Here is a 57,671-nt window from a genome sequence, read left to right on the forward strand (position 1 = left end):
CTCGACCTGCTGGCAACCCTGGGGGCCCTCTAGCGTAAGGCACCCGTTGTTGACGTCATATTCAAGGCGGATCGCTCGCTGGGTCTGGCCGCTGCCCATCATGGAGTAACGGGCGTTGGGTCTTTCCGATTTTTCGCTATCGAGCCAGAACCCATGGCGGTCGCCGGCATAAAGCTGCGAAAACAACGCCAATGGTGCTATTTCCCCGGAATACTCCCGATACGCCAGTTGCATACTCGCCATACCACCGACAGCTAGATAGGCGTCTTTCGCCGATTGGTGCCCGCTTCCGTTTCCAGATTGCGAACGATGGGTGCTGTTGTATTCCAGCGCCATTCTCACAAAATTGCTCAGCAGCGCATGCCCATATTCTGAATCGATGGATTCGGGATGAAACTGCACGCCCCAGATAGGGCGATTGATGTGTTCAAGTGCCATGACCACTCCGTCATCCGCCCATGCGGTGCAGTGCAGATCGGCTGGCAAATGGGTGCACATCAATGAGTGGTAACGGACCACATCGAACTGTTCCGGCAGATCGCGGAACAACCCTTTCCCGGTATGGGTGATACGGCTTCGGTAACCGTGTACCGGGCTAGGCGCATGAGCCACAGTTCCGCCGAGGAACTGCGCGATGCCCTGATGTCCCAGGCAAATGCCGAGCAACGGAGTTGGCGAGTGAAGAATGACCTCCCCGCACACGCCGAAGTCTAGGCTTTCACCCGGATGCCCTGGACCTGGTGACAGGACCACAGCATCGTAGTTTTCAATGTCCAATTCGCTGTAGGGCAGGGTATTGGTCACGATGTCAGCACATACCCCAGTCACCTCATACAGGTACTGGGCAATGTTCTGAGTAAAGGAGTCGAAGTTATCAATCAGCAGTATCTTCATGACGATCTTCCCTGGACCAGGCGTTGGTTGATCAGTCGGTCTTCCTGTACGCAGGTTTCTTCGATGATCAGCTTGAAGATTGATTCGACGTACTCAGTGCTCAAACCCACTTGCGCAGATTTCTCCTTGAGTTGACCGAGTACCTGGGAAATGCGCTGCGGCTGCATCATCGGGATGCCGTGAGCCGCCTTGAGCTCGGCGATGTCCATGCAAACCTGCATGCGCTCGTGCAGCAGGTCGACCATTTGGCTATTGATCGAGTCCAGTCGATCACGTTGCGGTTGCAGAATAGCTGACGTACCTGTTGGTAATAACTGTCCCTGTTGCGTCATTTTCAGATCCTCTATTCATATTCCTTTCCAAGGGAAACGCCGATTGTCAGGCGGGCACAACGTGCTTATCGGCGGATTTCCACAACCCCGCCCGGGCTATCTCGCGCAGAGCCTCGCCCACTTGCCGGATGTCGTTCTCGCTGTGATTGGCCGAAATCGCAAAGCGCAGCATCGCCTTGCCTTTTGCGATGATTGGATAAAACACCGGGAATAGCAGAATGCCGTTGGCGCGCAGGATTCTGGCGGCTTGCAGGCCAGCTTCTTCAGTTTCAAAAAAAGCGCCCCTGACGGGCGACTGGATACCGGCATTGAGCAAGTGGTTACCGGTGACGGCATCAAACAGATGCACATTTGCCCACAGGCGCTGTTGCAATACGTCAACTTCGTCGCTGAGATGAATCTTTGCCGCAGCAACGTTCGCCGCCAGCATTGGCAGCATGATCGAGTGGCCGAAAATCAGCGGATTGGCGAGAGTTTGAATCGATTCGAGGTCCTGTTGGCCTGCCACCACAACAAAGCCGCCTGCGCCGCCGAACGCCTTGGACAGCGAACCGGCCAGAATCATATTTGGCGGCAGTGCGTGATCCACGGCGCTGAAGGCGTAGCCCGCACCGTGACGCCCGGCAATGGAAATGCCATGAGCGTCATCCACATACAGATAGCCGTCTGCCCGCTCCAATTGACGGGATAGCTCTGCAATCGGCACCAAACCACTCATCGAGCCGATACCGTCGATCAACAGGACTGGGGTTTCCTGGTTGTAGGTACAGCGTTTCAAGGCAGCGCTCATCGACTCCGGATCGGTAGATTGCACTCGGGAAACCTCGCCGAACTGCTGGAGTACGCCCCGCAGTACCTGCATCGACGAGTGGGCAGTCTTGTCCATCAGCCAGTGCACGCGCTTCTGGATTGGATAGCCCTTTAGCGAACCACTGCCCAGTAGGGGCAAAACACCAAGGTGCACGCTGCTGGTCGAGGTAAAGACGCTAATCCCGCAGCCTGGGTAGATATCACCGAGCAAAGACTCGAGTTGCGGCAGGTAGATCGGACGCATGGCGCTGCGGGACGAAGAAAGGTGCAGCCCCCCGGTTGTCATGGCTTGATGTGCCGCTTCGATCAGTGCCGGATGGGTTTCCAGGCCAAGGTAGGAGCAGGATACGAACTCAGTGAAGGTGCCGCCTTCCTGTAAGGCGATGTGTTTACCCACGCGACTGGACACGGTAAAACCGGTCAGGCCTTCCTCATACGCGGTTGCCAGTGCGCTAGTGGTGTTGTCACGACGGATCGTCATCCAATCCTGTTTGATCTGTGCATCCATTGTTCTAACCCCCCGTTATTCAACAATCGGCAGATAGGCGGCCAACGGTCATCACCGAGCTGCCGGTGGTATCGGACGCCGCGTGGTCGATGATGGTCTGGATCTCAGTTAGACCGTGTTGCTCGAACAACTGGCGTACGAGCGGTGCCTGATCCTCACCATGCTCAATGACCAGCCAGCCCCGGGGGGCTAGCAAGTCAATCGCCAGAGCAATGATCTGTCGTGTCAGATCAAGGCCATCGGCTCCTGAATAGACCGATGCTTGTGGATGATGGCTGCTCCATTCGGGCTGTAGCTCAAGGCCCTGCGGGACATAAGGAGGGTTGGCCACGATGAGAGCGATCTGTCGGGCAAACCGGGAAAAGGCCGACAGGTCACGAATGTCTGCCTGCAGGGCGTTAACCTGTATGCCTTTCATTGTCATGCGGGCGATGTTGCGCTTGAGGTACTGAACGGCTACCTCATCGAACTCTACACAGGTGACACTCAGGTCAGGTCTACGCCGGGCGATTGCCAAGCCGATTGCACCGCTGCCAGCGCAAAGGTCCAGAACCTCGGCACCCACCACCAGCCCTGCGTCGTCCAGCCACTTATGGATGACCGTGCTATGGGGGCGGGGAATGAATACACCGCTACCAACTACCAGCGGCAACTCGTCGAACGCCACTGCGCCGACAATATGCTCCAGGGGAATACGGTTGCAGCGTTCGGTGACCGCCAGCATAAACTCATCAAGTGCCTGCTCTTTATTGGCGCGAATGAGAAAGCGGTCAACTAGGCAGCTTAAGTCATTGTCCGGATCCCATACGCCAGCCTCCATCAACAGATTGCGGGCGCGAGCAATCGCTTGTTGTTCACGCTCATCCAGAATCATGACCACTCCTTGTAATACTGTGAAAGTCTTAAGCGCATGGACTCATAGAGATAAGAAAATGCCACTAACTCAGGAGGGGGTGTAAATGATGGGTGCAGGTCATCTATAAGTTGTTGGTAATTGCTCGATAATCCTTTATCGAGCAATGGCAGCCAATAAGGTTTTATATCCCATCGATATTCGTAGCCGGTGGCGAACATTTGCTTGACGGTTTCCTGGACCGTGCTTTCACGGGCAAGTCCGGTAAGTGGGGCGCGAACCGGGTTAAATACGCTCAGGTCCAGATCTGTGCTCTTCACGTCGGTAAGGCAATCGGCGATATAGCCGGCTAACAAAGGAGATTGGTGTAATCCATCGCGGTAAGTGCCGGTCGCCAACCACAGACCGTCTATACCGCATTCACCAATCAGCGGGAAACCGTCGGCAGGGATCGGCCGGTTGCCAACCTGGATCGAGATGATTTCGGCATTATGAAGATCAAGGTTCAACTGGTCGACAGCACAATCGAGCAGGAATTGGACGTCTGAAACCAATGCTTGTTGTTTGGGACGCTCGGAGAGGATATTGGTGGCGCCCAGATACAGTATGCCGTCACCGCGAGGGACACAGTGCAAGCCACAGGCAAAGGCGCGATTGGGTGTACGTATGACCGAATCGGGCAGTGGCAGATCGTCTGGCAGCTTCACCAGAATGGAAACGCCGTAACCGCTGAACAGCGGTGGGATCTTCTTCACGAGGTTGTCGAACTCGTTAAGCAAATCCAGCGAATGTACACCAGCAGCCACTACGACTTTTTTCCCCCAGATCAGCTCGCCGCTGTTCAATTCGACGCCGGTGACAACTTCGCCTTCGGCCAGTACTCGCCTGGCGTTCTCGTTCTTCAAGGTGCCCCCCCCGGCCATCAGTGCGGCATCCAGCTTTTCCAGCAGCAGATGGGAGTTCACCGAGTGTTCGTTCGGGATGAACAAGCCGCGCAACGGGCGCACTAGATGGTCGGGGTTGAGCCAGCCCATGGTTCTTAGGTCGATGGTCTCGAAGGGTTCACCGTACTCTTTAAGGGTTTGCTCGATGGCTTCGTAATTGACGGTATCGACCTCGTCCATCCCTGCACTATTGAGTAATACCTGAGTGCCGATGGCGCTGAACAAGGGGCGGGTGTTTCCTGATGAACGTTCCAAGCGCTCTGCCCAAGTGGGCCAGAGGTCTTGCGCCTGTCGATCCATGCGCAGTTTGAGGCGACCATAATCGCTGGCAAGCAGGCCGCTGGTCACCTCGCCAAAACAACCGTTCATTGCACCGGCAGCTTTGGATGCTGCATTGACCCGATCAGTCTCACCGACCCGGCAGACATTCAAATTTCGTGTGGAAAGCTCATAGGCGATAGAGCCACCGATGGCTCCCGAACCCACAACTATGACGTCATACTCCATGTTTGACCTCTATTTCGCTCAACGCGATGTAAGTAAGTGGCTATGCATTACGTAAGGAGTTCGCTAAACTTTTTATAGTGTCGAAAGGTGGGTCGCCATCGAGTATTTGTTTCGCTATGTATCTTTGTTACAAATGTACATATTCATGAAGGCGCTAAATCCCAAGCCTTTGATTGTCTTGGTGCAGGCTTGGCGGCAAACGCCAAGCTTATTGAACAGCGATAGCTTCTGGTCGATGTCGACCAATAGACAGAACAAATTCGAAGGTGGAGAACTAGAGTGTTTTCGTAGCCGTTTTAGAGAATGAGGGCTTTTGGAGTTGCAACTTGTCCGAGTGCAGATCTATGGCCTTGGGGGCGACGGCCGAGAACCTGTTGGAGTGTTCAGAATTAGGTGAGCAGTATTACAGCAGTACTGGGCATTTTAATCGGATAGGTCAGGACTAGGGAGCCCTGCTCCTACAGTCTTCTGTCGTTCACCGAATTTGTGTACGACGCGACACTGTAGTAGGAGTAGGGCTTGTCGGGACGCCGCATCGCCGCGAATGCGTCCTCAATGACACCGCAGGCTCTGGATCAGCCCGCAGTCCCCATTGCCGACGTCTCATCGATCACCGAGTCGACCCACGACTGCGCCAACTCGATCAAATGCACGGTCCCCATCGCCAACTTGCGCTTGGCCCCGTCGAGTTGATCGGCGGACTCATAAGCCGTGGCCGCCGCCGATTGCAGGATCGACAGCGCGTTGACCAACTTGTCTTCCACGCTGAGTGACGAGGGGATACGAGTGGGCGAGGGTGAGAAGGTTGGGTGAGGTCTGAGTGGGTCTTCGCTCAGCGGCAGCCCGTAGTGCGCAAAAGCGCGTTCGGCAGCGGCTGTGATGGTTTAATTTCCCCGGACACCCCGATAGGTGGAAAATGCATCTATCGAGGAGTTTTTCATGACCGACAAGCGCAGGACATTCGACGACAGCTTCAAGCTGCAAGTCGTGAAAATGATCACAGACCAGGGGTTGGCCGTTTCACAAGTCTGCCGGGATCTCAATCTGGTCGATTCGGCGGTTCGACGCTGGGTCCAACAGTATGAATCGGAGCAGTTGGGGCAAGCCGGGATCGGTAAGCCGCTGACACCTGAGCAGCAACGTATTCGGCAGTTGGAGCAAGAGAACCGGCAGCTCAAGATGGACAACGATGTCCTAAAAAAAGCTACAGCCTTCTTTGCCCGCGAGCTGAAGTGACCTACCGCCTGGTTCGGCAGCTGCAACAGAAGGCTTATTCGGTGGCTCATGTTTGTCGGCTGCTGGGCATCAGCCGCTCTGGCTTTTACGAGGCCAACAAACGCGCCCAAGCGCCGGCACCGATTTGCCCGGTCACAGTACAGCTCAAGGCCTCGTATAGCGAAAGTGGCGGTTGCTACGGCAGTCGCCCGTTACGTAAAGCCCTGCACGCCAAGGGGATCGAGATAGGCCTTTATAAAGTCCGCCGCTTGATGCGGGCCAACGGCCTTCGCTCGGCCTGGAAGCGCAAATTTGTGCACACGACGGATAGTAATCATGATCTGCCGATCGCCGAGAATGTGCTGAATCGTCAGTTCGGGCCCGAGGCGGCGAACAAGGCGTGGGTGGCGGATGTGACCTACATCCGGACCCGCAGTGGCTGGCTGTACTTGGCCGTGGTGCTGGACTTGTTCTCACGCAAGATCGTGGGCTGGTCCATGGCCCCAAACATGCCTGCCGAGCTGGTATGCAACGCTATGCAACTGGCTATTGCCCAGCGCCAGCCGGCACCGGGACTGATCGCCCATTCGGATAGGGGGAGTCAGTATGCAAGCGCGAGCTACAGAGCGTTGCTGGAACGAAATGGCATGCAGCAAAGCATGAGTCGCAAAGGAAATTGCTGGGACAACTCCGTGATGGAGCGTTTCTTCCTGAGCCTGAAAATGGAACGTGTATGGCGCCGTGACTACGCCAACCATGGCGAGGCAATACGTGACATCACCGAGTACATCGTTGGGTTTTACAACAATGAGCGACTGCACTCGAAACTGGGGTATCTGCCACCGACCGTTTACGAGCGGGCGATGGTGTAGAAATTACCTATCGAGGTGCCCGGAATTAGTTGACCACTACAGGCATCGAAATGAGGTTTTCCGATCTTTGCGCGACGTGATGCCGGGAAAGTGATCGGCGGGTCGGGTGTAAGTCTTTTATCCATGGTCCAGCTCCTACATGTACGTAATGAGGGGCCATCGATTGCCGTTCTCACGCGGCAAAGGGTGGCAGCTGTACACAGGGTGAGAATACCGGACAGTAGGCAACCGGCCAGACCGAAGTCTGCCTGCGCACAGCCGCCATGAAGCGTTTTCTGATGAAAAGGCGTTCGTAACGAAAGTGGCGCTGATGCGCTTACTGAGCACGGGTTCTCACGCCCGATCGCTGATTTTGCAGCGATAGGACGAAGACTAGTGACCGGCTCCAGCAGGCGCAAGGCGAAAGGATTTTCTAGGAAATTTCAGGCAAGGGAAAGGGAATTGTCCGGTCGCTAAGGGTTCTGGAGAAACACCACATACCCCCGAAACCACTCATTCCCCTTCAAATACCCCGGCGCCTGCCACTCGCCGCCCTGGATCAAACCGATCTTGAACGGCACGCCCAGCCGGTTCATCCGTGGCAGATACGCGGCGTAATCGGGAATGCTGTGCCGCCCCTGATACGTCTGCACCACCACCTCATCCACCACGCCCTTGAGTTGGGCGATGGCCGCCGGGTCGGCATTGCTGCTCCAGTCCATCAGTCCGGTGATGCTCAGGCGCAACTCCGCCGGCAGTCGCTGGCGCAGATCGCGCAAAAAAGCGGCATATTCGTCGAGATAGCGGGTGCGGGCATCGAAGTCGATCTGGATGCCGACCACCGGGTTGCCCGCCTGTTGCCAGCGTTTCACCTGGCCGAGTAACTGCTGATAGACCGACTCCGGCCAACGCAGGGTGTGGGCGCGATAGACCACCCAGACCTCGCCCCGGGTCAGGCGTGGAATGGCAATGCCCTGGGCGATAAAGTTGACCGTCCGCTGCGGCGAGCGCCGTGACTCGCTGACCTGGCCTTGCAGGATATACAGGCTCTTGGCCTGGCTCAGCACCGGCTGCGGGGCGACGCCGCTCCACAGCCAGAAACTGTCGTAGTCCCGCGCATCGACCGCCGCCCGGGCATCGGCCAACGCCAGCAGCCCGGCCAGCAACAGCCAGCGCCAGCGACCCACGGCCACTTACCAGTAGTACTGCAGCGACTTGCCCCACTGGGTGCTGGCATAGCTGGTTTTAAGCTGTTTGAACCAGGCCTTGCGCTGCGCCGGTGTCACTTCTTTCCCGCCGCAACTGTTGTAGCCCGAGGGCGCATAGCAGTTGATGGCACGGAACAGTGCGTAGGCCTTGTCCGGGGCTGACGCCTTGGTATCGCCGATCACGCTCTGGTAGCCGTCGAGACGCGAGAAGGTCGTGCCCTTGAACAAGGACGCGGTCCCGCCCAGTTCATCCGCGCTGCGCTGGCTATCCAGCGGCATGCCGTCCAGGCTGTTGCGCAGGATGAATTCCCCCAGGCAGTTCAGCGCCTGGGGCTGCTTCGCGTCGGCTTGCAAGGTCGTCGCCGTCTCGCCAATGGTCGGGCAGGCATAGCCGGATTCGGCCTTGGCGCCGCTCCAACGGAACAGCTTGAGCGGCTGGCCGCCGCTGTAGGTGTAACCCAGCGAGGCACCCAGTTTGGTGTCGGACGGCTCGGCGGGTAACTGCTTGAGGTCGGCGGTGAAATCGGCGTAATGGCCCAGGCGCAGGTCCTTGTAGAGCAACACGAACAGTGCCGTATCCCGCTCGGTGGAAGCTTCCCCCTGGGCGACTTGGCGCAGCAGGCCGGCGTCGGCGATATGCCGCAGCAGGATGGCGCGCACCTGCGCGGTCTTGATCGGCGAGTCGGCGGCAAAGACCTTGGCCACCTGCTGGTTGCGCTCGTAGTGATTGGCCAGGGCCAGTTCGACCTGCTCGCGTTGCAGCGGCTGATGGACTTGCGGCAGCAGTTGCAGCCAGAGGGCCTCGGCGCCGTTCCCGTCCTGCTTCGCGTCCAGGGCCAGGCCGCGCAGCATCTGCTGGCTGAAGGCGAGGTAGTCGAGTTTCGCCGGGATCTCGGTGGGCAGGCTCTTGAGCGCCTGTTCCGGGTTTTTCGCGACATACAACTGGAACGCCGCCTGCAGGTAGTCGTATAGCGCCGGTTGTGCGGCGAAGATCGGTTTCTGCGCCTGGAGGATTTCCAGGGTCAGCTTGGGCGTGGCGTTTTCGCCGTAACCGGGGCGCATGCCCATCAGGTCGTCGAGGGCCTGGAACAAGGGGTGCTCGACCTTGCCGCCGCCGAACAGCATCTTGTTGTCGATCTCTTGCACCAGCTCGTCAGGCGTCACGTTGCGCTGTTCGGCCTTGGCCTGGTCCAGTTGCCAGAGGTATTCGGTCGCCTGTTTTTCGGCATTCCCCGCCAACCAGTAGACCCTGCGCAACAGGCCACGGGCGGAGGTCGCATAGAGGCCCTCGGGCCAGGTGCCGAGGTAGTGCTGGAAGCCTTCTTCGGCCAGTTTCAGCTGGGTTTCGTCGGCCTCTTCCTTGGTCGGCATGCCGTCGCTGTCGAAGGTGTTCTGTTGCGCCAGGTTGAGGGCGGTGCGCGCCTGCATGTATTGCGCGGTTTCTTTCAGCCAGGGTTGCGGATTGTCGCTCAGGCCGGCAAACGCCTGGGTCGCTTCGGCGAAGCGTCCGGCGTAGAAGTCGATGGCGCCGCGCAGGTAGCTGGCAAACGCCTGGCCCTGGGCCGATTGCACGGCGGGCACCAGGCTATCACGCTGGGCCGGGTCCCAGGCGCAGGTGTCGAGCATGTGCACGCGACCGCGGGCCAGGGCCTGACGCTCGGGGTCGGTCAGCTCGGTGCTGCTCAGCAGTTGGTTGATGAAGGCCGTGGCGCTGTCGACGTCATTGCTGCGGCAGCGTCCGCCCTCGCCAGACAACAGGCTGAGGATGCTATCGCTTTCGCGGGTGATACCGAGCTTGCCCAGGGCCTCGTCGAGTGGCGAGGCGACGGGCGTGCCCGGCGTGCTGCTGACGGCCGGCGCGGGGGCCGCGTCGAGGCGGCGGTTGGCGAATGGCACCGGGCCAAAACCGCTATCGAGGTCTTCCTCGCTCAGCGGGTTGGGCGCCAGGGGCAAGGAGCCCTGGTCGGACAGCAGCAGGCGCAGGTTGACCCGGCTGTCGTTGCCCGGGCTGAGGAAAGTCAGGTTGCTGCAGCCGTCGAGGCTGTATTTGAGCATCGACCAGTGCGGGTAGCAGGTGTTGTCGGAGCTGGCCGACGCCTGTGAGCAGAAGCTGGCACTCATCGCCAGGGCCAGAGATGTCAGAAGACCGATACGCATGAATTGTCCCTAATTCGATAAACGAGCGGCAGCGGGGCCGGGAATGGCGCGAATAATACCGAAGCCGGGCCGCAACACCTATGCTTGAACCCAGTACGGCGTCGCAGCCTGTGATCTGCCGCACATCGACGGCCACCCGGTTGTTCGATAAACATAGTGGCAATTGGCTTGACGCTTGATATGGCTGCCGTAGACTCGCGATTGTCCGACAAGGAGTCCCTTTATATGTGGTGTTTGCGGGTGGGTGTGTTTGGGTTGTCCTGCATGGCGTGCCTGGCTCAGGCGCAGACGCCGGCCGAGGTTGATCCGCTGTTGGATAATAATGCCGCCGCGACGCATGTCGTTGCCGCCAGCGAGGCCCGTGGCGTGTTGCGCGCCCGTGACCAGGCGATGCTCGCCAGCGAGCTGTCGGGGCGCATCGTCGAGTTGCCGTTCAGTGAAGGCGAGACCTTCAAGCAGGGCGACACCCTGGCGCGGTTCGACTGCTCGGCCTATCAGGCCCAGCTCAATGCCGCCCAGGCCGCCAGCCGGGGGGCCAGTGAAGAGCTGGCACACAATAAACAGTTGGCTTCGTTGAACTCCGTCGGCCGCTTCGAAGTGGCCCGCGCCGAGGCCAAGCTCGCCGAAACCCAGGCCCAGTCCCAGGTCTACCAGGTGCAGGTCAAGCGTTGCAGCGTGATCGCGCCCTATGACGGTCAGGTCGTACAGCGCAAGGTCCAGCGCTATGAAAGCGTCTCGGCCGGGGCGCCGATGCTGGAGATCGTCGACAACCGCACCCTGGAAATCCACTTGCTGGTGCCGTCGCGCTGGATGGGCAAGCTCAAGGCCGGGCAGACCTTCAGCTTCGTCCCGGATGAAACCGGCCAGCCACTGACGGCCACTATCAAGCGCCTCGGGGCGCGGATCGATGAGGGCAGCCAGACCCTGTTGCTGGTGGCCAGCCTGCCCAAGGCCGACGGTCTGCTGGCCGGCATGAGCGGCACCGCGCGTTTCGAGGCGCTGAAGTGAACGCACCGGTGGCGGGTGCCGTGGAACGGGTGTTCGCCCAGTTCCTCGACCTTGAGCGGCTGACCCGCGCCGCGCGTACCACCGAGCAACTGGCTTATAGCCTGGTCAACGACGGCCAGGCGCTGTTCGGCTTTCGCCACGCCGCCCTGCTGGTCGCCGGCAAGGTGCGGGCGGTGACCGGGGTCAGTTCGGTGGAACCGAATGCGCCGTTTGTCGCCTTTGTCGAACACGCCGTGGCGCAGATTTTCAAGCTGGAGCGGGCCAAGCCGGCGACCGTGGTGCCGATGGACGCCTTCAGCGCCTCGGTGCGCGAGGACTGGCAGAGCCTGTCGGCGCCCCAGGTGTTCTGGTTGCCGCTGCTCGATCACAAGGGCGAAGTCTTCGGCGGCCTGTGGCTGGCGCGCGACAATCCCTGGAGTCCTTCCGAACAGGTACTGCTGGCGCAATTGGGCGACACCTACAGCCATGCCTGGCTCGCCTTGCAGCCGCGGCGGCCGTGGCGTTTGCGCTTTACCCGCAAGCGCCAGGCGTTGCTGGTGCTGTTGGCGCTGCTGAGCCTGCTGATTCCGGTGCGCCAGTCGGTGCTGGCGCCGGCGGAAGTCGTGCCGCTGGCCGGCCGGGTGGTGGCGGCGCCGCTGGACGGGGTGATTGCCGAATTCCTGGTCAAACCCAACCAGACGGTGAAAACCGGCGACCTGCTGGTGCGCTTTGAAAGCACCACCCTCAAGGCCCAGGCCGATGTGGCCCAGCGCGCCCTCGGCGTGGCCGAAGCCGAATTGAAGGCCAATGCCCAGCGGGCCTTTGCCGATGCCGAATCGAGCTCGAAGATCGATTTGCTGGCGGCGCGGGTCGAGCAGAAACGCGCCGAACGCGATTACGCCGGCGAATTGCTCAAACGCAGCGAAGTGCGCGCCGAACGTGACGGTATCGCGGTGTTCGCCGATGCCGAACGCTGGACCGGCAAGCCGGTGCAGACCGGTGAGCGGTTGATGGAGATCGCCGACCCGAGCCAGGCCGAACTGCGCATCGAACTGGCGGTCGGCGATGCCATCGCCCTGGCGTCCGACGCCGAAGTCGCCTTGTTCCTCGACAGCGACCCCTTGCAGCGTTACTCGGCCAAACTGGAGCGGGTGGCCTATGAGGCGCAATCGACCCCGGCCGGGCAGTTGGCCTATCGCCTGGATGCCAGCTTCATCGATACCCCGGTCCCGCGTATCGGCTTGCGCGGTACGGCGAAACTCTTCGGCCAGCGCGCGCCGCTGGCCTTGTACCTGCTGCGCCGGCCCTTGGCCGGGCTGCGCCAGAGTGTCGGGCTGTAATGAACCTGCCCAGCCTGCGCGCGGATCTGCAACTCACCGCGGCTTCGCCGGCGTTGGACGGTTCGCCGCGCTGGACCCTGGCCGATCCGGTGCGCGGGCGTTATTTCAAGCTCGGTGCCCAGGCCATCCGCCTGCTGCGGCATTGGTCGCTGGGGGATCCGGCGCAGGTGCTGCAAGCGGCGAACCGCGAACCAGGCCTACCGCTGGGCGACCCGGAGCTGGAGCAGTTGCTGGGCTTTTTGCGCGCCCATGACCTGATTGCCGCGCTGGATCCGCAACAACGCGCCAGTTACGCCTGGAAAGCCGCGGCGTCGCGCCAGAGCCTGTGGCAGATGGCGTTGCATCAATACCTGTTTTTCCGCATTCCCCTGTGGCGCCCGGATGCCTTCCTCAATCGCGCCTGGCCGTGGCTGCAACGCTTCGGCCCGCGCCTGCTGCGCTACGGCTTGCCGGCCACCCTGGGGCTGGGGGTGTTCCTGGTCTCGCGGGACTGGGAGCGCTTTCTCTCGACCTTTCCGCACCTGTTCAGCCTCGGCGGGGCCATGGCCTTCGGCATCGCGCTGTTCTTCGCCAAGCTCTGCCACGAGTTCGGCCATGCCTTCATGGCCAAGCGCGCCGGCTGTCGGGTGCAAAGCATGGGCGTGGCCTTCATGGTCATGCTGCCGTTGTTCTACACCGATGTCAGCGACGCCTGGCGGATCAACGACCGCAAGGCGCGCTTGTTGATCGGTGCCGGCGGGGTCATGGCCGAGATGCTGCTGGCCTGTATCGCCCTGCTGGCCTGGTCGCTGTTGCCGGACGGAGCGGCGCGCACGGCGGCGTTCATGCTCGCCAGCGCCACCTGGCTGACCACCCTGGCGGTCAACCTCAACCCGTTCATGCGTTTCGACGGTTATTTTCTGCTCAGCGACTTCTGGGAAATCGACAACCTCCAGGGCCGGGCCTTTGCCCTGTGCCGCTGGCGCTTGCGCGAGGCCTTGTTCGGCTACGACGAGCCGGCCCCGGAACCCTGGCCCCCGGCCATGCGCCGCCGCCTGCTGTGGTGGGGCTTCCTCTCCTGGTTGTGGCGCGCGACGCTGTTTTTCGGGATCGCCCTGGCGGTCTATCACCTGTTCTTCAAGCTGCTGGGTATTTTCCTGATGATGGTGGAGCTGGGTTGGTTCATCTTCCTGCCGATTTTCAAGGAAACCCGCGAATGGTGGTCACGGCGCGAGCAGGCGCATACCCCGCGGGTGCTGCTCAGCGGCCTGTGCCTGTTGGCGCTGCTGTTGCTGGTGGCGGTGCCCTGGCGCAGCAGCGTGGAAATACCGGTGATGCTCGAGGCTGGGCGGGTCACGGCGTTGCATGCGCCGGTTGCCGCGCGGGTCAAGCAGGTCAATGTGCACGATGGGCAGATGATCGAGGCGGGCACGGTGCTGGTGGAGCTGGAGTCGCCGGATGTCGACTCGCGCTTGATCATAGTGCGCCGTGAAATCGATATCCTCCAATTGCAGATGCGCCGCCAGGCCGGGCGCAGCGAAACCGCGGCGGATGTCGGCATTCTCGAACAGCGGCTGGCGGAGGCGGTGGCCGAATACCGCGGATTGCAAGCCCGTCGTGAGCGCTTGTTGTTAAAGGCGCCGCAGGCCGGCCAGGTGCGCGACCTGCTGCCGCAATTGAGCGCCGGACGCTGGGTTTCGACCAAGGAGCCGTTGGCGCGGGTCGTCGAGGGCGGTACCCGCATGCGCGGTTACCTGGCCGAAGAGGACTTGTGGCGGGTCGCGCCGGGGGCGAAAGGCCGTTTTGTTGCCGACGACCCGATGCGCCCGGCCTGGCCGGTAGAGCTGCTGGACGTCGACGCCAATGGCGTGGCGGCCATCGACCAGGAGGCCCTGACCTCCGATCACCACGGGCCGATAGCCGTGCGTCGCGACGAAAACCGCCGGCCGGAACCGGTGCAGGCGCAATACGGCGCGCGCTTGCGGTTGCTCGAGGAGGTGCCGGCGCCGAGCCATCCGCTGCGTGGCGTGGCGGTGTTGCAAGGACGCAGTGAGTCATTACTGGGCACGGCCTGGCGGCGCATGGCCGCCCTGGGCGTGCGGGAGAGTGGTTTCTAGTCGTTACAGCGGTTCAGGGAGTACAACCGATGTTGAACAATACGTCTGCCGCCGGTTTGTCCATGCGGCCCTCACGGCCTACCGATGCGCCTTTCCTGCAGGGCCTTTATCAGTCGGCCCGGCCCGAGTTGCAATGGATCGATGCCGATCCTGAAGTGGTCGAGCAGGTAGTTGCCCAGCAATTCCAGGTGCAGGAGCGGGGAATCGGCGAGCATTTCCCCGATGCGATGCACTACGTGGTGGAAAAGCTCGACACCCCGATCGGCGTGCTCAGCGCCGACTTCGGCGCCAATGAAATCCGCGTGCTGTACCTGGCGTTTATCCCGGCGGCGCGGGGCAAGGGGTTCGGGCGTAGTGTGCTGCAAGGGGTGCAGAAGGCCGCCGAACAGGTGCGCTGCCCGGTGGCGACAGTGGTCTGGGCGAGTAATCCCCAGGCGCGCCAGCATTACCTGGCGCTGGGGTTTCGGGTCGAGGAGCGTTCGCCGGCGGCTGAACGCCTGGTCTGGTATCCGGGTTTCAGTTGAAGACGATATTGAAATAACCCAGGGCCGGGTCACGACCCTGGGGCGGCTCGCGGGAGACGAACACGGCGTCTATGCGGCCCAACTGCGGTAACTCCAGGGAGCACAGGCCGTCGATGAAGTCCGTCGGTTCCAGGCTGCGTAACATCACGTTGAAGGGGATCCGGGGATTTTCCGGCAGGCGCGCTTGCGGGCGCAGTTCGATTGCTTCGATCCGGGTCGGCAGCCGGCTGCCGTCGGGCAGGTGCAGCGGGCAGTGTTGTTTCATCAGCGACTGGAAGTGTTCACTTGAAACCTGTTGCAGCATCGATATTCTCCGTCATACACGGTAAGAATCAGGGCGTTTGAGCCAATGCCGGCCGAACGCGGTCCCTTGTGGGAGCGGGGCTTGTTCGCGCGGAGGCCCGCGAGCCCCGCCAAACTTCGCGGCGGTGCGGCGACCCGACAAGCCCGGCTCCTACAGGTTTTAAGGCGCCTTCAAGCGCGCTCCTGATCAGTTGCGGGAAGGGAACAGCCCTTGCAGGGCGATGCTGAAGTTCACCGCCAGGAATGGGTTCATCGTCCCCAGCGGCAGGCCGCCGCCGGGCGTGCTCAAGGTGCCGGCGATGGTGCTGGTCACGCCTTTCAGGGCAACCGGCGACGCGCCCTGGGCATCCGAGTAGATCGAGGCCGAGGGCGGCCCAGCCGGGGCGGATGCACCGATATAGGCGTTGGTGGTGGTCGGCGCGTTGACCGGATTGCTGGGGACGCTCGCCAGGTTGACGGTGGTGTTGACAGTCAGGCCGGTGGTCGGGATCACCTGCGGCGGCAGGTTGCTGCTCAGGACCGAGACACTTTCAGTGCCGTTGAACTCACCCATGACCCGGGTCGTCAGGCCCAGGCCGGTGCCCTGGCAGATGGGAATGCGGCTTTGCAGGTTAGGTAGGCCAAAGGTGCTCTGGCCGTTGCCGCCATAGGTCGTGCCCATCACCGCGAACAACGCCTGATATTGCGAGAGGGGCAGTATTTGCCCATTACAGAGTGCCCAGCCGTTAGGGGCGAAGTTGAAGCCGAACATCTGGATATTACCGAGAAATACTTCCATAGATCCTTATCCTTCAGCTGTATTAAGTGAAGTGCCTTGCCCGTTGAGCGGGTTGTGGAGGCTGCCGGTCCGGGTCTGCTGTGCACCGCCTGAAAGCGTAGACGCTGTCTTTGCGGGTGACCGGTTTTTTGCGTGGTCAAGGTCGTGATTGGAACAGTCAGGCAAGGCGATGTCGTTCTAGCCTACAATCACCGCGTCATACCCCCCTGGGCGGGTGCAGTTGTCGATTTCTAGAGGATGGTGATGGGCGTTCCGAGTAATGATGAAGCAGCAAAGCGACTTTACTGTCAGCCTGTCGTGCATCCACAACCCTTTGTCCAGTTGCTTCGCGAACCCTGGCTGATAGCGCTCATCCTACTGGCCGTGGCGTTACGTCTTTATGAACTGACGGCCGCGGCGATCTGGGGCGATGAAGGTTCCAGCCTGCTGCTGGCGCAGTTCCCGCTGGCCGGCATCTGGACCCATGCGTCCCACGATGTCCATCCGCCACTGTATTTCATGCTGCTGCATGCCTGGATCGGCCTGTTCGGTGACTCGATCCTGTCGATCCGGATGATGAGCGCGGTGCCGGGGGTGCTGACGGTGCTGCTCGGCACCTGGCTGGCACACCTGATCGCCAGTCGACGGGCGACCGTGCTGGCCTGCCTGCTATTGACCCTGTTACCCACCGCCGTGCGCTACAGCCAGGAAATACGCATGTATTCGCTGATGGGCGTGTGGCTGCTGGGGGCGACCATCGCGTTGGTGTATTGGGTCCGCGAACCCGCGCGCAAGCGTTATCTGGTGATCTATGCGCTGCTGATGGCGGCGGCGTTCTATACCCACTATTTCTCGGCATTGTGCGTGCTCTCGCACTGGCTCTATCTGCTGGTGATCCGCCGGCAGCCGGGCAGTGCGCACCGCTATATCGCCCGCCGCGAGTGGTGGCTGGCCAACGTGGCGATCGTGCTGCTGTTCCTGCCCTGGTTGCCGGGGTTGATCGACCTGGTACGGCACATGGAGGAGCTGAAGGTCGGTGGCGATGTCGGTTGGGAGCCGCCGGTCACCTTGCGCTCGCTGCCGTCGATGATCTGGCAACTGATGGCGCAGGACGACGGCGAAGGCATGCCGCTGTGGCTGTTCGTGACCCTGCCGGGGGTGATGGCGGCGGTGATGACGTTCCTCGTCTGGACTGACCGCAGTCGCTATCATTTCGACACGATGGTGGTGATCTACAGTGCACTGCCGCTGGTGCTGGTGTTCGCCATTTCGTTTATCTCGCCGGTGTTCATCGAACGTTACCTGACCGTGCCGGCGCTCGGCCTGCCGATTGCCCTGGCGCTGACCATCGACCGCCTGGCGCGGCGCTTCAAGGTCCTGGCCGTGCTCCTGTTGGTGGCGGTCCTGGCGGTGGAGGGGGTGGGGTTGAAGAACAACTACACCGTCGACGTCGGCGATCAGTTCAACAATATGGTCGAGTACATGAACCAGAACAGGGTCGCCGGTGACCAGGTGGTGCTGGGCGACATGTTCTGGTACCTGACCTGGGGCTATTACGACAAGAGCGCCACCACGCCGCGACTGTATACACCGCCTACCGCCAAGGGGGCGTCGACCCGGCCCAACAGCTATGGTTTCGGCACCCTGATCGATGAAAACGCCGGTATCTACCTCGATCACCTGGAGGAGCTGCCCGCGGGCAATGGCCGGGTCTGGCTGGTGATGAGCCGGGTCGCACCGGATGAATTCCCGTCCATTCCGGACAATTGGCGAAAAATTGACCAGCATGCCGGTGGCGATACCCAGGCGGTTTTGTATGAGGTCTGCAGCTCCTCATGTAGCGAACACTAACCGGTAAAGGTTTGAAATAGAGCGATAAAATCGTATCAAGGATCCATGAGCTCCAGCGTTCATGGGTCTTTTCGAGGTAAAGACCCTACAATTGATGTCAAAATACTACTAGTCTGGAGCAATTCCGTACGCTACGCTTTGTCCTACAAATGGACTTCCGTCTAGGGTGAAGGGATTGCGCAGTTTTCACTTTATCTCCGGTTTGCCGCGCTCAGGGTCGACCCTGCTGTCCGCCATTCTTCTGCAGAATCCGCGCTTTCATGCCGGCATGAGTAGCCCGGTTGGCAGCCTGTTTACCAGCGTACTGGAACAATGCAGCGCCGGCAGCGAGTTCGGCGCGGTGATTGACACCGACATGCGTCGCCGTCTCTTGCGCGGGCTGTTCGAGTCCTATTACGCCGACAAGACCGAGCAGTCGGTGGTCTTCGATACCAATCGCCAGTGGTCGGCGCGCCTGCCCGCGCTGATGGACCTGTTTCCCCAGTCCAAGGTCATCGCCTGCGTGCGCAATGTCGCCTGGGTCATGGACAGCCTTGAGCGGCTGTATCGCGCCAATCCCTTCGAGAATACCAAGCTGTTCAACGATGAGGTCGAGCGCAACACCGTCTATAGCCGTTGCGAAACCCTGGCCCAGCGCAATCGCCTGGTGGGGTTCGCCTGGACCGCGCTCAAGGAAGCCTATTACGGCGAACACGCCGACTCTTTGCTGCTGATCGATTACGACCTGCTGTCCCAGGCGCCGGAGCGGGTATTGCGGCTGGTCTACGACTTTATCGGCGAACCCTGGTTCGAACACGACTTCGATCACTTGGTGTATGACGCCCCGGCATTCGACCAGGCCCTCGGGGTTGCCGGCTTGCACAAGGTCAAGCCCAAGGTGGCGTTGGAGTCGCGGCGCACGATCCTGCCGCCGGACCTGTTTGAAAAATATGCCGAGTTGTCGTTCTGGAACGATGGCTCGGCCAGTGCCGCGAATGTCATTCGCATGAAAACCAACACCGCGGTCAGTTGATCGCGGTTTTTTATTCCAACAAAAAATCCTTTGGGCGTATGAACGCTCGAGTGCAGGTGAAGCATGTGGTGGAGCAAACAGAAATCGCGGTCTGAAGGCGTGAGAACCCTGGTTTCACCCATGATCATCCCCCTCGAGCCGCGCATGCTGTTCGACGGCGCCGTGGCCGCCACCGTGGCCGAGGCCGCGCAGCCGGCCAACCATGCGACCGCCGATGCGGCGAAGGCGCCGGCCACCGATCATGCGACCGCGCCCGCCGATGCCCATCCGCAATCCGATGCCACGCCGACTCCGGCGCCGGCCGCCGTACCGGGCCAGTCGGTGGTCTTCGTCGACTCGCGGGTGCAGGATTTCGACAGCCTGCTCAAGGGCGTCGCCCCCGGCACCCAGGTGGTGGTGCTACAGGCCGGCAAGGACGGTCTGCAGCAGATCGCCGATTACCTGGACACCCACAAGGGCGTCAGCACCGTGGAAATCATCGCCCACGGTAATTCGGGCGACCTGTGGCTGGGCAGCACCTACCTCTCGTCCGATAACGTCGCGGCGCGGGCTGACGTGTTGGCGCGCATCGGCAATGACATGAATGTCGGCGGCGACATTCTGCTTTATGCCTGCAACACCGCCGCGGGTGACAAGGGCATCGGTTTTGTCGACGCGCTGGCGCAATACACCGGGCGCGATATCGCGGCGTCGACCAACCGCACCGGCCTGGGCGGCGACTGGACCCTGGAAATCGCCACCGGCACCATCGAAAGCCACAACGTGCTCTCGGCCGACGCCATGGCCGCCTACCAGTACGGCCTGTCGACCATTACCGTGACCAGCAACGCTGACAGTGGCGTCGGTTCACTGCGTTCGGCCCTGAGCAGCGCGGTGGCGGGCGATATCGTTACCTTCAACGCCAGCATGACGGTCAACCTGAATTCGCAACTGGTTATCAGCAAGAACCTCACCATCGAAGGCGACCTGGACCACAACGGCACACCCGATGTGACCCTCAGCGGGCAATACAAGACCCAGGTGCTCATGGTCAATTCCGGGATCACCGCGACCCTGGACGGGCTGGTCATTACCCAGGGGTTGGCGGCGGGCAATGGCGCCGCGGCCGGGGTCGACGGCACCGCAGCGATGGGTGGCGGTATTGTCAACGCCGGTAACCTGACCCTGAACAATGTCACGGTGACCAGCAACGCGGCCTCGGGCGGCGGCGGCGGCGGCGGGGTCACGGCGCCCTACGTCGGCGGCGCGGTTGGTGGTGGCGGCGGCGGCGGTGGTGCTCTTGGCGGACAAAATGGTGGTCATGGTGGTAGCTCGGGCTTCGGTACGGGGGTCTATGGCGGTACCTCCGGCACCGCTAACCATGGCGGTACCGGCGGCGGCTACAACCCCAGCTACATGGGTGGCAAGGGGGGGAGCAGCTCCGGCGGCGCGGGCGGTATAGGCGCCGCCAACTACAGTAACGGTGGGGCCGGCGGCACGGCCAACAATGGCACTATCTCCATTGGTGGCGGCGGCGGCGGTTCCGGCTGGGACAAGGCCGGTCGGGCCGGTGCCTCGGCCAGCGGCGGTATCTACAACGCCAGCACGGGCACCCTGACGATCGTCGGTACTTCCGTGATTTCCAACAACATCGCGGCTGGTGGCGGCGGCGGCGGCGGCGGTGGCCTGGGCGGCTCCGCCGACTCCGGTGGCGCGGCCGGCAAAGGCGTCGGCGCGATCTGGAACAAAGGCACGTTGTTGATGACCGCCGCCAACTTCACGGCGATGTCCGGCAACGTCGGCGGCAGCGGCTCCGGTGGTCCGGCACTGGGCGGCGGCAGCACCGGCGCCAGCGTGGCGGCAGTGAACAATATCTTCAACGACGGCGGCACGCTCAACACCGCCTATGCGCCGGCACCGACTGCAACCATCGTGGTGACCAACACCGCGCAGCATATCGGCAGCACTTCGCTGGTGACCATTACCTTCAACCAGGCAGTGACCGGCTTTACCAGCGCCGACCTGACGATTGCCAACGGTACCCTGGGCACCCTGAATACCAGCGATAACATCACCTACACCGCGACCTTTACACCGAACTCGAGTGTCACCAGCGCCACCAACAGCATCGTCCTCGACAATACTGGCGTCACCGCCACGTCGACGGGTACACCGGGAACCGGCACCACCTCGTCCAACAACTACGCCATCGATACCGTGCGCCCGACCGCGACCGTCTCGGTGGTCGCGCCTACGCTGAGCACCACGGTCAACTCGACGGTGAACATTACCTTCAGCGAAGCGGTGAGCGGTTTCAGCCTGGCCGACATGACGGCGTCCAATGGCACCCTGAGCAACCTGACCACCAGCGACAATATCCACTGGACCGCGACCCTGACGCCGAGCGCCAGCAACAACAGCAGCGGCAACGTCATCACCCTGGACAACACCCTCTATACCGATACCGCGACCAACGCCGGTACCGGCACGACCACGTCCAACACCTATGCGGTCGACACCGTGCGGCCGACCGCGACCATCGTGGTGTCCGATACAGCACTGAACATCAGCGGTAACACGTCGCTGGTGACCATCACCTTCAGCGAGGCGGTCACCGGGCTCACCGCCGGCGCCTTCACGGTCGCCGACGGCGCCCTGAGCAACTTGAGCAGCAGCGACGGCGGTACCACCTGGACCGCAACCCTGACGGCAACCCCTGGGGTCACCCATACCGGCGACGTCATCGCCCTGAACAACACCTCGGTCAGTGATGGCGCGGGCAACGCCGGCAGTGGTACCACCAACTCCAACACCTATGCCGTCGATACCCAGCGGCCGAACGCCACCGTCGTGTTCGCCAACACCAACCTGGGCATCGGCCAGACCTCGCTGGTGACCATCACCTTCAGCGAAGCCGTGACCGGTTTCACCAACGCCGACCTGACGGTGTCCAATGGCACCCTGAGCGCGGTGCAGACCAGTGACGGCGGCGTCACCTGGACCGCGACCTTCACCCCGACGGCGGCGATTGTCAGCGCGAGCAACCACATCACCCTGGACAACACCGGGGTCCAGGACATGGCGGGCAACGCCGGCAGCGGCAGCACCACGTCGAACAACGTGGCCATCGACGGCGTGCGTCCGACCGCGACCGTGGTGGTTGCGAACAACTCCCTGATCATTGGCCAGACCTCGCAGGTGACCATTACCTTCTCGGAAGCCGTGGTCGGTTTCACCAATGCCGACCTGACGGTGTCCAACGGCACCCTGAGCGCGGTGAGCAGCAGCGACGGTGGCGTGACCTGGATCGCGACCTTCACCCCGAATGCGAGCATCACCAACACCACCAATGTCATCACCCTGGACAATACCGCCTATAGCGACACCAGCGGCAACATCGGCACCGGGACCACCGACTCCAACAACTACGCCATCGACACCCAGCGCCCGACCGCGACCATCGTGGTCGCCGATCCGACGCTCACTGCTGGCGCAACCTCGCTGGTGACCATCACCTTCAGCGAAGCGGTGACCGGTTTCACCCTGGCCGACCTGAGCGCGAGCCACGGTACCCTGAGCGGACTGAGCACCAGTGACGGCGGTGTCACCTGGACCGCGACCTTCCACCCTGACGGCAATACCAGCAGCGCAACCAACGCCATCACCCTGGCCAATACTGGCATCGCCGACCTGGCGGGCAACGCTGGCGCGGGCACCACCAACTCGGCGAACTTCACCATCGACACCGTACTCCCCACGGCGACCATCGTGATGGCGAACCCGGCGATGAAGATCGGCGACACCTCGCTGGTGACCATCACCTTCAACGAGGCGGTGACCGGTTTCAGCAATGCCGACCTGTCGATTACCAATGGCACCCTGAGCGCGGTACACAGCAGCGACGGCGGCATCACCTGGACCGCCACGTTCACCCCGAACGCGAGCATCGCCGATGCCAGCAACCAGATCACCCTGGACAACAGCGGCGTCCAGGCGGCCGTTTCGGGCAATGTCGGCAGCGGTAGCAGTGTGTCCAATAACTACGCCATCGACACCCAGCGTCCGACCGCCACTGTCGTGGTCGCGACCGATCACCTGGGCATCGGCGGCACGTCCCTGGTGACCATCACCTTCAGCGAGGCGGTGACTGGCGTCAGCCTGGCCGACCTGACCACCGACAACGGCACCCTGAGCGGCCTGAGCACCAGCGACAACATCACCTATACCGCGACCCTGACACCGGTGGCGGGTATCACCCAGAACAACAATCACATTGTCCTGGACAGCAGCACGGTGACCGACATCGCGGGCAACAGCGGCACCGGGACCATCAGCTCGAACGCCTATAATATCGACAGCGTGCGGCCGACCGCGACCATCGTGGTGGCCAACCCGAGCCTGCTCGTCGGGCAGACCTCATTGGTGACCATCACCTTCAGCGAGGCGGTGACCGGCTTCGACAACAGCGACCTGAGCGTGCCCAACGGCACCCTGAGCGCGGTGAGCAGCAGCGACGGCGGCATCACCTGGACGGCGACCTTCACCCCGACCGGCAACGTCCACGACACTACCAACCTGATCAGCCTGAACAACGCGGGCTATACCGACCTGGCCAATAACGCCGGCGCCGGTATCACCAACTCAGGCAACTTCACCATCGATACGGTGCGTCCGACCGCAACCATCGTGGTAGCGGATAACGCCCTGAAGGTCGGTGACACCTCGCTGGTGACCATCACCTTCAGCGAAGCCGTGACCGGCTTCAGCAACGCCGACCTGACGATCAACAACGGCACCTTGACCGGCGTCACCACCAGCGACGGCGGCATCACCTGGACGGCGACCTTCACCCCGACCAGCAATATCACTGACAGCAGCAACGTGATCGAGTTGGACAACACGGGCGTGGCGAACAGCTCGGGCAACGCCGGCAGCGGCGTGACCGACTCGAACAACTACAGCATCGACACCCAGCGTCCGACCGCGACCATTTCCGTGGCGAACAACAACCTGGGCATCGGCCAGACCACCACGGTGACCATCGCTTTCAGCGAAGTGGTGACCGGCTTCAACCTGTCCGAGCTCAGCGTCGCCAATGGCACCCTGTCCAACCTGGCCAGCGCCGACGGCGGCAAGACCTGGACCGCGACCCTGACCCCGACGGCGGCCATCACCGATGCCACCAACCTGATCGTGCTGGACACCAGCCTGGTCAACGATACCGCGGGCAATGCCGGGTCCGGCATCGCGATTTCCAACAACTACGCCGTCGATGCCGACCGGCCGACGGCGACCATCAGCGTCGCCAACCCGAACCTGACCGCCGGCCAGACCACCGTGGTGACCTTCACCTTCAGTGAGAAAGTCAGCAACTTCAACCTGTCGGAATTGAGCGTGGCCAACGGCGTGCTGTCCAACCTGGCCAGCGCCGACGGCGGCAAGACCTGGACCGCGACCCTGACGCCGACGGCGAACATCACCGACCCGAGCAACTTCATCACCCTGGACAACAGCCTGGTCACCGACCTGGCCGGCAACGCCGGGACCGGCTTCGCCAACTCCAACAACTTCGCGGTCAACACCGTGGCGTTGGGTGGCGATCCGCAGTTCCGCGTCGACACGCCAGTGGCGCGGCCGGATCTGCCGAACCAGCCGTTGCAGCCACAGATCAGCATCACGCCGACCGGCGGCCTCGGCTCTCCGCTGGGCTTCCCGCCGTTGTTCGAACAGCGCACCTCGGGCGACGGCTTGCCGCCAGTGGGCAATATCTTCATCAACCAGAACGCGCTGACGCCGAGCTTTATCGCCCAGGTGTTCAGCAGCGACAGCGGGGCCACCGGCGGTACCAGTGGTTTCCTCGGCTTTGGCGGCGGCGATGGCGGGGTGTTCGGCAGCAGTACCATGTCGAGCATTTTCCACCACGAGTCGGGCAACGGCGATAGCTCCACCAGCCAGGTCTTCGACCGTAACGGCAAGGGCCTGGGCGATCCGGCCCAGGGCGTGCGCGGCATTTTCGGCGCGCCGACCCTGGGGCAGCAATTGCAGAAGATCAAAGACGGCGAGCAGCAACAGCTGCATGAACTAGCCTGGGCGTTGGAACAAGTCGGCATCAGCGAAATGTCGGCCTGAACACTATTAGGAATCTGCGCCGGCGGTTGTCGGCGCCTATAAAAAAGAATGTGCTAGTCAGGGGCGGAGCTAGGGATGAGAAGAAGTCAGAAGTTGTTCAGCGTCAGCTTGTTGGCGCTGGTAGTCAGTGGTTGTGCCGTGACCAGCCAGCCGATCGATCGTAGTGTCAGCGAACAACGTGCCAAGAGCGATATGCAGACCATGTTCAAGGATCAGGAGCCATTGAGCGGCCCGCTGACCCTGCACCAGGCCATGGCCCGCGCGGTAAAGTACAATCTCGAGGGCCGGCTGAAGATCATGGAGGAGGCCCTGGCCAAGCGCCAACTTGATCTCGCCAGCTTCGACATGCTGCCGCGCATGGCGCTCTCCGCCGGCTATGCCGGGCGTAATAATGTCAGCGCTTCCAGCAGCCAGAACGTCCGGACCGGGGAGCAGTCCCTGGTACCTTCGACTTCCCAGGACCGCGACCGTCGCGTCGGCGACCTGACCATGGTCTGGAACGTGCTCGACTTCGGCGTGAGCTACATCAACGCCAAGCAGCAGGGCGACCAACGACTGATCGTCCAGGAGCGCCGGCGCAAGGTGGTCAACACCATCGTCCAGGACGTGCGTTCGGCCTACTGGCGCGCCGTGGCCGCCGAGCGCCTGCTCAAGCAGATCGATAGCCTGATGGCGCGGGTCGAGCAGGCCCAGGGCAACAGCGAGAAAATGAGTGAGCAGCGCATTGGCGATCCGATCCAGGCCCTGGGCTACCAGCGCGCCCTGATCGTCGCCACGCGCCAGCTGGAAGAACAACGCAAGGCCCTGACCCTGGCCAAGACCGAACTGGCGACCCTGATCAACCTGCCGATGGGCACCGAGCTGACCCTGGCGACTCCGGAAAACTACGAGATCCCGGAACTCAAGGTCGACATGGGCAAGCTGGAGCAGGAAGCCCTGGCCAACCGTCCGGAACTGCGCGAGCAGGACTACCAGACCCGGATCAGCGCCAACGAAACCCGCAAGGCCATGCTGCGCCTGCTGCCGGGCCTGGAATTCTCCGCCGGCGGCCATTACGACAGCAACTCCTTCCTGGTCAACGACAAGTGGGCCGACTACGGCGTCAAGGTCACCTGGAACCTGTTCAATGTGATCTCCGCACCGGCGGCCATTGACGTTGCCAAGGCCGGCGAAGAAGTGGCCACGGCGCGTCGCCAGGCCATGTCCATCGCGGTGCTGGCCCAGCTCTACGTGGCCAATGCCAACTTCAATGAAGCGCTGCGTCAGTTCAAGACCAGCCAGCAACTGTCGAACATTGACGGGCAGATCGCCGGTCAACTGCGCAACCGCTACAAGGCGGCTGGGCTCGGTGAACTGGACCTGATCCAGGGCGAGCTCAACACCTTGCAGGCCGACCTGCGTCGCGACCTGGCCTATGCCGACCTGCGCAATGCCTACGGGCAGATCTTTGCCAGTGCCGGGCTGGATCCGCTGCCGCCGGAAGTGTCTTCGACCAAGATCCAGTCGATTGCCGGGGCCTTGGCCACGCGTGAGTCCGATTGGGCCGCGGGCAAGATCGATGAACCAGTGAGGCCTGCTCAAGCGAAATGACCGACTTGCCCCGGGGGCCGATCAGCCGCAGTCAACGCGAGGCCTGTGCCGGGCGGTTGCTCGAGCGGCTTTGCGTGGCGGGAGCCATTCTCTGAGCCGGCCGGCGTTTTCCCGCCTGCCTGTCGCCGTGGACCTGCCACTGCTGCGCCAGGCCCTGGCGCAGTTGGGCGACAGTGCCTGGGTGGCGCACTTCAATCGCGATTACTTCACTGGCGAGTGGAGCGGGGTGGCGCTGGTGTCCGCCAACGATGCCCCGGGCGAACTGGCGCCGGGCAAGGGCGAGGCGGTGGCGCGCAAACCCTGGCTGGAAGACCCGCGCTGGTCCTATGGCTTGCAGGGCCTGCCGTTGGAAATCCGTTCGGCGCGCCTGCTGCGGCTGGGCCCGGGTGGGCGGATTCATGAACACCGCGATTACGACCTCAGTCCTCCGGACGCTGACCGGCGCCTGCATATTCCCCTGCTCAGCCCGCCCGAGGTGGAGTTCATACTCGATGGCCAGTGCATTCCGATGAAGGCCGGCGAATGCTGGTTTCTCGACCTGGCGCGGCCCCATAGCGTCGACAACTGGGGCGAGGGCGAGCGGGTTCACCTGGTGCTCGACTGTCGTCCGAGTGCCTGGCTGGAGCAGCAGATTGCCGCGGGCCTGCCGAGCACTCCGGCGCCTGGCCGGGGGCGGGCGGCCATGGCGCTCGAGCAGTTTCGCCAATGGCTGGAGCGTGACCCGCAACTGTCTCGGGAACTGCAGGCGCAGACCGACAGCGAAGCCTTTATCACCCGGACCCTGGAGCGCGCCGCCGCCCATGGCTTGCACTTCGCCCGTGAAGACTTGCGCGCGGCCATGCTCCGTGGCCGGCGCAATTGGAATCAGCCATGGACGGCCTGAAAGACTGGCTGCCGATTCGCGTCTGGCGCGAAGACGTCCATTGGCGTGTCGACTGGTGCTGGTTTGGTGAGCGCCGGCTGGATCAGCCGTTTTTTGGCGATTCGGTGGAGGAAGCCCTGAAGTTGCCGTTCAACCAGGCTTTTCGGCGTGAGACGCCGCTGGCGGTGCTCAGTGAATGGCAGGTGCCGGCGGTGGCGCCGAGTGCGTTTATCTATCATGCCTCGCGCTGCGGTTCGACGCTGATCGGCCAGATGCTGGCGCAGTTGGACAACCACATCGTGATCAGCGAGCCGCCGCCGCTGGACCGCCTGCTGCGCGACGCGCTCGATCCGCAGGAGCGGCGTGCCGCCGTGCGAGGGTTGTTGGCGGCTTACGGCCAGCGGCGGCGCGGCACCGAACAGGCCCTGGTGATCAAGCTGGACGCCTGGAATATCGGCGAGTTGCCCTTGCTGCGCGAGTGTTTTCCCGAGACGCCCTGGTTGTTCCTGTACCGCGATCCGCTGGAAGTCGCCGTGTCCCATGTGCGCCGGGCCGGTCTGCACATGGTGCCGGGGATGATCGGTCATAGCGTGTTGGACACGCCGGAGCAGGATGACTCGCGGGAAGACTACATCGCCGCGCGCCTCGGGCGGATCCTCCGGCAGGGCTGGGAGCACTGCCTGGCTTTTGGCGGTTTGCCGGTCAACTACAGTGAACTGCCGGGGGCATTGGGAGGGCATCTGGGTGAGTTCTTCGGGCTCGACGACCGGCAGCGCAGCCAGGTGTTTGCCGTCGCCCGACAGCACGCCAAGCAACCGGACCAGGTGTTTGTGCCGGACAGCCAGGACAAGCACCGGGAAGCCTCCGAGCGGCTCAAGGAGCGGGTGGCGTTCTGGGCCGAGGGGCCTTATCAGGCCCTGGAAGTTTTGCGCGCGGAACGCAATCCGCCAGGCGCGACCGGCCGCCGCCCGCTGGCGCGCAATGGTCGTCAACGTTGACGCAGAGTCTCATGCCTAGCCGAAATTTGTGGCGAGCGGGCAAGCCCGCTCGCCACAAGACCGCGCCAGTTGCTGAATTTCTTGATTGGCAGTCCTCGGACGTCAGGTCTTATCTTTCGCTGACAGATCGGCCATGCCCTTCAGCAACTCGATCGGCAGCGGAAAGACGATGGTCGAGCTCTTGTCCCCGGCAATCGACGACAAGGTCTGCATATACCGCAGCTGCATGGCCCCCGGCTGGCGTCCGAGCATTTCGGCGGCCTGCATCAGTTTCTCGGAGGCCTGCAGTTCGCCTTCGGCGTGGATCACCTTGGCCCGCCGTTCCCGTTCAGCCTCGGCCTGCTTGGCGATGGCGCGGATCATCGACTCGTTGAGGTCCACATGCTTGATCTCGACGTTGGCCACCTTGATCCCCCAGGCATCGGTCTGGGCGTCCAGCACTTGCTGGACATCGGCATTGAGCTTTTCCCGCTCGGCCAGCAGCTCATCCAGCTCATGCTTGCCGAGTACCGCGCGCAGCGTCGTTTGGGCCAGTTGGCTGGTGGCGGCGAGAAAGTTCTCCACCTGGATAATCGCCTTCTGCGGGTCGAGCACGCGGAAGTACAGCACCGCATTGACCTTCACCGAGACGTTGTCGCGGGTGATCACGTCCTGGGGCGGCACGTCGTGCACCACCGTACGAAGGTCGACCCGGACCATTTGCTGGACCAGCGGAATCAACACGATCAGCCCGGGTCCCTTGACCTGCCAGAAGCGTCCGAGCTGGAACACTACGCCGCGTTCATATTCACGCAGGATGCGAAAGGTCGACGCCACCAGCATCAGCAGCAGGAACGCCAGCAGCGCGCCGGAACCCAATTGCAGGACCATGATCAATCTCCTCGCCTGGGCGGGTCGTCAACGGCTTTCACTTCCAATAGCAGGCCCTTGCGCGCGATCACCCGTACCTGTTGACCGGGATGCAGCGGTGTCGGGCTCAGGACCTGCCAGTTTTCGCCTTGCAACTGCACCCAGCCGGCGTAGGCATTGCCGGCTTTCAGGGCGGTAATGGGTGTCAGGCTGCCTTCCAGCCCGGCATCGCCGCTGACCACCTTGCGTCGGTGGGCCTTGATTGCGGCGCCGATCACGCCGAGCAGCAAGAGCGTGCCGATGAGCATCAGGCTGAGTTTCAGCGGCTGGGCGGTGTTGTCGTCGAATAGCTGTGGGTTGAACAGGACCAGCGTGCCGACCACGACCGCGACGAGACCGCTGGCGCCGATCGCACCGTAACTTGGCACCAGGGCTTCGGCGACGATCAGGGCGATGCCCAGCAGGATCAGCCCGGAGCCGGAGTCGTCGATGGGCAGCACCAGCAGGGTCACGACGGAGTCGGCGCCTTCGGCAAGTTGGGGCCCGATGGGCCAGACGATCAGCCACCCGAACAGCAACCAGGCCCACCAGCAACGACTGCTCACTTGAGTTCTCCGCGAGTTTCGTTACCCCCATCAAGAAGCTTAGTCGAGCGGGGGCGCCCCGCCGGATAAACCTCTGCTCGCTGCCGCTCCCGGAGCGGTCGTGCCGCCTCTCCAGCCAACGCGCTCCCACAGGTTCGGGATGTACACAGCATCTGGGTATGACGCTGTCATGTAGGAGCAGGACTTGCCCGCGAAGCTTTTTAGACCCGACCCGACTATCGAGGACCTGTGATAGCGAGAACGGTTACTGACGTTAAGCCGACGCCCGGCGCCGAACTGCCTAGACTCTTACCCAAGGAAGGCAGCAAACCCATCGCCCTGGGGCATTCGACAGGGCTCGGAGGTGCATCATGCGCATGGCAAAAACCGTGCAGCGCAGCCTGGAACAGGCGCACTGCGAATTCGACATCGTCGCTCATCCGCATTCGTCCAGCAGCCTGGAAACCGCCCGCCTGGCGGGGATCCCGGCCGAGCGCATGGCCAAGTCGGTGGTGCTCGACGACCAGCACGGCCACTACCTGATGGCGGTCCTGCCCGCCAGCCAGCACCTGGACCTGAGCAAGGTCCGTGGCGCCAGTACCTGGCAGATTACCCGGGAAAGCACCCTGGCCTATCTGTTCCAGGACTGCGAACGCGGGGCGGTACCGGCGCTGGGCGAGTCCTATGGCTTGAAAATGGTGGTCGATCCGCAACTGACCCGCCAGCACGACATCTACGTGGAAGCCGGCAACCATCACAATCTGGTGCATATGCAGATGGACCAGTACCTGAAACTGGTACCGCATGCCGAGGTGTGCGAGGTCTGTCATTGAGGCCCGGGCACGGTCCGTTCCGTACTCACGCGGTGCTTTGCAGCGGGAACGCCCTTGCTCGCGCGACTGTCTGACCAGCACCGCCATTTTTCCTGTACTGGAGAGCCCCATGGAATCACCTGACCACAGCCTGCCATCCCTGTTCAAGCAACTGGGCCTGCCCGACGACCCGGTCAGCATCGATCGCTTTGTCGCCACCCATTCGCCGCTCAAGCCGGAGCTGCATCTGGCCGACGCTTTTTTCTGGAGCAAGAGCCAGGCGGACTTTCTGCGGAGCGAGATTCTCGACGATGCCGACTGGGCGGAAGTGGTGGATCAGCTGGATGTGTTGTTGAGGAAGGGGAGAGGCGTTTAAGGCACGGCATGGCGTAATTGTTTCAAAACTTGACGAGGCGCGATTGATGCGAGATATTGATAGTTAGCAAACTAACAATGCGAATCTCCCCGTGTCCAAGCACCTCGAACAGTTGCACAAGCATATCAGTGCCGGCCTCGTCGTCGCCTCGCGCCATTGGCGCCGGGTGTGCCAGACCACGCTGGTCAACTATGGGATCTCCGAAGCCTGTGCCATGCCGTTGCTGCTGATCGGGCGCATGGGGCCGGGTGTGCGCCAGGTTACCGTGGCCCACGAAGCGGGTATGGAGAGCCCGTCGCTGGTGCGCCTGCTCGACCAGTTGTGCAATGCCGGCTATGTGTTGCGCAGCGAAGACCCGAGCGACCGCCGCGCGAAATGCCTGAGCCTGACCGAGGCCGGCGAGCACCTGATGCATGACATCGAAAGCCAGTTGATCCGCTTGCGCAGTGAAGTCCTCGACGGCATCGCACCGGCTGATCTGGAAGCGGCGCTGCGGGTCATCCGCGCCTTCGAAGCGGCCGGGCAGCACCTCGGAGTGGCCAACCCGTGAACGGTTTCTGGACCGGCATGCCGCCTGCCCGCGACTGGTTCTACGGCGTGCGCACCTTCGCCGCCTCGATGATCGCGCTGTATATCGCCTTGCTGATGGAGCTGCCGCGCCCCTACTGGGCCATGGCCACCGTCTATATCGTCTCCAGCCCATTCGTCGGTCCCACCAGCTCCAAGGCCCTGTATCGCGCGGTCGGTACTTTTCTCGGGGCCTCGGCGGCGGTGCTGTTCGTCCCGCTGTTCGTACAGACCCCCTATCTGCTGGTGGTGGCGGTCGCGCTCTGGACCGGCATCCTGCTGTTTCTCTCGCTGCACCTGCGCACCGCCAACAGCTACGCGCTGATGCTCGCCGGCTACACCATGCCGATGATCGCCCTGCCGGTGGTCGATAACCCCCTGGGCGTATTCGATGTGGCGGTGTCGCGGACCGAGGAAATCTTTCTCGGCATTGCCGTGGCGGCGGTGGTCGGCAGCATGTTCTGGCCCCGGCGCCTGGCTCCGGTGTTTATCGACGCGGCGGGTAAGTGGTTCGGCGATGCCTCGACCTACAGCCTGCGTTTTCTTTCGCGCAACGTGCAGGCCGAGGAAGTCAGCACGCTGCGCTCGGCGATGGTCGCGACCTTCAACAGCCTTGAAATGATGATCGGCCAGTTGCCCCACGAAGGCGCCCGGCCACAGACCGTGCGCAACACCAAGGAGTTGCGCGGGCGGATGATCCACCTGTTGCCGGTGGTCGATGCCCTGGACGACGCCTTGTATGCGATGGAGCGACGCACGCCGGAGCTGGTGGCGCGTTTCGAACCCTTGCTCGTGGCCACCCGTGAATGGCTGGAAAGCACCACGCAAGATGCGCTGGTCGAACGCTGGCAAGCCCTGCGGGCCCAGGTCGAAAGCCTGCAACCCGGCCCGGTCGAGCTGGATGACCGGCGCCAGCTGCTGTTCTCCAACGCCCTCTACCGTCTCGGCGAGTGGATTGACCTGTGGCAGGACCTGCGTAGCCTGCAATACGCCATCCGCTGCGAGAGCCAGGATAACTGGCGCGCGGTCTATCGCCACTGGCGCCTGGGCCGCCTGACGCCATTTCTCGACCGTGGCCTGATGCTCTATTCGGCGGGTTCGACGGTGCTGGCGATCATTGTCGCCTCGCTGCTGTGGATTCTGCTCGGCTGGACCGACGGCGCCAGCGCGGTGATCCTGGCGGCGGTCGCCTGCAGCTTTTTCGCGGCGATGGACGACCCGGCGCCGCAGATCTACCGGTTCTTTTTCTGGACCGCGATGTCGGTGATTTTCGCCAGTCTCTACCTGTTCGTGGTGTTGCCCAACCTGCACGATTTCCCGATGCTGGTGCTGGCCTTCGCCGTGCCCTTTATCTGCGTCGGTACCCTCACCGTGCAGCCGCGTTTCTACCTCGGGACCTTGCTGACCATCGTCAATACCTCGTCCTTCATCAGCATCCAGGGCGCCTACGACGCCGACTTCCTGAACTTCACCAACTCCAACCTGGCCGGTCCCGTGGGCCTGCTGTTCGCTTTTGTCTGGACCCTGGTGGCCCGGCCTTTCGGCGCCGAGCTGGCGGCCAAGCGCCTGACCCGTTTCAGCTGGCACGACATCGTCGGGCTGACCGAGCCGGCGACCCTGGCCGAACACCGGCACCTGGGCGCGCAGATGCTCGACCGGCTGATGCAGCATCTGCCACGGCTGGCCATGACCGGCCAGGACACCGGTGCGGCGCTGCGCGAGTTGCGGGTGGCACTCAACCTGCTCGACCTGCTGGCCTACACGCCACGGGTGCTGGGGGGGGCGAATGTGCTGCTCAAACAGGTGGTGGAGGAGGTCGGCGAGTACTTCCGCGCCTGCCTCAAGGCACGTGAGCGCCTGCCGGCACCGGCGCCCTTGCTGATGACCCTGGACCGCACGCGGCGGGCCCTGAGTTCCCAGGGGCTGGACGATGGCGAAACCCGCCTGCACCTGTTGCACGCCTTGAGTGGACTGCGCCTGGCGTTGTTGCCCGGCGTGGAATTCGTCGATAGCGGCGATCAGCCTTCGAGTGTTCCGTATGGGATCAATGGGGTGCCTTTATGATCGGTGACCTGGATATCAGCGGGGTGTTCCTGCCCACGCTGCTGGTGCTGATGGGCATTACGTATGCGCTGTACCTGGTGGTGCACGGGCTGTTGACGCACTTCCACTTCTACCGCCTGGTCTGGCACCGGGCCTTGTTCAACGTCGGTCTCTACGCTTTGTTGCTGGGCGTTGTGGATTCGTTCAGTCGATACCTGATGACATGAAAAAACCTCTTTTGACCATTGGCCGTGTAGTCCTGACTTTGCTGGTGGTGATCTTCGCCTGCCTGGTGGTCTGGCGCATGGTGATGTACTACATGTTCGCGCCCTGGACCCGGGACGGGCATATCCGCGCCGATATCGTGCAGATCGCCCCGGACGTGTCCGGCTTGATCCAGCAGGCGCAGGTGCGTGACAACCAGCCGGTGAGCCGTGGCCAGGTGCTGTTCAGCATCGACCAGGACCGCTTCAAGCTGGCGCTGCGCCAAGCCAGGGCGGCGCTGGCCGACCGCCAGGAAACCCTGGCCCAGGCCCAGCGCGAGAACAAGCGTAACCGTGGCCTGGGTAACCTGGTGGCCGGCGAGCAACTGGAGGAAAGCCAGTCGCGGGTCGCCCGGGCCGAACTGGCCCTGAGCGAAGCCCAGGTGGCGGTGGACGCCGCGCAATTGAACCTCGACCGCTCGGTGATCCGCAGCCCGGTGGACGGCTACGTCAACGACCGCGCCCCGCGTGAGCGCGAGTTCGTCACGGCCGGGCGGCCGGTGCTGGCGGTGGTGGATAGCAGTTCCTTCCATATCGACGGTTATTTCGAGGAAACCAAGCTCGACGGCATCCAGGTCGGCCAGGGCGTGGATATCCGGGTGATCGGTGACAATGCGCGGTTGCGCGGGCATGTCGAAAGCATCGTCGCCGGGATCGAGGACCGCGACCGCAGCAGCGGCTCGAACCTGCTGCCCAACGTCAATCCGGCGTTCAGTTGGGTGCGCCTGGCCCAGCGGATTCCGGTGCGGATTGCCTTTGACGAGGTGCCGGCGGACTTTCGCATGATCGCCGGGCGTACGGCCACGGTGTCGATCATCAATGACGCCAAGGCCGCGCCGAAACAAGAGACCGCGCAATGAAAGCGCTGACGCAAGTCGCGACCCTGGGCCTCGGCCTGATGCTGTCGGCATGCTCGATGGTTGGTCCGGATTATCACCTGCCGGCCGATTCGGCGATGCAGCGCAAGGACCTGCAAGGGAGCATCGCCGGCGAAGGCGACAATGTGGTGTCGGCGCCGGTGCCGACCGATTGGTGGCGGCTGTACCAGGACCCGCGCCTGGATCAACTGGTCCGCCAGGCGCTGGCGTCCAACACCGACTTGCGGGTGGCGGCGGCAAGCCTGTCGCGGGCCCGGGCCCAGGTGGAAGAGGCCGAGGCAGCCGGCGGTTTCAGTGCCGGGGTGAAAGCCGGCGCCCAACGGTTGCAGGAGTCCGGCCAGGCGTTCCTGCTGCCGGAAAAGGTGCCGGTGGCCAACATCGGGGAGATCGCGCTTTCCGCGTCCTATCAGTTCGACCTGTGGGGCACCTTGCAACGCGGCATCGAGGCGGCCAAAGCCAATGCCGACGCGACCCAGGCGGCGGGCGACGTGGCCCGTATCACCCTGGTGGCGGATGTGGTGCGCTCCTACACCCAGGTCTGCGCGGCCAACGAAGAGCGCAAGATCGCCGAGCAGTCCCTCGAACTGCAAGCCCAGAGCACCGAGCTGACCAAGCGTCTGCGTGATGCCGGGCGCGGCGACGAAACCCAGGTCACCCGGTCCCAGACCCAGTTCAAATCCCTGCGCGCCGAGTTGCCGCGCTACCAGGCCGCGCGCCAGGCCGGCTTGTACCGCTTGTCGATGTTGCTGGCCAAGCCGCTGGAGCAGTTGCCGGCCGGTGTCGCCGAGTGCGCCACGCTGCCGCATATCAGCCAGTTGCTGCCGGTGGGCGACGGCGCCGAGCTGCTCAAGCGCCGTCCGGATATCCGCCAGGCCGAACGCCGGCTGGCGGCGGCGACGGCCAGCATCGGCGTGGCCACGGGCGAGCTGTACCCGAACATCAGCATCGGCGCCACGGTGGGCACCGTCGGTATCCTGAAAGACCTGGGCGAGCCGTCGACCAATCGCTGGGGCTTCGGTCCGGCGATCAGTTGGACCGTGCCGACCAATGGCGCCCGCGCCCGGATCCGTGAAGCCGAGGCCGGTGCCCAGGGCGCCCTGGCGCATTTCGACGGAGTGGTGCTCAACGCCATCCGTGAAACCCAGACCAGCCTGACCCAGTACACCGCGCAGCTCGACCGCCGCGATGCACTGGCGGATGCCGAGCAGTCGGCCAAGCTGGCGGCGGGCCAGACGCACCGCTTCTTCACCGCCGGTCGCGCCTCGTTCCTCGCCGACCTGCAGGCGACCCGCACCTATACTGATGTCCGCGCACAACTGGCTTCCGCCAACACCCAGGTGGCGATGAGTCAGATCGAACTGTTCCTGGCCCTGGGCGGTGGTTGGGAAAGCGGACGAACGCCACCTGCCGAGCACGCGAAACCCTGAGTCCGTTGCTATGCTTTGAACTATCGGCTGGTCGCCGCTGGTGGGAAGCGCTGGGTGAATCCTAACCATCGCGGTCAGCGTGGCCCGATGGGGATTCTAATAATGAAAAACCCTTATGCTCCTGGTTTCTGGTGTGCGGTGGTGGCGCTGGTCCTGCTTTCGGCGACCTACTTCTATGGCGTCATGCTGGCGCAGCAGATCGACAAGGCCCTGGTCTTTCTCGACAGCGCCACGGCGCTGATCGCGGTGCTGTCCATCGCCGTGGTGGCCTGGGCCAGCTACCAGGCGCAGCAGGTGAAGAAACGCCAACTGTCCCAGAGCAAGACCCTGGTGCTGGTCTGGGACACCAAAGTCGCCCTGCGCCGGGTCGAAACCGTCTTCGACCGGTATTTCTGGGGCAGCTACTGGCAACCGGGGCAGACCTTCCAGGAAGTCATGGGCGAACTCACCGGTACCCCGTTGGAAAAAAGCCTCGAAGCGCTGAAAAACCAATGCCTGAAACTCGACCGCGAAGTGGCCCATGACGAGCGCCACTGGCTGAGCAACGCCCGCGAATTGGCCGATGTGGCCACGGCCATGGCCCGTGAACGCCATCAACTGGACGTCTGCGACCCGCGCAACGACTCACCGGATGGCGTGGTGATCAACCGCGACTTCGAGGTGCTGGTGTACACCTGGACCGCACGCTTGAAGACTTTCGATCATCAACTGGATGAGATGGAGGTCCAGTATTCCTGAAGCCCCCCTCCCTGGCGCCGCCAATCCGCCGGCCGCCGATGGGCGCGGCTGAGTGCACGATTCCCGTACTGCGGTGTCAGTCATTTCGCTATTGTCCGTAGGATGAGGTGCTGGCCACTGGCCCTGAGGGCAAAGCCTTGGGACCTGCTCCGGCAAATGCTACCCTGCGTCCTTTCGGGCATTGTCGAGCCGGCTCCGGTCAGGGGTCAGGAAGACCAGCATTTCTCCACTTAACGGACATCGATCGGGTCAATTCATGAATAAATCAGCAGGCTTGCTTCTAGGTTTTGTCGTGGTGGTCGGTGCGGTGAGCACCGTCGGCGCGTGGTACACCGGCAATCAACTGGAAGGGGTGCTGAACACCTCGATCCAGGAAGCCAACCAACAGTTGAAGAGCGCCCTGGCCAGTGCCGGCGGCAGCGCCAATATCGAGTTGGTATCGCTGGATCGCCATCTGTTCACCAGTACCGCGCACTACCGCGTCAAGTTGCAGAACCTGCAGGTCGGCGAAGAGAAGAAGGACATCGAGCTGCTGTTCGTCGACCATATCGAACACGGGCCGTTGCCGTGGTCGCGTGTCAAGGCGCTGAAGCTGGCACCGGTGATGGTCAACAGCAACTATGAGCTGGAAAAGAACGACGCCACCGCCAAGTGGTTCGACGCCGCCAAGGGCGCCGCACCGCTCAAGGGCGAGGTCGCCCTGGGCTACAACCGTTCGGTGGACGGCAATGTCGAGCTGGTGCCGCTGGACTTCGCGCCGGACGCCAGCACCAGCGTGAAATTCTCCGGGTTGAACCTGGCGGTCTCCGCCAGCGATCAGGCCGCCAAGATCAAGCTCAACGGCTATATGGACAACCTCAAGGTGTCCGCGGTCTCCCCGGAGCAGGGGCCGGTGCAGGTCGAACTGAGCGGTCTGACCCTGGCCAGCGACTTGACCAAGAGCGACCTGGGTTTCTACCTGGGGCAGAACGTCATCGAGCTGAGCGAGACCAAGTTGGGCTTTGGGGTCAAGCCGGCGGTGGTCACGATCAAGGGCTTCGAGCAGAAAGATTCAACGGAAGCGCAGGGCAATGTGCTCGCCGGACGCCTGGCCTATAACGTTGCCTCCATCGACTACAACGACAAGCCGGTGGGCAGTGCCCAGATGAGCTGGACGGCGAAGAACCTGGATTTCCCGGCGATGCAATCGCTGATCAAGCTGTACCAGATCCAGTTGGAAGCGCTGCAAAAGGCCCAGGCGGCAGGCGCTGAAGATCCTGAAGCGGCGGTACCGGAACTGACCCCGGCCCAGCAGGCCCAGGCCGAAGCCGACATCAAGCAATTGTTGGCCGGCAAGCCGCAGATCGCCCTGGAAAACTTCTCGCTCAAGACCGCCAACGGCGAAAGCCGCGCCAGCCTGGTGGTGGACCTGACCAACCCGTCTTCCACTGAGCTGCCACCGGTGGAACTGGGCAAGCAACTGGTCTCGCAACTGGATGCCAAGGTCTTGCTGTCCAAGCCGATGATCGCCGACCTGGCTGGCCTGCAGGCGCAGATCCAGGGCCAGACCGACCCCGCGGCCATCACCCGCCAGGCCTCGATGGCCAGTGAAATGGCCGGCACCATGGCCTTGTCCACGGAGATGGCGACGGTGCAAGGCAACGATATCGTCTCGTCATTGCACTATGCCAACGGCCAGGTGGACTTCAACGGGCAGAAGATGCCGGTGGAAGACTTCATCACCTTGCTGCTGACCAAGTTCGGTGGCATGGGCGGCGGCGAACAGCCTTGAGCCCAGCGTTCAACCGGAGGTAACGCTTTCCAGTCGATACCCATAGCCGTAGATCGTCAGCAACTGCCAACCGTGTTCGGCGGTCAGGCCCAGCTTGTTGCGCAGGCGATAGATATGGGTATCGAGGGGCCGCGAGGAAAGCATTTCTTCATGGGGCCAGAAGCGCTCGTAGAGATATTCGCGCGACAGCGGCCGCCCGAGGTTGCTGAACAGGCAGCGCGCCAGGCGATACTCACGCTCGGTCAGGTTGAGCGGGCGACCTGAGCGGCTCACGGTCAGTTCGGCATCGTCGAAACTCAAATCGTTGAAGGTGGCGATTTCGCTGGCGTTGCCGCGCTGTCCGGCATGCCGGCGCAGTACCGCGTTGACCCGCGCCTTGAGTTCGTTGGCACGGAACGGTTTGCTCACGTAATCATCGGCGCCACTGCCCAGGGCCAGGACGATATCGCTCTCGGCATCGCGGCTGGTGAGCATGATGGCCGGCGGGGGTACCTCCATGTGCTCGCGGGTCCAGCGTAACAGCGCCAGGCCGCTGAGGTCCGGCACCTGCCAGTCGAGAATCAGCAGGTCGAAGGTTTCCCGGCGCAACTGACGCAACAGGTCCTCGCCGCGCTCGAAAGCGTGCAGGGTCCAGGGGGCTTCCCCGGCACCGGCGATCTGCCCCAGGGTCTGTTCGACCCGGCGCAGTTCGGCGGGTTCGTCGTCGAGTATGGCGACACGCATGTCCGGACCTATCTCCTCGTTTGGCGGCGGTTCTGTCTCGCAAAAGGTGACTCTACAGGCTATTTCCTACGCGAAGGTCTGTAAGTCGACCGTCAAATCTGAACAATTCTGGCGAATTCCTCAGGGACCGGCGATGGCTGGCTAGGCTGATGTCAAATGGCTTTTATCTGGCGCCCGGCGGCCCTTGTGGGGGCAGGCGCAGGGTAACGATTTGCACGGTCAAGGAGAAGGATCCATGGGCAGTCCCCTTCGTTTCAGCGGTTTTCCATCCTGGGTGGTGTTCGGCTTGTTGTCCGGATTGAGCCTGTGCCTTGGCTTCGGTTTTGTCGTCGGGCTGTTCCATTACGGGTCGGGCTGTTCCTCGTCGGTCGCCGAACGGCTGCCCGTGGCGCCCGAGGACCGCTGGACCGCGGCATTTTCCGCGCCGACGCTGTGGACCACCGGAGAGGTCATCGCCCCTCGGGAGCAACCGCGCTGGGTATTCTGAGCGGCAGGAGCAATTCTGAACAAATCTGACAGATTCGCCGGGCAGCGCGGTTTTACCCATAGAGTAGCTCCAGCAATACAGGGGCACTTTGGAGCAAGTCCGACCCATGGACGGGTGGCGGTTCGGATCCACACGGACCGCCGCCAAGGGACGGTCAGGATGTCCGCCCTTGGCCATTTTTCTGTCACGCCTCGCTGTGCATTCATACGAAGCAACACAGTGTGGCCAGGCTGACTGGAGCGCTGTGGCATGATGGGCCCGGATGGTTGTGTGCCGTCGTTCCTTTACTTCGATCCTGCTCCTTCCGGAGCCTGAGCGGCCAAGCCCATGAGCGAACGCTTTTTTTCGCACCTGTATTTTCCTGTCCTGCTGTCCCGCCCGGGCCTGTTGCTCGGCGTAGCCTTCTGCCTGTTCGCCGACAATGCCCTGGCGGCGCCGCCGGCCCTGCGTGCGCCTTACCTTGATCGCGAGCAGCAATGCCGCCCACAACCGTTTCCGGCGGTGGTGCTGCACCTGGCGGGCGAGGCCTGGAAGCTGGATGCCAAGGGTCAGCAATCGGTCCTGGAAGAGGGGATGAACCTGGAGGAGCACGAAGGGCTGAGAACCTCGGGCGATGCCTTTGTCAGCCTGGGGCTGGGCGATGGTTCGCGGATCGTGCTGCCGTCCAACTCGCAGGTACGTCTGGAACTGGACGAGACGCAGTCTGTGCCGCAGCTACAGCTCGAACAAGGTCAGGTCGAGTCCTACGTGATCAAGCGCACCAGCGCGCATGATCGCTTCCAGATTCGCACTTCGGTCGGCGTGCTCGGGGTTCGCGGCACGCACTTTCGTACCCGTAGCGAAGACGCTCAGGCGCTGGTCGAAGTGCTCGACGGCCAGGTCACGGTGAGCCGCTCCGGAGCGCTGTCGGCGCCTGGCAAGCGCCCGGTTGCGGCCGAGCCCGAGGTGCGGGTCAACGCCCGGCAGGGCCTGAAGATCCAGGGCAAGGGCGAACTCAGGCCGGTCGAACTGCTGGCGGCCCCGCGCCTGCTCGGGCAAGACGGCCAGCGCGGCGACAAGCCGATTTGGCAACTGTTTCTCCAGCCCCTGGACGGTGCCCGGCGCTACCGCGCCCAGGTCGCCACCGACGCGGCGTTCCTCGATATCAAGCAGGAGCGGTTTTCCAGCACCCCGGATATTCGTTTCAGCGGTTTGCAGGCGGCGTTCTACCACGTGCGGCTGTCGGCATTCGACGAACAGGGACTTGAAGGCCAGACTGGGATCTACGATATCTACTACTGGCCCCGGACGGTTCATGAGCAATAGCTACGGTACCTGGCGTTCATGAGGTTCTGGCGGCGGCACGAGGAACGCGAGCCGACGCAGGCCCAGCGCCTGTTCCGTGGCCTGTTGCGCGAATGGTTGCTGGTCGGCGTGTTGCTGTTGCCGTTGACCGCGCTGCTGTCCCTGAGCCAGAACCTGGCGCTCAGCCATTTTCTCTATGATCGGTTGAGCCGCCTGAACCCCCTGCCGGTCGACCCGCGAATTCTCCTGGTGACCATCGATGACCGCAGTCTCGAGGCCCTGGGGCGCTGGCCCTGGCCGCGCAGCGTGCATGCCGAGCTGCTTGAGCGCTTGAGCACGGCGCAGCCCCGGGGGGTGTTGTTCGATGTGATTTTCAGCGAGCCGGAGGCGGCCGCCGGCGGCGACGAACGCCTGGCCCAGGCGTTATGTCGTGCCGGGAATGTGCTCCTGCCGCTGCTGCGCGAAGGCGTGCCGCGATTTGCCACGGCGCTGGGGGAAATCGAGCCGATCGAGCCGTTGCGCCGTTGCGCCAGGGCGGTCGGCCATATCAACGTCGAAGCGGACAACGACGGCGTGGTGCGTGGGGTGTACCTGCGCGAAGGGCCGTCCCGGCGCCCCCGTGAACAGTTGGCCTGGCTGGCCTACCAGATGGCGCTGCCGGCGTCTGAACGGCCATCGATGCCCGGTGCCGGGGAGGTTTCCGAACTGCATGGGTGGCAGCGACAGAACGCAATCCTGCTGCCCTTTATCGCGGCGGCTGGCGGTTTTCCCAGCGTGCCTTACATCAGCGTACTGCGCGGTGAAGTACCGGCAGCGCTGCTGCGTGATCGGCTGATCCTGGTGGGCGCCACTGCGCCGGGCCTGGGGGATCGTTATGTCACAGCGCTGTCCGGGCAGGCCGGCACCACCGCCGGGGTGGAGATCCAGGCGAACCTGCTCAACGGCCTGTTGCAGCAGCGCAGCATTGTCGAGCTGGCGCCGTTGTCGGGCCTGCTGTTGTCGGTGTTGGCGGTGGCACTCCTGCTGGGCGGGCTGCTGCTGCGTGCGCGTTATGCCCTGTGGCTGACGCTCGCCGGCATGGCGGCGGTGCTGCTGGTGGCCTGGGGCTTGTTGCGGTTCGGCCTGTGGTGGTCGCCGGCCGCCAGCCTGAGCGGTTTTCTGTTGGCCTACCTGATCTGGAACTGGCGACGCCTGAGTGCGGTACTGGCCTACTTCGGCTGGGAGCTGGCCCGCCTGGACGACGAGCCCCGGGTGCTGCCCGAACGACGTCGACCGTTGCTGCCCAAGGGGGATGTCCTGCAAGGCCGCATCGCCGCGTTGGAGCAGGCCCTCGGGCGCACCCGCGATACCCGGCGGTTTATGGCCGATGGCCTGGAATGCCTGCCCGTTGCCACGCTGATCAGCGACACCCGGGGCCAGGTACTGCTCGCCAACCGCAGCGCGCGCGAGCTGCTGGGGCCCGGGCTGTTGGGCGAAGACTGGCTCGATTGCCTGGCGAACCTCGGTTTTCCCGGAATTGACGGACCCGCGCGGCCGGCCTTGGCCGAACTGCCGAGCCAGGAATTTCGCGATAGCCGCCAGCGCATCCTGCGGCTGGACCTGGCACCGCTGCGCTCGGCGGAAGATGAAGTTGCGGTCGGCTGGCTGTTCAGCCTGGCGGACCTGAGCCTGGTGCGCGAGGCCGAGCAGCAACGGGCGAACTTGCTGCGCTTTCTGTCCCATGACCTGCGCGCGCCGCATTCGGCGATCCTGGCGTTGCTCGAAGTGCAGCGCGCGCAGCATGACGAGGCGCCGGTCTATCGTCAGATCGAACAGCAGGTGCGCCGAGCCCTGGGCTTGACCGAGTCCTTCGTGCACCTGGCCAAGGCCGAGTCGGAGGCTTACACCTTCGAGCCGGTGCTGTTCGCCATGCTGGTGCTGGATGCCTTCGACCAGGTGGCGCCCTTGGCCCAGCTCAAGGGCATCGAGCTGCGCCATCGGCTCGACGAGGTCGACGAAAGCCTGGTGCGGGCCGATGCCTCGTTGCTGACCCGGGCGCTGTTCAACCTGCTGGAAAACGCCATCAAATACAGTCCTTCCGGCACCAGCGTCAGCCTCGACGTGAAGGTGGCGGAGCACGCGTTGACCTGCGGCATCAGCGATCAGGGCCGGGGAATCGGCGCCGAGGAGTTGCCGCAACTCTTCGATCCGTACAAACGCTTTGCTTGCGCCGGCGACACCGAAGGCCTGGGCCTGGGCTTGTCGATGGTCAAGGCGGTGATCGAGCGGCACGCCGGGCGGATTCACTGCACCAGCGTCAAGGGCCAGGGCACGACATTCAGGTTTTGCCTGCCCCTCTGGGAAGACTGAGGGCGCGGCGCACGGGTCTTTTGCACGGGTACCGATTTGAATCAATCTTGGCTTTGGTTTTTTGGTCTACCCTTCGATGAACGACAGGCGGCTGGCGTGTTCGATCGCTGTCGCCAGGCTCCCCCTGTGTGTTTGCTCAGGCAGGAGCATTGGACTCCGGCTGTCATTGGGGAAAGGACGATATGCCGCGTAATGCTCTGCTCTGCCTGGGCGGCAGATTACATCCGTTGTTGGGGATGGCTTTGTGCAGCCAGTTGCTCTGGCCTCTCAATGCCTGGGCCGACGGGTCTTACGATCAGCTTATCCGGCAGGCCCGTGATGGCAGCTACACGCCAGCACTGGTGTATTTGCGCCAACTGCCCGCCCCGCAACAATCCGTCGGCCAGATCAGCGATCACTTGCAGATCGCCAGTTGGGCCGGGCTGGACGCCGAAGTGGTCAGCGTCTATGAAACCCAGGGTGCCCAGCGGAGCTTGCCGACCCAGGCGCTGAGCGCCGTCGCCCGCGCCTATCGCAACCTGAAACGCTGGGACGAGGCCGAACGCCTGTATCGCCAGGCCCTGGAGCGCGAACCGCAGAATGCCGACCTGCAACTGGGCCTGGCGATTACCGAGGCCGATGGCGGCGATCCCCGGGACGCGGTGCGGCGCGCGCGCGAGCAGGTTGCCCGGCAGCCCGATGAGCCTTCCCGGCGCATGGCCCTGGGGTATGCCTTGACCCGCTCGGGCGCCGACAGTGATGCCTTGTTCGAGTACGACCAAGCCTTTGTCCGGGCTTCGGACAAACCCGACGTGATGCGTGAATACCTGTTCGCCCTGGAACGCGCACGTTTGCCGGAACCGGCCCTGCGCCTGGCCCAGCGGCATCCCGGGCTGCTCGATGCCGCCGCGACTCGGCGTCTCGAAGGCGAACTGGCGGCCGAACGGGTACGCCTGGCCGAGCTGCCGACCCGCACCGAGCAGGAGCGTTTTGTTGTCGCCGATCGGGCCTTGGCCGATTACGACCGCCTGCTCGCGGCCTGGTCCGCGGACCCGCGGGCCCATGATGACGTGGTGCACTGGCGCATCGACCGCCTGGGCGCGCTGAAGGCTCGCTCGCGCAATGCCGAGGTGCTGGGCGAATACCAGAAGTTGCTTGATGAAGGGGTGACGATACCGCCCTATGCCCAACGTTGGATTGCCTCGGCCTACCTTGCGGTGCGCGAGCCGGAGAAGGCCGTGACGCTGTATCGGCAGATCCTTTCGGCGTCCAGCGCGGACCCCATGGACCAGGCGGGCGACACCTCGGCACTGGTCTATGCCTTGATTGAAAGCGACCAGCCGGAAGAAGCCCGCTCGTTGGCGGACGCCCTGGCGCTCACCGTACCGCCGCGCTTGCAGCTCAAGGGCCTGCCGGGTGGCATTCCCAACGACGCCTGGCTGGACGCCCAGCAACTGGCGATCCAGATGGGGCAGCACAACGGTGATCTAGCCGCCAGCGAACAAGGTCTGGACGCGCTGGTCGCCCAGGCGCCGGGTGATGTCAGCTTGCGGGTGGCCCAGGCCGATATGTACCTGGCCCGCGCCTGGCCACGGCGTGCCGAGGCCTTGAACAAGGAAACCGAAAGCGAGGCGCCGCGCGACCTGGGACTGGAAGTGGCGCAGGCCAACAGCGCCCTGGCGTTGCAGGAGTGGCGCCAGCTCGATGTGCTTACCGACGACGTCGCCGCGCGCTTTGCCGAGAGCCTGCAGGTCCAGCGCCTGGAGCGTCTGCGCCAAGTCCATGAGATGGCCGAGCTGCGGGTCGAAGCTTATACCGGCAAGAGTTTCGGCGGCGGTGCCGCTGGTGCCGGCGCGGTCACCGGCAGCCGCGACTATGGCATTGAAAGCACGCTCTACAGTCCGCCGATCAATGCCGACTGGCGGCTGTTCGCCGGGGCCGGCTATGCCTTCGGCCGCTTCACCGAAGGCGATGCCCAGCGCCGCTGGCAGCGCCTCGGGGTGGAGAATCGCTCCCGTGACATGAGCCTCGAAGCCGAGGTCTCCAACCAGTCCTACGGTTATGGCGACAAGCTCGGCGCGCGCCTGGCGGCGGCCTTCGATATCAACGATCACTGGCAATACGGCGGCAGTCTCGAACGGCTGTCGGCGGCGACGCCGCTACGTGCTTTGAACAGCAACATCAGCGCCAATTCGGCGAGTGCGTTCCTGCGTTGGCGCGCCGACGAAAGCCGCGAATGGAAACTGGCGGTCACGCCCTCGCATTTCAGTGACGGCAACAATCGCACCGAGACCCTGCTCACCGGCCGCGAAGGCCTCTACAGCACAGCCCATGTGCAGGTGGACCTGGGCCTGGAGGTCGGCACCAGCCACAACAGCAAGAGCGAAGACGTGCCGTACTTCAACCCCAAGACCGACTTCAGCGTGCTGCCGACGGTGAACGTCAACCACGTTCTCTATCGCCGCTACGAAACCCAGTGGAGCCAGCAATTCCAGGTCGGCGCCGGGACCTACAGCCAGCGCGATTACTCGACGGGTGCGGTCGCGCTGCTGGGTTACGGCCAGCGGGTAAGCTGGAACGATGTGCTGGAGGCCGGGGCCAACCTGAGTTGGATCAGCCGGCCCTATGACGGCGAGCGCGAACGCGACGTGCGCTTGACCGTCGACCTGACCTACCGCTTCTAGAAGGGACTGATGATGCCTTGGATCACGCGTTGCATCCTGTTGCTGGGAGCCTTGCTGGTCGGCGCCTGTGCGCAGAAGCCGGCCGAGTTTGTCGCGCCCGCGCAACGGGCGCTGCCGGTCAATGAAGCGCCCTGGCCGAAAAATCATTTTCTCAGCCTGACTTACCATGACATCGAGGACCGCGACCCGGACCAGGCGGTGGTCGCCGTGCGCACCGAGCGCTTGCTGGAACAGCTGGCGTGGTTGCGGGAGAACGGCTATCGACCGGTGACCGTGGACCAGATCCTGGCGGCGCGCAAGGGCGGGCCGGAGTTGCCGGCGAGGGCGATCCTGCTGACCTTCGACGACGGTTACGCGAGTTTCTACACCCGGGTGATGCCGCTGCTCAGGAGCTATCAATGGCCGGCCTTGTTGGCCCCGGTCGGTGTGTGGATCGATACCCCGGCGAATAAACCGGTGAATTTCGCCGGTGAGTTGCGCCCGCGTTCCGAGTTCCTGAACTGGGCGCAGATCAAGGAAATAGCGGCCTCGGGGCTGGTGGAAATCGTCGCCCACACCGATGCCAGCCACCAGGGCCTGCTCGCCAATCCCCAAGGCAACCTGCAACCGGCGGCGGCGACCCGGCGCTACGATGCGGCCACCGGCCGTTATGAAAGCGAGGCCGATTTCGAGGCCCGCCTGCGCACGGATGTGGTCGCCATTTCGACCAAGATCCGCGCCGCCACCGGTTATTCGCCACGGGTCTGGGTCTGGCCCTACGGTACCGCCGACGGCACCGCGTTGAAGGTCATCGAGAGCCAGGGCTACCAGCTGGCGCTGACCCTGGACGACGGCATCGACAGCCTCGATCAACTGCTGAACAGCCCGCGTTTGCTGGTGGCAGCGGACCCGGATGGGGCTCACTACGCCAGTGCCATTGTCGCGGTGCAGAACCGCTTGCCGATGCGTGTGGCGCATGTCGACCTGGATAACGTCTACGACCCGAACCCGCTCCAGCAGGAAGCCAACCTCGGCAAGCTGGTCCAGCGCATGGCGGACATGGGGGTCAATACCGTGTTCCTGCAGGCGTTCGCCGATCCGGCGGGGGACGGCCTGGTGCATTCGCTGTACTTCCCCAACCGTCATCTGCCGATGCGCGCCGACCTGTTCGACCGCGCCGCCTGGCAACTGCGCACCCGGGCCCACGTCAAGGTCTTCGCCTGGATGCCGGTGCTCAGTTTTGCCCTGGATGAAAAGCTGCCGCGGGTAACGCGCTGGGACCCGGCCACCGGGCAAACCGCGGTTGACCCGAAACAATACCGGCGCCTGTCGCCGTTCGACCCGGACGTGCGACGGATCATTGGCGAGATCTACGAAGACGTGGCCCGGCTGACCTCGGTCGACGGCATTCTCTATCACGACGATGCCGTGCTCTCCGACTTCGAGGATGCCAGCCCGCAGGCGCTGCGCAGCTATGCCGCCAATGGCCTGCCGGGCACGATCAGTGCCCTGCGCGGCGATCCGGCGACGCTGCAACGCTGGACGCGGTTCAAGAGCCGCTACCTGATCGATTTCACCCGTGAGCTGAGCGCCAAGGTCCGCGCCATTCGCGGGCCGCAGGTGCAGACCGCGCGCAATCTGTTTGCCGAGCCGATGATCGATCCGCGAAGCGAAGCCTGGTTCGCCCAGAACCTCGACGACTTCCTCGCCAGCTACGACTGGACCGTGCCCATGGCCATGCCGCTGATGGAAGGGAAGAACGAGAAACAGGCGGGTGAGTGGCTGGAGGCGCTGGTCGGCAAGGTCAAGCAACGCCCCGGCGCGCTGGATCACACGGTGTTCGAGCTGCAGGCCCGGGACTGGCGCCAGACGCCGGCGCTGGACCTCAACGGCGAACTACTGGCGGACTGGATGGGGCGGCTCAAACGCCAGGGCGCCAGCAGTTTCGGTTATTACCCGGACAATTTCCTGGATGACCGTCCGGCCGTGCAGGCCGTGCGCCCGGAACTTTCCAACAAATGGAATCCTTAGATCATGATGGACCGAATCCTGGCTCTGATCGTCCTGGCGCTCGTCCTGGGGTTTCCCCTCGGCGTGATTTTCCTGGTCACCGGGCAATTCCTGATGGACTTCGTGTTTTTCTACCCGTTGTTCATGTCTGGGTTATGGATAGCCGGCGGTTTGTACTTCTGGCTGCACTGGGAGCGCCATTGGCCCTGGGAAGCCGATACCCTGCCTCCGCCGCTGGCGGGCGAACCGCTGATCTCGATCCTGATCCCTTGCTTCAACGAAGGGGCGAATGTCGTCGAGACCATCGAGGCCGCGCTGGCCCAGCATTATCCGAACATCGAAGTGATCGCGATCAATGACGGTTCCAAGGACGACACCGGCCAGTTGCTCAATAACCTGGCGCTGCTGGACCCGCGCCTGCGGGTGATCCACCTGGCGCAGAACCAGGGCAAGGCCGTGGCCCTGCGCATGGGCGCCGTGGCGGCCCGCAGCGAGTACCTGGTGTGCATCGACGGCGACGCCTTGCTGGCGCCGCACACGGCGGCCTATCTGGTGGCGCCGATGCTGGAGAACGCCCGTCTGGGCGCCGTGACCGGCAATCCGCGGATCCGCACCCGCTCGACCTTGGTCGGGCGGGTCCAGGTCGGCGAATTTTCCTCGATCATCGGCTTGATCAAGCGCACGCAAAGGGTCTTCGGACGGATTTTCACTATTTCCGGGGTGATCTGCGCCTTCCGCCGCACGGCGCTGGACCGGGTCGGCTACTGGAGCCCGGACATGATCACCGAAGACATCGATATCAGCTGGAAGCTGCAGCTGGATCACTGGAGCATTTTCTACGAGCCGCGGGCGTTGTGCTGGATCCTCATGCCGGAGACCTTGCGCGGACTTTGGAAACAGCGGCTGCGTTGGGCCCAGGGCGGCGCCGAAGTGTTGTTCAAGAATATCCGCGGCATCTGGCAGTGGGATCATCGTTACCTGTGGCCATTGCTGTTCGAGTACTGCCTGTCGACCGGCTGGGCGTTTACTTTCCTGTTGTCGATTCTCTTCTACGGCGTTGGCCTGTTCGTCGAGTTGCCGCCTTCGATTGCCGTGCACCGCATTGTGCCGCCGGCCTTTACCGGGCTGTTGCTGGCGATGGTCTGTCTGGGGCAGTTCGCGGTCAGCGTGCTGATCGACCGCCGCTACGAAAGAGACCTGTGGAAGATCATGTTCTGGGTGGTCTGGTACCCGCTGGTGTTCTGGTTTATCAGCTTCTTCACCACCCTGGTCAGCTTCCCCCGGGTGTTGTTCGGCCAGGGCGGCAAGCGCGCCCGCTGGGTCAGCCCGGACCGGGGGATCAGGCCGGTCGATGACGACAAGCAGAAGGTGCGCTCATGAAAATCATCAGAACCCGCCAGCGGCCGTTCATGCTGGTAGTCGATGTGGCCCTGACCGTGCTGGCCTGGGTCGGGTTGTTGTACCTGCTGATCCAGGGGTTGTTGCCGTTGCTCGACGGACAGGCGGGACCGCGGATCGATATCTCGTTCTTTGAAGCCTTGAATACCCTGCAGGTTTATCTGTGGGTCGGCCTGTTCAATGCGCTGGTATTGATCAGTTGGGCGCGTTATCAGCAGCGCAAGAACCGTAGCTATGCGCAGCGTCGTTTGCCGGCGCCGGTGGTCGGGGATGAGGGCTTGAGTCGCAGCTTCAAGCTCAGCGAAGACAACTTTGCGCGGATGCGCCAGTCCGCGACGATGATCGTGCACAACGATGAAGAGGGCGGGGTCCTTGAAGTGCTGAGCCCCCTGTATCACGTTGAATCGCAAGAGCTGCAGTCGCCGGCCCCGCCTCTGGTCATCCGGCTGCCGTCGGAGGATGACGGTAGCCACCCACTCCCGTAGCGCCGGTTCGAAGTGATGCCGCCAGCCGCTGCAGCTTAACTATCTACTGCACGGGCACGTCCTGGCGCGCTCTACGCTTTTCCTTTTTTCCACGGATCAAGGGAAAGCCTATGAATACCCCCATAGAGGAGCCTGCCAGGGAGCCTGTTGAGTCGGTCAACGCGGTTGCAACAGCGGTTTTACCCGACCCCAATGGCGCCACCCTGGAGCGCCTTGGCGAAAAACTCCGCGCACATATCGCGCGCGCGGAACGTCCCAGCCTGTTGCTCAATCGGCTCCAGGCCGCGCTGGTGCGTGGGCTCGATAGCCAGCACCAGCTCAGGAGGCTCTTCGAGCGGGCCCCGCGGATCGCTGGGTTGCTCAAGCAGATCCTGAGCGAGGCCTTCGGACACGATCCACACAGGTTGGTGTTTACCCCGCCATTGCGTTGCGGCGCCGGGCAAACGGCGCGGAGCCTGGCGCAGGTGGCCCTGTCGCTGCTGCGCAATCCGTTTCTGTCCCTGGCGCCAGGTCATGGGATGCGACTGAGCCTGGCCGATGAGCCGGGGCAGGCCTTGTCGCTGGACCCGGAGCAGGTTCTGGTGCGCCTGCGGACCTTGGGCTTGTCGTCCAGGCTCGACACGGCCCTGCGCCGCTATTGGGATCAGCCGGCCAGCGATAGCCATGTCTCGCGACGCGAGCGCCTGATCGAACTGCACAAGCTGCTGTTTCACGACAAGGCCCTGCTGACCCATGGCATCGATGGCTTGTCCATTGCCGGCTTCAATATGCTGATGGGCCTGTTGGATGCGCCGACTCCCGAAGCTCGGGCGCTGGCCGGTGGCCGTTGGGGACGGCTCAGGGTGGCGGAGCTGGTCTGGCCGGGAAATGGCGCGGCGACGCTGGCCTTGAGCGGGGCCTTGCACTTGCATGGTAGCGGCAGCGCCGAGCAGGGACGGCAGGTGCTCTTCGTGCCGGGGGTGTCGGAGGAACTCTTCGAGTTTTCCAGCCACGCCGAGATGCAACAGCAGCTCGCGCAGTTGCTCAACACACCGGGCAGTTATCGACCCTGGCAGTTGCTGGCGCTGCAAGAGCGCCATCAGCTGTTTCCCCGGGCGGATCGTCCGGCCCTGGCTTACCGCTTCCAGACGTCTGTCGAGCTCACCGGCGATGCCCTGGCCCACAGTGCCTTGAGCCGGTTGGACACGCAGTTGGCCAATGAGTGGGCCGCCGCCTTGCTACTCAACACGGCGTATATGCTGCCCGAGGGCATGGCCGATGCCGGCCGCCTGACGCCGCTGCAGGCCGTTGAGGCCATGCAGGATTCACGCATGGCGCTGACCGGTTTGCCGCCCCTCGGGGCGTCGATTGCGCAGTTACTACGACGCGACGAGCAGCGCAGAATGCTCGAGATCAGCTTCGGCAGCCTGGCCGTGGACCTTCCCGTGCGCCTGCGCCAGAGCAAGGTCCGGCAGCAGGAGCGCGCTCTGCTCAAGCGGCTTGATGAGCAAGACCTGGGGCGCGATACCCCGGCCTACAGCGAGCTGCTGGCGCGGCATAAGCTTTGGCGCCAGCAGGCGGCTGATGTCCAGGGCCTGCTCCAGAAGCGGGAGGGGCATGCCCAGTCGGAATTCTGGAGCCGCCGGGACAAGGAGGGCCGCGATCTTCCCGGAAAGTTGCTGGAAGGACGCGGCCAGGGCCTTTTGCACGAGGCGCAGTTGCAGCATCAGCTCGGGCTGATCGATCAGCAAGAGCTGGCGCGTGTGTTCGATATGCTGCCACAGCCTTTGGTCGAGGTCCGGGCTGCCAGTGATACACGGGTCGCCGCCATCACCCTGGGGCCGGCGGACTCGCCTTGGTCGTTGGCCGGGGCCTGTGCCATCAGCACCCGACAAGCGCTGGCCGATCCGCGCTCGGGCGCGTCGGTGCTGCTGTTCGTGCCGGGACGGTTGGGCGGGCTGCAACGCTTCATGAGCCGCGACAGTCTCTCGCAACGCCTGGACATCAGCTTGCGCAGCCCGGAGTGCGAAAGCTTTTGGCCGCTGATCGCCCGGGACCGGCGTAATGAGGCACGTAGCTGGGTGCGCGGGCTGGCTGCCGGCGAACGGATCCCCATCCACTATCGGTCGATTGCGACGGACGCCCTGCAACAGGGACTCCAGCAACAGATCCAGGACCACCTTCGGCTTTGCCGACTGATCGAGGGCGGCTTGCGACCGTTCTCGGAAATTGCTGACGCCAGCAGTTCCCTGCAACTGCTGGCCCATGAGTTGGAGGAGAACCTCGGTGTCCCGGGGCACGAGGCCCGGGACCGCGCGCTGGACAATGTTGCCACTCTGCAACTCGGTGCCGTGCAGGCGCGGGGCCTTCCCGGCTGGTTGTCCGCGGCCCCGCGGATGGACCGCCAGCAGTACGCGCGATTGCTGACGCGCTACCAGAGAAGTGTGCAGGCCCTGGAACTCAAGCTGGAACATCAGCTACCAGACCTGGATGACTTCGCCCGCGGAAAAATCATCGAACGACTCAAGCAGGACGGTTTTTATCCGGGGCTGGATATCGACAAACCGTTGTTCGATCTTCCTGACAGTGTCGAGCGGGTGTGGGTTGGTCATCCTGAACGTACGGCGGGCGAGGCGGGCCCGAAGACGCTGGTCAGCGATTCGCGCCAGACCTACAGCTTCTTGCGCCTGGCCCTGGAAAACCTCGATCCGCAAGCGCCCTGGACCAAACGTCGGCTGCAACATGGACGGATTCTGGACTCCGCGTGGCGGCAACGCCTGAGCCCCGATTATCTGATCGCTACGATCTCGGCGCTGGACCTCGGAGGACACTACGACACCCGGATCCAGCGGGCCTTTTACGGTGTTGATAATTCCAGGCTCGAACCGCTGCGGGCGTTCGACCAGGCGCTGTTGTACCGGCTGGTCCGGCAACGCGCCCACATGGAGTTGTTCGGTGCCCGGCAACAGGGGCTCAGCGACTGGGCCGCCGAGGTCTTCGCGATGGCCCTGAATGCAGAGTTCGTCGCGGATTTGCATAACGAGCATGTCGAGCTCGAATTGTACTTCGTCACCTTCGCCGGCCGGGCGTTTGCCCGGGCCCGGCATGTGGGCAATGCGGTGGCGATCCACGACAAGCTTTCCGGGAGAACGCTGGTCTATCTGCCGGGTGCCCCGCATGAGCAGGTGCTGACGGAGCACACCGATCTGGCGGCCGCGCAACGGGCACTGGTGGAGGTCGAGCGGGCATCGCAACGGGTGGCGGATATTGTGCAAAGGCTGGCTGCGGGCTGGGAGGCGGAAGTCATCGAGGGTTACCCGGCCGAGCAAGGTCCGGCGGCGTGCTCAACAGGTCTGTTGCCGTTGCCCGAGGAGCGGGTGCCATTGGTTCTGACATCCTTGGGGATTGAGCCTGTTTCCACGCTCAACTCCGTTGCTCTGGTCAAGGCCATCAAGAGTTGGTGGAGTAGCGAATCGGAGCAAGCGGTACCGGACCCCGTGGCGCTGGAAAAGGAGGTCAGGCGTGAGGTCGCGGAAAACCCCGGGCACTGGCTGCGCCTGAAGAAGACCCAGCGTTGCGACCTGTCGCTGATCCTGGCACACGCCTTGGTCCTGAGGGCGCAGCAGCGTGCCCGGTCGATCTCCAACTCCGCCCGGCAACTGGCGCAGATCCGCGAGTTGCGTGAGCGCGAGCAGCGCTCGGCCTACTGGCTCAGGGTGTTGTCGGTGATACCGGTGGTCAGCATTGCGGTCAACACCTATGAGACGGCCGTGGCCCTGCGCCGTTTTCACCGCAGCGGTGACCCGCGCGATGCCTTCGAACTGTTCAAGGCGGCGCATATGACGCTGCTCGACGCCGTCCTGACCTTCTCTCCCGCTCGCCTGGCGGGCCGGCCGGCGCGGGTCGCCCATGCGCTTTGGCCGCGGGCGGCGCTGAAGACCATCGGTCGTCGACAGGCCCTCTCGCACAAGGGCGCGACGGCCTTGAAAAAAGTCGATGTCATGGCCAAGCCCAGGCCGCTGCTCCCGGGGTATGAAGCGAAGATCAGCGCGGATGATGCGCTTGCCCTGCACGGCCCGAGCAATGCCGGCAGCTATGTGAAAGACGGCGTGCAGTTCATCACTGACGGCCGCAACCGCTACGAGGTCTACCGACCCAAGGGGGAAAGTGCCCTGCGCTTGAAGAAAACCGCCGCGCAGGACAATGAACTGGTGCTGCATATCCGCGAGCCAGGCGAATACCTGCTGCGCGCCGATGCCCCCGAGCCAATGCCCGGCCCCAGCCGGGGGATTTGGCACCGTCCCTGGGAGCAACCCGTGTCGCCGCCGGCCGCAACCGGTGCGCCGGTGCCGCAACTGGAATGGATGACCCGCCGGCCGGCCTTGTTGTCCTCGGACTGGAAGACGTGGGGCTTGGCATTGGAGCGCGAGCAGGTTGTCGAGCTGTCGGCGTCCAGGGGGTTGTATCGCCGGCACGCTGGCGCGGAGGCGCGCCTGTTGAAACTCGGCGATCATTATTTCGAACTGCTTCCCGATGGCTCGGGGATTCATCCGGACATTGTTTTCCTGAAGCGTCCCGGTTCGTTGGCCACGCACGCCCGAAACGACTTCAATCACTGGTGGCGCCATTTGGACGAGCAGCCGGTTCCGGCCACCTTTGATCAACGGAGCCAGACCTGGACACCGCGCACACCCTTGTTCAGCGTGCCGGCGGAGCAGTCCCTGGCACAGCCCATGGAGGGCATGATGCAATCCAGCTTGCGCAGGACGCTCCACCGGCTGATCGAGCGTTCCGATGTGCAGGGTACGTCGGTGACCGCCACCCGCATGGTCGCGCTCAGGCGTACCCAGGAGTCCTGGGTCACGCGAGGGGTGGATATGCATGTGTTGTTCCGGGAGCTCGATGCCCGCCCCCTGCGCTGGCGCAACCATTTTATCGGTGAGCCGGACGGCATAACGGACTTTTCCCGGCTGGACTTCCATCCGCCCCACGCGATCGACCAGCGGATCTTCGACGTCAGCGGCTTGCCTCGTATTGCCGACCTGGCACTCAATACCGAGCAGGCCGTGACACCGATCCTGCGTCGCCATGGTTTTGTGGTGACCGAGATCCCGAAGGCCCGATCGTTCAATACGGTGAATCTGTTTTGCTCGCATCCGGGCACGGATCAGTTGTTCTACATCACGCTCAAATGGACCAAGCGCCGCTCGGTGGCCTTGCCGCGTTCCCGGGGGGCGCCGCAACAGTTGACAGATGAGTGGCTGCGCCGGATCGTCGAGCAGCGGACGATGAGCCAGCACCGGCTGTTGCAACCGGTGAGGGCGGCGCTGGACCAAGGGCGCCTGGTGAAAATGGTCGCGGGCTTGCAGCGGGTGCCGGGGAGCGATCAGGTCGTGGTGTTTTTTGTCAGGGTGATATAGGTCGCCCCGCGTGCATCCGCCGCGCGACTGCAGTGGCCTGAAAACAAAAATGCCCCGGATCAACGATCCGGGGCATTTTATTTTGCAGATGGTGCACCAGGCGGGATTCGAACCCACGACCCCTGCCTTCGGAGGGCAGTACTCTATCCAGCTGAGCTACTGGTGCTTGTGCGGGCGACATCATACCCATGTCGGCTCGGGGCGTCCATTCAGGTTTTGTCAGGAAATTCTTTGCGTGGGTTTTCATCGGCCAAACACCCGGCCTTGGCGACTTTGAACCGCGGCGCGCAGGCCCGGGATTCACGTTGATCAGAAAAACTCGGCAAAAGCGCCATTTTCGTTCTTTTTTTCGAACAGACTATTGTCCTTTACCCCCATTGATCCTAGGATTCGTTTGAGATTTCAAACGCTCTTGTCTGGGTGCTGAACCGCACATCAATCGCATGTGCGCTATTTATGTGCTTCGGCCCGGTGAATGAATTTCCTGACGGCAGCCTCCAAGGCGCCTTTCCACAATCAATAATTCGCTGCGCGCAAGCGCGGTGCTGTTAAGGAAAGCCTACATGCAGCTCAAAGACACCCAGTTGTTCCGCCAGCAAGCCTTCATTGATGGGGCTTGGGTCGATGCGGACAATGGTCAGACGATCAAGGTCAACAACCCGGCCACCGGCGAAATCCTCGGTACCGTGCCAAAAATGGGCGCCGCCGAAACCCGTCGCGCCATCGAAGCCGCCGACAAGGCCCTGCCGGCCTGGCGTGCCCTGACCGCCAAAGAGCGTGCAAACAAGCTGCGTCGCTGGTACGAACTGATCATCGAGAACCAGGACGACCTGGCGCGCCTGATGACCCTCGAACAAGGCAAGCCATTGGCCGAAGCCAAGGGCGAAATCGTCTACGCCGCCTCCTTCATCGAATGGTTCGCCGAAGAAGCCAAGCGCATCTACGGCGATGTGATTCCGGGCCACCAGCCGGACAAGCGCCTGATCGTGATCAAGCAGCCGATCGGTGTCACCGCCGCCATCACCCCGTGGAACTTCCCGGCCGCGATGATCACCCGTAAAGCCGGCCCGGCCCTGGCCGCCGGTTGCACCATGGTGCTCAAGCCCGCTTCGCAGACCCCGTTCTCGGCCTTCGCCCTGGCCGAACTGGCCCAGCGCGCCGGGATCCCGAAAGGCGTGTTCAGCGTGGTGTCCGGCAGCGCCGGCGATATCGGCAGCGAGCTGACCAGCAACCCGATCGTGCGCAAGCTGTCCTTCACCGGCTCGACCGAGATCGGTCGCCAGTTGATGGCTGAATGCGCCAAGGACATCAAGAAGGTTTCCCTGGAACTGGGCGGCAACGCTCCGTTCATCGTGTTCGACGACGCGGACCTGGACAAGGCCGTCGAAGGCGCGATCATTTCCAAGTACCGCAACAACGGCCAGACCTGCGTCTGTGCCAACCGCCTGTACATCCAGGACTCGGTCTACGACGCGTTCGCCGAGAAACTGAAAGTGGCGGTCGCCAAGCTGAAGATCGGCAACGGCCTGGAAGAAGGTACCACCACGGGGCCGCTGATCGACGAGAAGGCCGTGGCCAAGGTCCAGGAACACATCGCCGATGCCCTGAGCAAAGGCGCGACCCTGCTGGCCGGCGGCAAGTCCATCGAAGGTAACTTCTTCGAGCCGACTATCCTGACCAACGTCTCCAAGGACGCCGCGGTGGCCAAGGAAGAAACCTTCGGTCCATTGGCGCCGCTGTTCCGCTTCAAGGACGAAGCCGAAGTGATCGCGATGTCCAACGACACCGAGTTCGGCCTGGCCTCGTACTTCTACGCCCGTGACCTGGGCCGGGTGTTCCGTGTGGCCGAAGCCCTGGAATACGGCATGGTCGGTGTCAA

42 protein-coding genes and 1 tRNA gene (1 of these 43 running past the window's edge) are annotated in these 57,671 nt (G+C 63.2%); 29 read left to right on the top strand and 14 right to left on the bottom strand.

What is annotated here, in order from left to right:
- From M5B96_RS16960 to M5B96_RS16985, 6 genes are all read right to left on the bottom strand, one after another.
- On the bottom strand, window positions 1–894 hold an 894-nt coding region (locus M5B96_RS16960), incomplete at its 3' end, for an anthranilate synthase component II (RefSeq protein ID WP_248797890.1).
- Window positions 891–1,226 (bottom strand): chorismate mutase, encoded by a 336-nt coding sequence (locus tag M5B96_RS16965; RefSeq protein ID WP_248797891.1) that lies wholly within the window; start codon window positions 1,224–1,226, stop codon window positions 891–893. The genes M5B96_RS16960 and M5B96_RS16965, both read right to left, overlap by 4 nt.
- Window positions 1,227–1,272: 46 nt before the next feature.
- Window positions 1,273–2,544 carry an aminotransferase class I/II-fold pyridoxal phosphate-dependent enzyme gene (locus M5B96_RS16970; RefSeq protein WP_248797892.1) on the bottom strand — a complete coding sequence of 424 codons (1,272 nt, stop codon included), beginning with the start codon at window positions 2,542–2,544 and terminating at the stop codon, window positions 1,273–1,275.
- Window positions 2,545–2,563: 19 nt separating this feature from the next.
- On the bottom strand, window positions 2,564–3,418 hold the full coding sequence (locus tag M5B96_RS16975; protein WP_248797893.1) for a HemK/PrmC family methyltransferase: 855 nt from the start codon (window positions 3,416–3,418) through the stop codon (window positions 2,564–2,566).
- Window positions 3,415–4,848: an NAD(P)/FAD-dependent oxidoreductase gene (locus tag M5B96_RS16980; protein WP_248797894.1), complete on the bottom strand. Its 1,434-nt coding sequence runs from the start codon at window positions 4,846–4,848 to the stop codon at window positions 3,415–3,417. Before M5B96_RS16980 ends, M5B96_RS16975 begins: the two co-directional genes overlap by 4 nt.
- A gap of 575 nt (window positions 4,849–5,423) precedes the next feature.
- Window positions 5,424–5,612 (bottom strand): DUF6124 family protein, encoded by a 189-nt coding sequence (locus tag M5B96_RS16985; RefSeq protein WP_318654844.1) that lies wholly within the window; start codon window positions 5,610–5,612, stop codon window positions 5,424–5,426.
- Between the two features lie 175 nt (window positions 5,613–5,787).
- Here M5B96_RS16985 and M5B96_RS16990 point away from each other — a divergent pair.
- A protein-coding gene (locus tag M5B96_RS16990; RefSeq protein WP_248797895.1) for an IS3 family transposase occupies window positions 5,788–6,935 on the top strand; the annotation gives its coding sequence in 2 pieces (ribosomal slippage) (window positions 5,788–6,043 and window positions 6,043–6,935; 1,149 coding nt in all).
- 452 nt (window positions 6,936–7,387) lie between these two features.
- On the opposite strand, the gene M5B96_RS16995 is transcribed toward M5B96_RS16990, so the two are convergent.
- Both M5B96_RS16995 and M5B96_RS17000 read right to left on the bottom strand, forming a co-directional pair.
- On the bottom strand, window positions 7,388–8,101 hold the full coding sequence (locus tag M5B96_RS16995) for a DUF3142 domain-containing protein (protein WP_248769452.1): 714 nt from the start codon (window positions 8,099–8,101) through the stop codon (window positions 7,388–7,390).
- 6 nt (window positions 8,102–8,107) lie between these two features.
- Window positions 8,108–10,279 (bottom strand): outer membrane assembly lipoprotein YfiO, encoded by a 2,172-nt coding sequence (locus M5B96_RS17000; RefSeq protein WP_248797896.1) that lies wholly within the window; start codon window positions 10,277–10,279, stop codon window positions 8,108–8,110.
- A 225-nt stretch (window positions 10,280–10,504) separates the two neighbouring features.
- On the opposite strand from M5B96_RS17000, the gene M5B96_RS17005 reads away from it, so the two are divergent.
- From M5B96_RS17005 to M5B96_RS17020, 4 genes are read left to right on the top strand one after another with little or no spacing between them, the layout of a single operon-like run.
- Window positions 10,505–11,287: an efflux RND transporter periplasmic adaptor subunit gene (locus M5B96_RS17005; protein WP_248797897.1), complete on the top strand. Its 783-nt coding sequence runs from the start codon at window positions 10,505–10,507 to the stop codon at window positions 11,285–11,287.
- A complete protein-coding gene (locus M5B96_RS17010; protein ID WP_248797898.1) occupies window positions 11,284–12,606 on the top strand; it encodes an efflux RND transporter periplasmic adaptor subunit in 1,323 nt (440 codons plus the stop codon). Before M5B96_RS17005 ends, M5B96_RS17010 begins: the two co-directional genes overlap by 4 nt.
- Complete coding sequence (locus tag M5B96_RS17015; protein WP_248797899.1) at window positions 12,606–14,702, top strand: biotin/lipoyl-binding protein; 2,097 nt, start codon at window positions 12,606–12,608, stop codon at window positions 14,700–14,702. The genes M5B96_RS17010 and M5B96_RS17015 overlap by 1 nt, the downstream gene beginning before the upstream one ends.
- 29 nt (window positions 14,703–14,731) lie before the next feature.
- Window positions 14,732–15,226: a GNAT family N-acetyltransferase gene (locus M5B96_RS17020; RefSeq protein ID WP_248797900.1), complete on the top strand. Its 495-nt coding sequence runs from the start codon at window positions 14,732–14,734 to the stop codon at window positions 15,224–15,226.
- On the opposite strand, the gene M5B96_RS17025 is transcribed toward M5B96_RS17020, so the two are convergent.
- Both M5B96_RS17025 and M5B96_RS17030 read right to left on the bottom strand, forming a co-directional pair.
- Window positions 15,219–15,530 carry a DUF6916 family protein gene (locus M5B96_RS17025; protein ID WP_248797901.1) on the bottom strand — a complete coding sequence of 104 codons (312 nt, stop codon included), beginning with the start codon at window positions 15,528–15,530 and terminating at the stop codon, window positions 15,219–15,221. The two genes, M5B96_RS17020 and M5B96_RS17025, sit on opposite strands and share 8 nt — an antisense overlap.
- Before the next feature lie 186 nt (window positions 15,531–15,716).
- Window positions 15,717–16,307 (bottom strand): phage tail protein, encoded by a 591-nt coding sequence (locus M5B96_RS17030; protein ID WP_248797902.1) that lies wholly within the window; start codon window positions 16,305–16,307, stop codon window positions 15,717–15,719.
- 243 nt (window positions 16,308–16,550) lie between these two features.
- On the opposite strand from M5B96_RS17030, the gene M5B96_RS17035 reads away from it, so the two are divergent.
- The 6 genes from M5B96_RS17035 to M5B96_RS17060 all read left to right on the top strand — a co-directional run bounded on the left by M5B96_RS17035 (window position 16,551) and on the right by M5B96_RS17060 (window position 28,707).
- Window positions 16,551–18,137 carry a glycosyltransferase family 39 protein gene (locus M5B96_RS17035; protein ID WP_248797903.1) on the top strand — a complete coding sequence of 529 codons (1,587 nt, stop codon included), beginning with the start codon at window positions 16,551–16,553 and terminating at the stop codon, window positions 18,135–18,137.
- A gap of 166 nt (window positions 18,138–18,303) precedes the next feature.
- The gene (locus M5B96_RS17040) at window positions 18,304–19,149 is read left to right on the top strand and encodes a sulfotransferase family protein (protein WP_248797904.1); all 846 of its coding nucleotides are present in this window, start codon (window positions 18,304–18,306) and stop codon (window positions 19,147–19,149) included.
- Window positions 19,150–19,269: 120 nt separating this feature from the next.
- The gene (locus M5B96_RS17045; RefSeq protein WP_248797905.1) at window positions 19,270–25,257 is read left to right on the top strand and encodes an Ig-like domain-containing protein; all 5,988 of its coding nucleotides are present in this window, start codon (window positions 19,270–19,272) and stop codon (window positions 25,255–25,257) included.
- A gap of 93 nt (window positions 25,258–25,350) precedes the next feature.
- Complete coding sequence (locus M5B96_RS17050; RefSeq protein ID WP_248798106.1) at window positions 25,351–26,847, top strand: TolC family protein; 1,497 nt, start codon at window positions 25,351–25,353, stop codon at window positions 26,845–26,847.
- A 91-nt stretch (window positions 26,848–26,938) separates the two neighbouring features.
- Window positions 26,939–27,730, top strand: a complete 792-nt coding sequence (locus M5B96_RS17055; protein WP_248798107.1) for an aspartyl/asparaginyl beta-hydroxylase domain-containing protein — start codon at window positions 26,939–26,941, stop codon at window positions 27,728–27,730.
- Entirely contained in the window at window positions 27,718–28,707 is a 990-nt protein-coding gene (locus M5B96_RS17060) for a sulfotransferase family protein (RefSeq protein ID WP_248797906.1), read from the top strand. Before M5B96_RS17055 ends, M5B96_RS17060 begins: the two co-directional genes overlap by 13 nt.
- A 102-nt stretch (window positions 28,708–28,809) precedes the next feature.
- Here M5B96_RS17060 and M5B96_RS17065 read toward each other — a convergent pair whose 3' ends face one another.
- Window positions 28,810–29,577, bottom strand: coding sequence for a slipin family protein (locus tag M5B96_RS17065; protein WP_248797907.1), 768 nt, complete (start codon window positions 29,575–29,577; stop codon window positions 28,810–28,812).
- Window positions 29,578–29,579: 2 nt separating this feature from the next.
- On the bottom strand, window positions 29,580–30,161 hold the full coding sequence (locus M5B96_RS17070; RefSeq protein ID WP_318654845.1) for an NfeD family protein: 582 nt from the start codon (window positions 30,159–30,161) through the stop codon (window positions 29,580–29,582).
- A gap of 350 nt (window positions 30,162–30,511) precedes the next feature.
- Between M5B96_RS17070 and M5B96_RS17075 the strand changes: the two genes are divergently transcribed.
- The 9 genes from M5B96_RS17075 (at window position 30,512) to M5B96_RS17115 (ending at window position 39,015) form a co-directional block, all read left to right on the top strand.
- Window positions 30,512–30,973, top strand: a complete 462-nt coding sequence (locus M5B96_RS17075) for an aminoacyl-tRNA deacylase (protein WP_248797908.1) — start codon at window positions 30,512–30,514, stop codon at window positions 30,971–30,973.
- A gap of 109 nt (window positions 30,974–31,082) precedes the next feature.
- Entirely contained in the window at window positions 31,083–31,328 is a 246-nt protein-coding gene (locus M5B96_RS17080) for a DUF2789 domain-containing protein (RefSeq protein ID WP_248797909.1), read from the top strand.
- Window positions 31,329–31,419: 91 nt separating this feature from the next.
- Window positions 31,420–31,878 carry a MarR family winged helix-turn-helix transcriptional regulator gene (locus tag M5B96_RS17085; protein WP_248797910.1) on the top strand — a complete coding sequence of 153 codons (459 nt, stop codon included), beginning with the start codon at window positions 31,420–31,422 and terminating at the stop codon, window positions 31,876–31,878.
- A complete protein-coding gene (locus M5B96_RS17090; RefSeq protein ID WP_248797911.1) occupies window positions 31,875–33,959 on the top strand; it encodes an FUSC family protein in 2,085 nt (694 codons plus the stop codon). Before M5B96_RS17085 ends, M5B96_RS17090 begins: the two co-directional genes overlap by 4 nt.
- Window positions 33,956–34,165, top strand: coding sequence for a DUF1656 domain-containing protein (locus M5B96_RS17095; RefSeq protein ID WP_248797912.1), 210 nt, complete (start codon window positions 33,956–33,958; stop codon window positions 34,163–34,165). Before M5B96_RS17090 ends, M5B96_RS17095 begins: the two co-directional genes overlap by 4 nt.
- Window positions 34,162–35,061 carry an efflux RND transporter periplasmic adaptor subunit gene (locus M5B96_RS17100; RefSeq protein WP_248797913.1) on the top strand — a complete coding sequence of 300 codons (900 nt, stop codon included), beginning with the start codon at window positions 34,162–34,164 and terminating at the stop codon, window positions 35,059–35,061. The genes M5B96_RS17095 and M5B96_RS17100 overlap by 4 nt, the downstream gene beginning before the upstream one ends.
- Entirely contained in the window at window positions 35,058–36,506 is a 1,449-nt protein-coding gene (locus M5B96_RS17105) for an efflux transporter outer membrane subunit (RefSeq protein WP_248797914.1), read from the top strand. The genes M5B96_RS17100 and M5B96_RS17105 overlap by 4 nt, the downstream gene beginning before the upstream one ends.
- A 102-nt stretch (window positions 36,507–36,608) precedes the next feature.
- On the top strand, window positions 36,609–37,244 hold the full coding sequence (locus M5B96_RS17110) for an NADH:ubiquinone oxidoreductase subunit N (RefSeq protein ID WP_248797915.1): 636 nt from the start codon (window positions 36,609–36,611) through the stop codon (window positions 37,242–37,244).
- A gap of 256 nt (window positions 37,245–37,500) precedes the next feature.
- The gene (locus tag M5B96_RS17115) at window positions 37,501–39,015 is read left to right on the top strand and encodes a YdgA family protein (protein ID WP_248797916.1); all 1,515 of its coding nucleotides are present in this window, start codon (window positions 37,501–37,503) and stop codon (window positions 39,013–39,015) included.
- A gap of 9 nt (window positions 39,016–39,024) precedes the next feature.
- Here M5B96_RS17115 and M5B96_RS17120 read toward each other — a convergent pair whose 3' ends face one another.
- On the bottom strand, window positions 39,025–39,738 hold the full coding sequence (locus M5B96_RS17120; protein ID WP_248797917.1) for a response regulator transcription factor: 714 nt from the start codon (window positions 39,736–39,738) through the stop codon (window positions 39,025–39,027).
- A 235-nt stretch (window positions 39,739–39,973) separates the two neighbouring features.
- Here M5B96_RS17120 and M5B96_RS17125 point away from each other — a divergent pair, with 235 nt between their 5' ends.
- The 8 genes from M5B96_RS17125 (at window position 39,974) to M5B96_RS17160 (ending at window position 55,792) form a co-directional block, all read left to right on the top strand.
- On the top strand, window positions 39,974–40,225 hold the full coding sequence (locus M5B96_RS17125) for a hypothetical protein (protein ID WP_248797918.1): 252 nt from the start codon (window positions 39,974–39,976) through the stop codon (window positions 40,223–40,225).
- Window positions 40,226–40,552: 327 nt separating this feature from the next.
- On the top strand, window positions 40,553–41,530 hold the full coding sequence (locus tag M5B96_RS17130; protein WP_248797919.1) for a FecR domain-containing protein: 978 nt from the start codon (window positions 40,553–40,555) through the stop codon (window positions 41,528–41,530).
- Between the two features lie 18 nt (window positions 41,531–41,548).
- Entirely contained in the window at window positions 41,549–43,858 is a 2,310-nt protein-coding gene (locus M5B96_RS17135) for a CHASE2 domain-containing protein (RefSeq protein ID WP_248797920.1), read from the top strand.
- Between the two features lie 182 nt (window positions 43,859–44,040).
- On the top strand, window positions 44,041–46,521 hold the full coding sequence (gene pgaA / locus M5B96_RS17140; protein WP_248797921.1) for a poly-beta-1,6 N-acetyl-D-glucosamine export porin PgaA: 2,481 nt from the start codon (window positions 44,041–44,043) through the stop codon (window positions 46,519–46,521).
- A gap of 12 nt (window positions 46,522–46,533) precedes the next feature.
- Window positions 46,534–48,531: a poly-beta-1,6-N-acetyl-D-glucosamine N-deacetylase PgaB gene (gene pgaB / locus M5B96_RS17145; RefSeq protein ID WP_248797922.1), complete on the top strand. Its 1,998-nt coding sequence runs from the start codon at window positions 46,534–46,536 to the stop codon at window positions 48,529–48,531.
- A 3-nt stretch (window positions 48,532–48,534) separates the two neighbouring features.
- The gene (gene pgaC / locus M5B96_RS17150; protein ID WP_248797923.1) at window positions 48,535–49,890 is read left to right on the top strand and encodes a poly-beta-1,6-N-acetyl-D-glucosamine synthase; all 1,356 of its coding nucleotides are present in this window, start codon (window positions 48,535–48,537) and stop codon (window positions 49,888–49,890) included.
- Entirely contained in the window at window positions 49,887–50,393 is a 507-nt protein-coding gene (gene pgaD, locus M5B96_RS17155; protein WP_248797924.1) for a poly-beta-1,6-N-acetyl-D-glucosamine biosynthesis protein PgaD, read from the top strand. Before pgaC ends, pgaD begins: the two co-directional genes overlap by 4 nt.
- 110 nt (window positions 50,394–50,503) lie before the next feature.
- On the top strand, window positions 50,504–55,792 hold the full coding sequence (locus M5B96_RS17160) for a dermonecrotic toxin domain-containing protein (RefSeq protein ID WP_248797925.1): 5,289 nt from the start codon (window positions 50,504–50,506) through the stop codon (window positions 55,790–55,792).
- Window positions 55,793–55,881: 89 nt separating this feature from the next.
- Here M5B96_RS17160 and M5B96_RS17165 read toward each other — a convergent pair.
- Window positions 55,882–55,958: transfer RNA gene (locus M5B96_RS17165), tRNA-Arg, on the bottom strand.
- Window positions 55,959–56,355: 397 nt separating this feature from the next.
- Here M5B96_RS17165 and gabD point away from each other — a divergent pair.
- Window positions 56,356–57,671, top strand: the 5' portion of a protein-coding gene (gabD, locus tag M5B96_RS17170; protein WP_248797926.1) for an NADP-dependent succinate-semialdehyde dehydrogenase. It continues 127 nt past the right edge of the window; 1,316 of the gene's 1,443 nt are visible here — the first part of the coding sequence; its start codon is at window positions 56,356–56,358; the stop codon falls past the right edge of the window.

The sequence above is a fragment of the Pseudomonas sp. MWU13-2105 genome, assembly GCF_023242315.1.
Taxonomy (GTDB): Bacteria; Pseudomonadota; Gammaproteobacteria; order Pseudomonadales; family Pseudomonadaceae; genus Aquipseudomonas.

Bases quoted from the DNA above. Each gene is read 5' to 3' on its own strand.
- M5B96_RS17160 (WP_248797925.1), top strand. From the start codon at position 50,504: ATGAATACCCCCATAGAGGAGCCTGCCAGGGAGCCTGTTGAGTCGGTC.
- M5B96_RS17130 (WP_248797919.1), top strand. From the start codon at position 40,553: ATGAGCGAACGCTTTTTTTCGCACCTGTATTTTCCTGTCCTGCTGTCC.
- M5B96_RS17105 (WP_248797914.1), top strand. From the start codon at position 35,058: ATGAAAGCGCTGACGCAAGTCGCGACCCTGGGCCTCGGCCTGATGCTG.
- M5B96_RS17015 (WP_248797899.1), top strand. From the start codon at position 12,606: ATGAACCTGCCCAGCCTGCGCGCGGATCTGCAACTCACCGCGGCTTCG.
- M5B96_RS17030 (WP_248797902.1), bottom strand. From the start codon at position 16,307: ATGGAAGTATTTCTCGGTAATATCCAGATGTTCGGCTTCAACTTCGCC.
- M5B96_RS17135 (WP_248797920.1), top strand. From the start codon at position 41,549: ATGAGGTTCTGGCGGCGGCACGAGGAACGCGAGCCGACGCAGGCCCAG.
- M5B96_RS16970 (WP_248797892.1), bottom strand. From the start codon at position 2,544: ATGGATGCACAGATCAAACAGGATTGGATGACGATCCGTCGTGACAAC.
- M5B96_RS17035 (WP_248797903.1), top strand. From the start codon at position 16,551: ATGGGCGTTCCGAGTAATGATGAAGCAGCAAAGCGACTTTACTGTCAG.
- M5B96_RS17080 (WP_248797909.1), top strand. From the start codon at position 31,083: ATGGAATCACCTGACCACAGCCTGCCATCCCTGTTCAAGCAACTGGGC.
- M5B96_RS17100 (WP_248797913.1), top strand. From the start codon at position 34,162: ATGAAAAAACCTCTTTTGACCATTGGCCGTGTAGTCCTGACTTTGCTG.
- M5B96_RS16975 (WP_248797893.1), bottom strand. From the start codon at position 3,418: ATGATTCTGGATGAGCGTGAACAACAAGCGATTGCTCGCGCCCGCAAT.
- M5B96_RS17045 (WP_248797905.1), top strand. From the start codon at position 19,270: ATGATCATCCCCCTCGAGCCGCGCATGCTGTTCGACGGCGCCGTGGCC.
- M5B96_RS17005 (WP_248797897.1), top strand. From the start codon at position 10,505: ATGTGGTGTTTGCGGGTGGGTGTGTTTGGGTTGTCCTGCATGGCGTGC.
- M5B96_RS17110 (WP_248797915.1), top strand. From the start codon at position 36,609: ATGAAAAACCCTTATGCTCCTGGTTTCTGGTGTGCGGTGGTGGCGCTG.
- pgaC (WP_248797923.1), top strand. From the start codon at position 48,535: ATGATGGACCGAATCCTGGCTCTGATCGTCCTGGCGCTCGTCCTGGGG.
- pgaD (WP_248797924.1), top strand. From the start codon at position 49,887: ATGAAAATCATCAGAACCCGCCAGCGGCCGTTCATGCTGGTAGTCGAT.
- M5B96_RS17025 (WP_248797901.1), bottom strand. From the start codon at position 15,530: ATGCTGCAACAGGTTTCAAGTGAACACTTCCAGTCGCTGATGAAACAA.
- M5B96_RS16980 (WP_248797894.1), bottom strand. From the start codon at position 4,848: ATGGAGTATGACGTCATAGTTGTGGGTTCGGGAGCCATCGGTGGCTCT.
- pgaA (WP_248797921.1), top strand. From the start codon at position 44,041: ATGCCGCGTAATGCTCTGCTCTGCCTGGGCGGCAGATTACATCCGTTG.
- M5B96_RS17115 (WP_248797916.1), top strand. From the start codon at position 37,501: ATGAATAAATCAGCAGGCTTGCTTCTAGGTTTTGTCGTGGTGGTCGGT.
- M5B96_RS17125 (WP_248797918.1), top strand. From the start codon at position 39,974: ATGGGCAGTCCCCTTCGTTTCAGCGGTTTTCCATCCTGGGTGGTGTTC.
- M5B96_RS17065 (WP_248797907.1), bottom strand. From the start codon at position 29,577: ATGGTCCTGCAATTGGGTTCCGGCGCGCTGCTGGCGTTCCTGCTGCTG.
- M5B96_RS17075 (WP_248797908.1), top strand. From the start codon at position 30,512: ATGCGCATGGCAAAAACCGTGCAGCGCAGCCTGGAACAGGCGCACTGC.
- M5B96_RS17095 (WP_248797912.1), top strand. From the start codon at position 33,956: ATGATCGGTGACCTGGATATCAGCGGGGTGTTCCTGCCCACGCTGCTG.
- M5B96_RS17020 (WP_248797900.1), top strand. From the start codon at position 14,732: ATGTTGAACAATACGTCTGCCGCCGGTTTGTCCATGCGGCCCTCACGG.
- pgaB (WP_248797922.1), top strand. From the start codon at position 46,534: ATGCCTTGGATCACGCGTTGCATCCTGTTGCTGGGAGCCTTGCTGGTC.
- M5B96_RS17120 (WP_248797917.1), bottom strand. From the start codon at position 39,738: ATGCGTGTCGCCATACTCGACGACGAACCCGCCGAACTGCGCCGGGTC.
- M5B96_RS17000 (WP_248797896.1), bottom strand. From the start codon at position 10,279: ATGCGTATCGGTCTTCTGACATCTCTGGCCCTGGCGATGAGTGCCAGC.
- M5B96_RS17060 (WP_248797906.1), top strand. From the start codon at position 27,718: ATGGACGGCCTGAAAGACTGGCTGCCGATTCGCGTCTGGCGCGAAGAC.
- M5B96_RS16965 (WP_248797891.1), bottom strand. From the start codon at position 1,226: ATGACGCAACAGGGACAGTTATTACCAACAGGTACGTCAGCTATTCTG.